Source organism: Variovorax sp. CF313, from assembly GCF_000282635.1.
Lineage (GTDB): Bacteria > Pseudomonadota > Gammaproteobacteria > Burkholderiales > Burkholderiaceae_C > Variovorax.
This window is the reverse complement of the sequence record NZ_AKIW01000087.1, coordinates 1-56891: the sequence shown is the minus strand read 5'-3', so window position 1 is coordinate 56891 and position 56891 is coordinate 1. Positions and strand designations below refer to the sequence as shown.

Below are 56891 nucleotides of genomic sequence, written 5' to 3'. Positions count from 1 at the left end.
TGGCCCGCTACTTCCGCACGCACCACGGCGGCAAGGTGGTGCTGCGCTTCATCGAATACATGGATGTGGGCGCCACCAACGGCTGGCGCATGGACGAGGTGCTGCCCTCGGCCGACGTCATCGCTCGCATCCATGCCGAATTTCCGCTGGTGCCGCTGGAAGCCGCCACGCCCGGCGAGACCGCCCAGCGCTGGGCCTATGCCGACGGCAGCGGCGAGATCGGCGTGATCAGCAGCGTCACGCAGGCCTTCTGCCACGACTGCAGCCGCGCGCGCCTGTCGACCGAAGGCAAGCTGTACCTCTGCCTCTTCGCCAGCGCCGGCCACGACCTGCGCCCGCTGCTGCGCGGCACCGCCAGCGACGACGACATCGCCTCGGCCATCGGCCACATTTGGCAGGGCCGTGCCGACCGCTACTCCGAGCTGCGCGCCCTGCGTGGGCCTGACAACGACAGCGGCGATGCCGGCGGCAAGGCGCCGCGCCGCGTCGAGATGAGCTACATCGGCGGATGACGCAGGCGCCCGCCATGCCCGCGCACGCCTTCATCGCGGCCGCCGACATCACGGGGCTTCTGCTGGCCGGCGGACGCGGCTCTCGCATGGGCGGGGTCGACAAGGGACTGCAGCTTTTCAACGGCGAGCCGCTGGCTCTGCATGCGATCCGGCGGCTGGGGTCGCAGGTCGGCCAGCTCATCGTCAATGCCAACCGCAACCTCGCCGACTACGAAGCCTTCGGCGTGCCGGTGTGGCCCGACAGCCTCGCGGACTATCCGGGGCCGCTCGCGGGCTTTCTCACCGGGTTGGAGCACTGCACGACACCCTGGCTGTTGACCGTACCTTGCGACACACCGCTATTTCCGCCAGACCTCGCCGTCCGGCTCGCCGAAGCGGTGGCCGCCGAAAATGCAGAGATCGCGATGGTCAACGCACCCGAAATCTCCGAAGGCGAGGTGGTGCTGCGCCTCCAACCCGTCTTCTGCCTGCTGCGCGCCGAACTGCGCGAGAGCCTGCGACGCTACACCGAAGCCGGCGGCCGCAAGGTCCACGCATGGACCGCACAGCACCGCACAGTGCACGTGCCCTTCAACCGCCCCGGCGACGCGCCCGACGCTTTCTTCAACGCCAACACCCTGGCCGAACTGCACGCCCTCGAAAACCGATGAGCCGCATCGCAGACATCGCCTCCGCCCTTTCGGGCTACGACGCTGCCGTCGACCTGAGCGTCGAGGCCGTCCACGCTTTTCTCTCGCAACTCACGGCCTCGGCGGTCGTCACGCAACGGGAGACCGTCTCCTTGCTCGACGCGCTCGGCCGCGTGCTGGCCGAAGACATCGTCTCGCCCATCAGCGTGCCGCCGCACGACAACTCCGCCATGGACGGCTACGCCTTCGACGGCGCGGTGCTGCCGCGAGACGCGCCCATCGACGTCTCGGTCACGCTGCGCGTGGCGGGAACGGCGCTGGCCGGCGGCGCCTGGCGTGGCACGCTGGGTCCAGGCGATGCGGTGCGCATCATGACCGGCGCCATGATGCCGGCGGGCCTCGACACCGTCGTGCCGCAGGAGTTCTGCAAGGTCGATGGCGACCGCGTGTGTTTCCCGGCCAGGGTGCTGCGCCGCGGCGACAACCGCCGCCTTGCGGGCGAAGACCTGATGCAGGGCCAGACCGCGCTGCGCAAGGGCGAACGCCTGTCGCCCGCCGCGCTCGGCATGGTCGCGAGCCTCGGCCTGCCGGACGTGCCTGCGATGCGGCGGCTGCGGGTGGCCTACTTCTCGACCGGCGACGAGATCCTGAGCCTCGGCGACGCGCCGCGCGAAGGCGCCGTGTACGACAGCAATCGCTACACCGTGTTCGGCATGCTCGCGCGGCTGGGCTGCGAGGTGATCGACCTCGGCCTCGTGCGCGACGATCCGGCCACGCTCGCCGCCGCATTGCGGCGCGCCGCGCGCGAGGCCGATGCCATCGTCACCAGCGGCGGTGTCAGCGCCGGTGCGGCCGACCACACGCGCGACGTGATGCAGCAACTGGGCGACATGGCGTTCTGGCGCGTGGCCATGCGCCCGGGCCGGCCGCTGGCGGTGGGGTTGATCCCGCGCGAGGCGTCGCCGCAGCCAGCGGTGCTGTTCGGACTGCCGGGCAATCCGGTGGCCGTGATGGTGACCTTCCTGGCCTTCGTGCGGCCGGCGCTGCTGCGCCTGATGGGCTGCCACGACGCGGCAGCCGCGCCACCGCCCTTGCTGCGAGCGCGCTGCACAGGCCCGATCCGCAAAAAGCCGGGCCGCACCGAATACCAGCGCGGCTTCGTGAAGACCACGCCGGACGCGTTGCCTGAGGTGTGCGTCGCGAGCCACCAGGGCTCAGGGGTGCTCAGCTCGATGGTCGAAGCCAACGGGCTCGTGGTGCTGCACCACGATCAGGGCAATGTCGCGGCGGGCGGCGAAGTCGACGTGATGATGTTCGACGGCAACATCTAGGCGCCCCGAACGGTCAGATCCGGCCCAAGGCCTTGTCCACGCCCTTGTTGGCCAGCATGTCGGCGCGCTCGTTGCCCGGGTCTCCCGAGTGGCCCTTGACCCAGCGCCACTCGATCTGGTGGCCGCCCTCGCTCACCAGCTTGTCGAGCCGCTGCCAGAGTTCGACGTTCTTCACGGGCTGCTTGCTGGCTGTCATCCAGCCCTTGGTCTTCCAGCCGCGGATCCACTCGGTGATGCCCTTGCGCACGTACTGGCTGTCTAGATAAAGCAGCACCTTGCAGGGCCGCTTGAGCGCGGCCAGGCCTTCGATGACGGCAGTCAGCTCCATGCGGTTGTTGGTGGTGTCGAGTTCACCGCCGAACAGGTCTTTCTCGGTGGAGCCCGACTTGAGCCACGCGCCCCAGCCGCCAGGGCCGGGGTTTCCCTTGCACGCGCCATCGGTGTAGATCACGACTTCGTTCAAACCGGCTTTTCCTTCTTCATCATCATTCGTTTTCGTTCATTCTCAATTCTTGCCGACCTCGTTGCGGTGCACCTTGCCCGCGATGGGCACCGGCGCCGTGGCGCGGGCGCCCGAGCGGCGCCACTCGGCGCTCAGCAGGCGCATGCCGCGCACCCGCTTCACGGCGACCAGGAAGTAGGCTGCGCCAAAGATCGGCCACCAGCGCTCGCCGGCGGCATCCATCCAGCGCGAGCGCTCCAGCCAGGCTTCGCTGCGCACCGCAGGCCGGTAGACGCCGAAGCGGCCCGACTCCACCTCGAAGCTCAGGAGCCGCAGCCAGTCGCGCATGCGCCAGTAGCCGATGAACTCCCCGCCTTCGGGCAGGTACAGGTCGCCGATGCCGAGCCGGCGATAGAGGTGTGCGCGTCGCTGCCGCATGCCCCAGAGGCTGGCCGGGTTGAACCCGCAGATCACCACGCGGCCCTCGGGCACCAGCACCCGCTCCACCTCGCGCAGGGTGGCGTGCGGATCGGGGCTCAGTTCGAGCGCGTGCGGCATCACCACCAGGTCGAGGCTGTTGGCTGCAAACGGCAATGCCGCGAAGTCGGTCAGGAGCGTCGCCCTGCCGCCTCGGGCGGGGTCGTCCAGCGCCAGCCAGCGGTGCGGCATGCGGTTGGCGCGCAAGCCGTCGACCTCGGCCGCACCCAGCTGCAGCGCGTGATAGCCGAACACGTCGGCCACCGCCTGATCGAACTGGGCCTGCTCCCAAGCCAGAAGGTAGCGCCCCGGGGGGGTCGCGAACCAATCCTGCAAACCTATAATTTGACCGCTCATGACCCTTGTTCCGCTGCCCGCCTTCGCTGACAACTACATCTGGATGCTGCACGACGGGTCCCACGCCATCGTGGTGGATCCGGGCGACGCCCAACCGGTGTTCGACGCGCTGGCGCGCCACAAGCTGCAGCTGGCCGCGATTCTAGTCACGCACCACCATCCCGATCACACAGGGGGCGTGGCCGCGCTGCACGAGGCCACCGGCGCACCCGTGTGGGGGCCGGCGCGCGAGCGCATTCCCGAGCCGTTCACGCCGCTGGCGCAAGGCGACATTGCCGAGGTGCTCGGCCTGCGCTTCGAGGTCATCGACGTGCCGGGCCATACGGCCGGCCACATCGCGTACTTCCTGCCTGCGGCGCAAACGGCGGGTGGCGATGCGCCGCTGCTGTTCTGCGGCGACACGCTGTTCTCCGGCGGCTGCGGGCGCCTGTTCGAAGGCACCCCCGGGCAGATGCTGGCTTCGCTCGATGCGCTTGCCGCATTGCCGGGCGACACGCGTGTCTGCTGTGCGCACGAATACACACTTTCTAACCTGCGTTTTGCCCAGGCGGTGGAACCGGGCAACGCCGAACTGGATCACTACAACGCGCGCTGCGAAAGCCTGCGCGCGCAGGGGCAGCCCACGCTGCCGTCGCAACTGGCAATCGAACGCCAGGTCAACCCCTTTCTTCGCAGCCGCGAAGCCACTGTCCTTCGAGCGGTGCGTGCCCACGCCGAGCTGGCTGCCGATGCAGCCGAGGCCGATGTGTTCGCCGCACTGCGCCAATGGAAAAACGACTTCCGATGAAACTGATCGCTGCCACCTGCCTTGCAGGTTCACTGGTGCTCGCGGGCTGCGCGGGCACGAGCAACAACAACAGCTCCTCCCCCTCTTCTTCGTCGGCCGGCGGCACCGGCGCCAAGGCCACGGGTAGTGCGGCCCCCATCTACCCACGCGACTCTCTCTCGCCCCTCGCCACCGGACAGGCCCAATCGCAGAGCGTGGTCACGCTCGCGCCGCCGGTCGACATGTGGGACCGCATCCGCCGCGGCTTCAAGATGCCCAACCTCGACAGCGACCTGGTGCGCGATCGCGAGCAGTGGTATTCCAGCCGGCCCGACTACATCCAGCGCATGACGGAGCGCTCGAACAAGTACATCTTCCACATCGTCGAGGAGCTCGAGCGGCGCAACATGCCGACCGAACTCGCACTGCTGCCCTACATCGAGAGCGCGTTCAATCCGCAGGCCATCTCCAGCGCGCGCGCCGCGGGCATGTGGCAGTTCATGCCGGCCACCGGCACCGACTTCGACCTGAAGCAGAACATCTTCCGCGACGACCGCCGCGACGTGGTGGCCTCCACCCGCGCCGCGCTCGACTACCTGCAGAAGCTCTATGGCATGTTCGGCGACTGGCAACTGGCCCTGGCCGCCTACAACTGGGGCGAAGGCAGCGTGAGCCGCGCCATCGCCAAGAACCAGCGCCTGGGCCTGCCCACCACCTACAGCGACCTCACGATGCCCGCCGAGACACGGCTCTACGTGCCCAAGCTGCAGGCCGTGAAGAACATCGTGGCGAATCCGCAGGCCTTCAACACCGAGCTGCCGCTGATCGCCAACCACCCGTACTTCCAGACCGTCACGCTCACGCGTGACCTCGACGTGGAACTCGCCGCCAAGCTTGCCGACGTGCGGCTCGAAGACTTCCGCGCGCTCAACCCCGCCGCGCACAAACCGGTGCTGATCGCAGCCGGCACGCCGCAGATCCTGCTGCCGTGGGACAACGCGGCCGTGTTCCAGCGCAACTTCGATGCCTATTCGCAGGGTCAGTACGCCAGCTGGACCGCCTGGGTCGTGCCCAACACCATGACCGTTGCCGACGCGGCCCAGCGCTCCGGCATGAGCGAAAGCGACCTGCGCGCCATCAACAACGTGCCGCCGCGCATGCTCATCAAGGCCGGCTCGACGCTGATTGTGCCGCGCGGCGCCCGCGTGAAGGAAGACGTGGCGGCCGTGGTGGCCGACGGCGGCCACCTGAGTTTCCAGCCCGAAATCGTCACCCACCGCACGACGGTGAAGGCCGGGCGCGCGGACAGCGTCGCCAGCATTGCGCGCCGCTACAACCTCAAGCCCGCCAACGTGGCCGAGTGGAACGACGTGAAGCCCAACCACGCCTTCAAGCGCGGCTTCAGCGTGGTGGTGTACCTGCCGATCCGCGCCACGGTGGCGGCGCGCGCCGGCACCGGCGTGGCGGTCGCGCGCGGACACGCGGTGGCGGTATCTGCGAAGCGCGGCGCACCGGTGAAGGTTTCGGCGCCGCGGGGCACCAATGTTGTCAAGGTGCCTGCCAGCAGCAAGCAGCAGGTGGTGCGCGAGAAGCGCGGCGGCATGCCGGCCAAGAAAAAACGCTGAAACGGCGCTCTTCCTGCTTCGGCCTCTGGAGGTTCAGCGGGCCGCTGCCGCAGCCCATGCCCTGCGGCGCACCACGGCTTCGAGTGCGGCCACGGCGATCATGACAAGCGTCGTGAGCGTGCCCACCACCATCACCGAGAGGTGCGGAGCAAAGACTGCGAGCACGGCCAACAGGCCCAGGCCGTAAAGGTGCGACTGCGGCAGGAAACCGCGCACCACACGCTTGAACAGCGCATTGCCGAACAGGTACAGCGCCGGCCCGCCGATGAGTGCGCCGAGATACTTGAGCTCGGCATGGTGCGAGCCCTCGTTGATCGTGAGCTCGTCCGCCACCGCGCACACGATGATGCCCGCCACCAGGATCACGTGCGTGTAGTGGAACTTGGCGCCGATGCCACCGGGGTCGGGCGAATGCTCGATGGCATGGGTCGCCTCCCTCGCGCTGGTGTCGAAGTACATCCACCACATCGCGAGGCTGCCCGAGAAACCCACGAGCAGCGCGAACAGGTCGATGCCGTGCCATTCAGTGTGCTGGCCGAAGGCGATGCCGGTGGCCAGCACCGACTCGCCCAGCGCGACGATCACGAACAACTGGCAGCGTTCGGCGAGGTGCCCGCCGTCAATGGTCCAGTCGGCGGTCGTGGAGCGACCCAGTCCCGGAAAGCGCAGCCCGATCATCGGCGCGATGTATTCGCACAGCACGCCAACGAACCACAGCGCGAGGCGCGCCTGCCCTTCGGCCAAGCCGCCCGCGATCCAGAACGCTCCGGCCAGGCAGTTCCATGCCAGCAGCCGGCGAAAATTGGGTGTGAGCGGATCGTTCGAGCCGATGGCGATCAGCATGCAGAACGTGCGCCCCGCCTGGATGCCCACGAAGCACAGCGCGAACACCAGCCCGCGCTCTGCGAAGGCGCCGGGCAGCGCCGAGGCCATCACCATGGCCAGCAGCATGATGGCGAACAGCACGCCTCGAATGCGTAGCGCGCCAGGGTTGAACCAGTTGGTGGTCCATGCCGTGTACTGCCAGCCCAGCCATACCGCGAACCACATCACCAGCGTCTGGAACGCGCCCGACAGCGTGAGGTGGTCCAGCAGATAGTGGGAGAGTTGCGTGACCGAAAAAGCATAGACCAGATCGAAGAACAGCTCTTCGTTCGAGACCCTGGCAGCCTCGTTGCGCGAGCGCAAGGTCGTGGCCCGCTTGTTGTCGTGGCTCATTGGCTTACTACCCCCGTGAATTCGTTGCCGCGCTCTCCGGAGCGTCGCGCAAGATCATCGCATGAGGGAGCTACAGCTTCTCGGTTTCGCCGGTCTTGGGCTGCCACTTCATGAGCCGCTTCTCGATCAGCCCCACGATGCCGTCGAGCACCAGCGCAAAAGCCGTGAGCACCACGATGCCGGCGAACACGGTGTTGACGTCGAAGGTGCCTTCGGCCTGCAGGATCAGGTAGCCCACGCCGCGCGCCGAGCCCAGGTATTCGCCCACCACCGCGCCCACGAAGGCCAGCCCGACCGAGGTGTGCAGGCTGGAGAACACCCAGCTCGTTGCGCTCGGCAGGTACACCGTGCGCAGCAGCTGCCGCTGGTTCGCGCCCAGCATCTTCGCGTTGGCCAGCACCACCGGGCTCACCTCGCGCACGCCCTGGTAGACGTTGAAGAACACGATGAAGAACACCAGCGTGACGGCCAACGCCACCTTGCTCCAGATGCCCAGGCCGAACCACAGCGCGAAGATGGGCGCGAGGATCACCCGCGGCATCGAGTTGGCGGCCTTGATGTAGGGGTCGAGGATCAGGCTCGCCATGGGCGCGAGCGCCAGCCACAGCCCGCAACCCAGGCCGAGCACCGTGCCGATGCCGAAGGCCAGCACCGTCTCCAGCAGCGTGGTTCCCAGGTGCAGGTAGATGTCGGCGTTGCCCTTGAGCCCGTCAGGGAACAGCGCATTGGGCGGCACCTCGAACGGCAGGAACCAGCTCCAGATGCGGCCCGCCACCTGGATCGGCTCGCCGACGAAAAAGGCGAACTGCTGGTTGCGCGAGGCAATGTGCCACGCCACCAGGATCACTACCAGCAACGCCAGCTGCCAGAAGCGCGCGTTGCGCTCGTTGAGTCCAAGGCGGGGCATCACGCGGCCTTCCTCAGCTGCTGCGCGTAGCCCTTCAACGCCTCGTCGCGCAGCACCTCCCAGATCTGGGTGTGCAGCTCGACGAAGCGCGGCTGCGTGCGCACCTCGGCAACGTCGCGCGGACGCGCCAGGTCGATTGCGAACTCGCCGATGGGGTGCGTTGCCGGGCCGGCCGACAACACCACCACGCGGTCGCTCATGGCAATGGCCTCGTCGAGATCGTGCGTGATGAAGAGCACGGCCTTCTTCCTTGCGCTCCAGAGGTCGAGCACTTCGTTCTCCATCAGTTGGCGCGTCTGGATGTCGAGCGCGCTGAAGGGTTCGTCCATGAGGATGATGTCGGGGTCGAGCACCAGCGTCTGTGCCAGCGCCACGCGCTTGCGCATGCCGCCCGAGAGTTGGTGCGGGTAGCGGTCGCCGAAGCCTGATAGGCCCACGCGCGAGAGCCATGCCTCGGCCTGCTGGCGCGCTTCGGCATCGGACACACCGCGGTACTGCAGCCCCACCATGACGTTGTCGATGGCGCTGCGCCAGGGCATCAGCGCCTCGGTCTGGAACATGTAGCCGGCGCGCGTGTTGATGCCCGCGAGCGTCTGGCCGAAGACCTTCACGGTGCCCGAAGAAGGTTCGAGCAAACCCGCACCAACGTTCAGCAGCGTCGATTTGCCGCAGCCCGTGGGACCGACCACCGAGACGAACTCCCCCGCCTTGATGCGCAGCGTGGTGTCGGCCACCGCGGTGTAGCGCTGGCCTGGATCGTCCTTCGAATGGAAGGTGCAACTGATGGAGAGAAGTTCGAGTGCGTGGTCGGACATGGCGTAAAAAACCCGGCCTGAGCCGGGTCGCGGGGCCGTTCGAAATCAGGCTTTGAACCGGTCTTTCGCGCGCCGAGCAAAATCGTTGGTGTAGGTCTTTGCGAGGTCGATCCTGTCGGCCTTCACGGTGGTGTCGAAGCTGGCGATCGCGGTCAGCGCGGTCTTGGGGCCGTCGACCGGCACGAGGCCGTCGGTGGCGATCGACTCGCGCACCTTGTCGAAGGACGCGAGGTACAGCGCCCGGTCGCCGAGCAGATAGGTCTCCGGCACCGTCTTGATGATGTCGCCGGGCCCCGCCGTCTGCAGCCACTTGAGCCCGTGCACGATGGCATTCGCCAGCGCCTGGCAGGTGTTGGGATTTTTCTGGATGAACTCGCTCGACGCATACAGGCAGGCTGCCGGCATCGGGCCGCCGAACACCTGCTGCGTGCCCTGGAGCGTGCGCGTGTCGCTGATGATCTTCACGTCGCCCTTCTGTTCGAGCATCGTCATCACCGGGTCGGTGTTGCTGATGGCGTCGATCTGGCCCGAGCGCAGCGCGGTGAGCGCGCCGGCCGCCACGCCGACGCCGATGTAGCTCACGTCGCTGGCCTTGAGGCCGCCGCGCGACAGCACGAGGTTGGCGACCATGTTGGTCGACGAGCCTGGCGCCGAGACGCCGATCTTCTTGCCCTTGAGGTCGGGAATGCCGGTGTAGCCCGCCATGTTCTTCGTCGACACGCCCACTGCGATCTGCGGTGCGCGGCCCTGCAGCACGAAGGCCTGGAAGAACTGGTTCTTGGCTTGCAGGTTGATGGTGTGTTCGTAGGCGCCCGAGCAGACATCGGCCGAACCGCCGACCACCGCCTGCAGCGCGCGCGCGCCGCCCGCGAAATCGGAAATCTCCACATCGAGCCCCTCGGCCTTGAAGTAGCCGAGCTGTTCGGAAATGGTGAGCGGCAGGTAGTAGAACGCCGCCTTGCCACCCACCGCGATGGAGATCCTGGTTTTTTCCAGCTTCGCCTGCTGCGCAAAGACACGCGGCAACGCGATGGTTGCGGCAGCGATGGCGGAAGCTGAAATGAGGGTTCGGCGATGGAGCATGAAACGGTGCCTGCGGGCTCGGTGATTCCTGGGACTGAATCGAGCTTAGGGGCCGCATCGGGCGACGGCATCGGGGTGATCCCGTGCGGGTTTTCACGTAATCATGAAGGCCTCGCCGCGAAGCCCGCGCCGAAGCGTCAGCGCGCCAGGAAAAGTATCGCGACGTTGACCATGAACCCGAGCGCCCAGACAGCACTGCGCGCGCTGCCCAGGCCCTTGATGTAGAGCACGATGTAGATCGCGCGCAGCACCACGTAGGCCGCGGCGAGCATGTCCAGGCGCGCCTGTGCCGCGCCGAGCTGGTGCGCGATGATCACCGCGCCGATGAAGAACGGCAGGCCTTCGAAGCTGTTCGCCTGCGCGCTGTTGGCGCGCGCGCGCCATCCGCCCTGCTTCGCGGCCCAGTCGCGCGGATGCTGGTTGTCGCGAGGGCCGAAGCTTCCAGCCTTGGCGATCCACGCCGCGAAATACGGCAAGCCGCAGGCGATGAAAACGCACCAGTAGGCGATGGTGAGCAAGGAAAAAGTCACGTTCGCATGCGCGTGCTACCTGCGATCCACCAGGGCATGCGCGATGGTGCCGAGATCGACGTATTCGAGTTCGCTGCCGGCCGGCACGCCGCGCGCAAGGCGCGTCACCGTGAGACCATGCTGCTTCAGCGCCTCGCCGATCACGTGCGCGGTGGCTTCGCCCTCGGCGGTGAAGTTCGTGGCCAGGATGACCTCGCTCACCGTGCCGTCGCGCGCGCGGTCGAAGAGCTTCTGCAGTCCGATGTCCTTCGGCCCGATGCCGTCGAGCGGACTGAGCTTGCCCATCAGCACGAAGTAATAGCCGCGGAACGCGCCGGTGCGCTCGAGTGCGGCCTGGTCGGCCGGCGTCTCGACCACGCAAAGCTTGGTTCCGTCGCGCCGCGAGTCCATGCAGACGCTGCAGATCGGCGCCTCGGTGAAGGTGTTGCAAAGCTCGCAATGCCGAACGTGACCCGCGGCCTGCTGCAGCGCGCGCGCGAGCAGCTGCGCACCCTCGCGGTCGTGCTGCAGCAGATGGAACGCCATGCGCGAGGCCGACTTGACGCCGACACCGGGCAGGCGGCGCAGCGCATCGATCAATGCGTCGAGCGAACCGGCGTCTGCCATCTCGGCCGCTTAGAACGGCAGCTTCATGCCGGGCGGGAGACCAGGCATGCCGGCCGTGAGCTTGCCCATCTTCTGCTCGCTGGTTTCCTCGGCCTTGCGCACGGCGGCGTTGAAGGCGGCCGCCACGAGGTCTTCGAGCATGTCCTTGTCATCCGCCAGCAGGCTGGGGTCGATGGTGATGCGTTTGACGTCGTGCTTGCAGGTCATGACGACCTTGACGAGGCCGGCGCCGGATTCGCCTTCGACCTCGATGTGGGCGAGTTCTTCCTGGGCCTTCTTGAGGTTGTCCTGCATTGCCTGCGCCTGCTTCATGAGGCCGGCCAATTGTCCTTTGTTGAACATCGTTGGTCCTGGTTGTTGGGTTGAAAAGTGGGTGAAGGATAAGAGAGATGGGAGCTCAGGCCGGTTTCAGGGTTCCGGGAACGATCTTCGCGTCGAAGTCGCGCATCAGCGCCTGCACTTCAGGGTCGCTCATGATGGCCTCTTCGGCCACGCGCTGGCGCTCGTCGGCGGCCTGCTTGTTGCGGCGCGCGGGGCTGTCGACCACGCCGCCGATCTCGATGGCGAGCTTGATGTTGTGGCCGAGGTTGTTCAGCGCAGCTGTCAGCTTTTCGCGGCTCGACGGCTGGTTGAGCGTCTCGCGCTCGATGCGCAGCAGCCACTGGTCCGTGTCGCGGCCCACCAGCTGCGACTGCAGCGCCAGTTCGCGTGCAAGGGCCGTGATGGCCTCGGCCGCGACCAGTTCGGAGACCGTGGCGTACCAGAAATCGCCGTCTTCGCTGGTCGGAATGGGGGTGAATGTGCTGCGCGGCTCATCGGGGCGCGGCGTGTCCCGGACACTCGGTGGAGGCTGCACGCGAATGGGCACGCCGACAACCCTGGCGGTCGTATCGCTGGCCTCGGGGCGGGATTCGGCCTGTCGGGGTTCATCGACCACCGCGAGGCGATGGCCCGCCGGGACCGGGGCGGCATGGGCGGGCGCCGCAGCAGGCGCTTCAGCGTCAATCGGAGCGCGAACGACCGGCATAGGCGCCGGAGCGGGGGCTGCGGCACGCACCGGAACCTGCGGCGCCGCGGCCGCAGCTTCATTCAGAGTTTTTTTTTCCGTGGAGGCCGTCGAAGCAGCCGCGTTGGAGGGTTTGAAGGCCAGTAGCCGCAACAGCACCATGGTCAGCGCGGCGTACTCGTCAGGGGCCAGGCCCAGCTCGCCGCGGCCGTGCAGGCACAGGCTGTAGAGCAGTTGCGTCTCGTCGGCCGGCATCAGCGCGGCGAGGCGCGCGGTGTCGGCCGCGTCGGGATCGGTGGCGGCATCGGCCGACTCCGCCCGCGAGGGCACGGCCTGCAGCACGGCCATGGCCTGCAGCACAGCCGTCATTTCTTCCAGCGTGGAGGCGGCGGACATGCCGTCGACGCGCAGCGCCTCGGAGGTTTCGACCACCGTCTTGCCGTCGCCCTGCGCGAGCGCCTCGATCAGGCGGAATACATGACCTCGATCGACGCTGCCGAGCATCTGGCGCACGCCCGCTTCCACGAGTTCGCCGTTGCCGAAGGCGATGGCCTGGTCCGTGAGCGACAGCGCGTCGCGCATCGAGCCGCGCGCCGCGCGCGCCAGGAGGCGAAGCGCCTGCGGCTCGGCCGGAACATTCTCGGTGTGCAGCACGCCGGTGAGGTGTTCGAGCACCGTCTCGGGCGCCATCGGCCGCAGGTTGAACTGCAGGCAGCGCGACAGCACCGTGACCGGCACCTTCTGCGGATCGGTCGTGGCCAGCACGAATTTGAGGTACTCGGGCGGTTCCTCGAGCGTCTTCAGCATCGCGTTGAACGCGGTGTTCGTGAGCATGTGCACTTCGTCGATCATGAAGACCTTGAAGCGCCCCTGCACCGGCTTGTAGACGGCTTGCTCGAGCAGCGACTGCACCTCGTCCACGCCGCGGTTCGAGGCCGCGTCGAGCTCGGTGTAATCCACGAAGCGGCCCGAATCGATGTCGCGGCAGGCCTGGCACACACCGCACGGCGTGGCCGTGATGCCGCCCTGGCCATCCGGGCCCTGGCAGTTGAGCGACTTCGCCAGAATCCGCGAAACAGTGGTCTTGCCGACACCGCGGGTGCCGGTGAAAAGATAGGCGTGATGCAGGCGCTGCGTGGTCAACGCGTTCTCGAGCGCCTGCACCACGTGCCCCTGGCCGACCATCTCACCGAAGGTTTTCGGACGGAACTTGCGAGCGAGCACGAGATAAGACATTGCGGGCATTCTAAAAGGCGTGAGGCGCCGATCCGGCCCCGGTCGCAAGAAACGAGAGGCTTCTCTGCCCCGCTCCGGAGGGGCGCCGCGCACGGCCGCCCGAAGCGGCCGCCCCGCCTCCTGGAAGGGGGTTGGCGAAGCGACACGAAGTGCGCGAAGACTGGGGGGTTAGAATCCATGCTGACGGGCCTCCCTGCATGGTGAAGTGGCCAACCGGGTCAGGTGGGGAACCAAGCAGCCCTAACTGCGTAGTCAGTGCCAGGGGTAAGGCTCGTCAACCTCTTCAGCAGCTTCGTTTCATTCCGTGCGAAATGAAACGAGGCTTGCAACAATCACTCTCAGCCCAGACCTAGACGACGAATCGCGCCGCGCGCCGCGGCCGCGCCGCTGGCCATCGACGCTGTCAGCAGGTAGCCGCCGGTCGGCGCCTCCCAGTCGAGCATCTCTCCTGCCGCAAACACGCCGGGCAGCGCGTTCGACATCAGCTGCGCATCCAGCGCGTCGAAGCGCACGCCGCCTGCCGTGCTGATCGCCTCGTCGACCGGCCGCGTCGCGATGAGCTTCAAGGGCACCGCCTTGATCGTCGCGGCCAGTTGCGCGGCGTCCTGCATCGCTTCGCGGCCCAAGGCCTCGTGCAGCACCCCCGCCTTGATGCCCTCGAGCCCCAGCCGGCTCTTGAGATGGCTGCTGAGCGAACGCGCGCCGCGAGGGTGCGTCACTGCGGCCAATACCTGTTCGGCACTGCGGTCGGGCAGCAGATCCAGCAACAGCGTCGCGCTGCCCTTCGCGGCAATCTCGTCGCGCAGCAGCGCCGACGCCGCATAGATCAGGCTGCCTTCGATCCCCTTGGCTGTCGCGACGAACTCGCCCTTGCGCGCAAAGTGCCTCCCGTGGCTGTCGGTGAACGAGATCGCGACCGACTTGAACGGCTGCCCGGCAAACCGGCTGGAGAAATGCTCGCTCCAGCCGGTGCCGTCGAAGCCTGAATTGGCCGCCAGCAGCGGCGCCACTTCCACACCCTGCGCCTGAAGCCACGGCACCCACGCGCCATCGGAGCCGAGACGAGCCCAGCTCGCGCCGCCGAGCGCCAGCACTACCGCATCGGCCTTTGCCGCAATGCCGCCGGCAGGCGTCGCGAACCGCAGCGACGCCGTGTCGAAAACCCCATCGCCCATCCAACGATGCCGCATATGAAACTGCACACCCGCCGCGCGCAAACGATGCAACCACGCGCGCAGCAGCGGCGCGGCCTTCATGTCGGTTGGAAACACGCGCCCCGACGTGCCGACGAAGGTCTCGATGCCCAGGCCGCTCGCCCATTCGCGCATCTGCTGCGGTCCGAACAGCGCCAGCATCGGTTCGAGCTGCGCGCGGCGCTCGCCGAAGCGGGTCATGAACACATCGAAGGGCTCCGAGTGCGTGAGGTTCAGCCCGCCACGGCCGGCCAGCAGGAACTTGCGGCCGACCGAAGGCATCGCGTCATACACATGCACCTGTGCGCCGGAAGCGCTCAGGACTTCAGCCGCCATCAGGCCGGCAGGTCCGCCGCCGATGACGGCGACGGTAGGGGAAACAGTCATTCGAGATTTACCAGTTCGCCCTGCCCGGTGAGGAACGCGACGCGCACCGTGGCACCGGGATAGGCATGTTGCACCGCTGCGCGATAGCGCTGCATCTGTGCGATCAGCGCAGCGTCCCGTTCGGGGCGCGCCGCAGATTTGTAGTCGAGGATCCACCAGGCGCCGCTGTCGCGCTCGCGCACCAGACGGTCGATGCGCAAGATCTCGCCTTCATGCACCAGCGTGACTTCGTTGCCATGCCAGTCGACCCTGCGATCGTCCCACACCCAGGCGCCCTCGCCCGCGCGGATGCGCTGCGCCAGCGCGGCGGCACCGCGCGCCTGCTGCGCATCGAGCATGAATTCGCGTGCTGCAGCGCGCACGTGGGCCGCAGGCAGCGGCTCGCCAGGGACAGCCCATTCGAGCAGGCGGTGCATGGCCTGGCCGAAGGCGGCGGCGCGCGCGTCAACGGTGGTGTCTGGCGCTTTCTTGGTGGCAGGTTGTTCGACCAACACGGGCGCCGCAGGCATGCGCTTCATCGAGAAGCTGCCCGCGCCGGAGTCGGTCGGCAAGGCGACCAGTGGCTCGTCGGCCTCGGTAGGCTCGCACAGCGGCTCCAATCGCGCCCACCAGCTGCCTTCGTTGGCGCGCGCCGGGCGCACCGACGACAACACCAGCCGCTCGCGTGCCCGCGTGGTCGCGACGTAAAGGCCGTTGAGCTCTTCACGATGGCGCGCGCGCTGCTCCTCTTCGAGCAATGCCGCCGCGCAGGCCGGCGGCGTCTTCTCGCTCGCAAGGAACACGAAGCGCGTCGGCGCGCTGTCGCTGCCCTTCCATTCGACCAACACGCCCATGGTCTGGGCACGCGGTGGTGCCGCGTCGCAGTCGAGCATGAGAACGGTATCGGCCTCCAGTCCCTTCGCGCCATGCACGGTCAGCAGTTGCACCGCATCGGGCGCGGCAACGGCCGGGGCGCGCACGCCGCCAGCGCGCAACGCACGCACCAGTGCATACGGTGTCGCGAAACGTGCGCCGTCAATCTCGAGCGATGCGGACAGCAGGCCGCGCAGATTGGCCAGCGCGCTCTGGCGCATCGCGGCGGGAACTGCGGCGCCGAATTTCGCGAGCAGATCGCCATCGTGAAAGATCGCGTCTAGCGCGTCGTGGGGCGGCAGTGTCATCAGCCAGCGCTGCCACTTCCTGAGCTTTGTGCCCGCCTCGATCAACGCCGGCGGCAGGCTTTCGTCCTTCAGGATCAGCGCGAACCAGCTCACCGGGCCGCGCTCGCGCTGGCGCAGTGCGAGCTGCACCAGCGCCTCGTCACCGATGCCGAACACCGGCGACTTCAGCGCCCGCGCCAGCGAAAGATCGTGCGCGGGCGACACCAGCACATCGATCAGCGCGACCACGTCCTGCACTTCGGGTGCGTCGTGCAGATCGTTCTTCTCTGGCTGCTGCACGGGAATGTGGCGCTGGCGCAATGCGTCCTGCATGGCCGAGAGCCGGCTGCGGCGGCGCGCCAGCACCATGATCTGGCGCGGCGGCGTGCCGTCGGCGATGCGCTGCGCCACCCATTGCGCGGCCTGTTCGCATTCCTTCTGCAGCAGCTGTTCTTCGGGCAGCACGCGCGGTGTGACGAGGCTGTCGCGCCAGTGCAGCATGCCGTCGTCGGCCGGTGCCGCATCGGACGCATCGCCGAGTGCGTCGCGGTCGATGGCCGGCAGCTTGAGCAGTTCGCCTTCGTCGCCGCGCTCGGTGGTGTGGGCGCGGTAGCCATCGAACTCACCGGCCTCTTGCGCCGCCAGCATCGCCGTATTGACCAGCCCGACCACGGCCCGCGCATTGCGGTGGGTGTGGTCGCAGTTAAGCAACTCGCCGTCGAGCCCTTCGCGCACGAACTTCTTCGCGGCGATGAACACCTGCGGCTCGGCGCGGCGGAAGCGGTAGATGCTCTGCTTCGGGTCGCCCACGATGAACACGCGCGGCGCGCGGCCCTGCGCCCCGGTGTACGCGCTGAGCCAGCCGTACAGCGCCTGCCACTGCAGCGGGTTGGTGTCCTGGAATTCGTCGATCAGCAGGTGCGCAATGCGCGCGTCGAGCCGCTCCTGCACCCAGCCCGACAGCGCCGACTGGCCGAGCAGCAGTTGCGCGGCCTGCTCGACGTCGTTCATGTCGACCCAGCCGTGGGCACGCTTCACATCGGCAAAGGCTGCGATCAGCAGGCGTGTGAGGCGCGTCATGCGCTGCTGGTAGAGCCATGCGGCGTGCTGGGCCTGCGCGCCGCACAGCACCTGCAGCTCGGCCTCGGCTTCCTGCGCGGCGGGGAACTTCTGCAGGTTCTTGTTGAGGCGATCTTCGGTGGCGACGAAGAAGTTCTTGCGCAGGTGCGCGAGCGCGGCCGCCAGCGAATCGGCTGGAGGCTCGGCCATGCCGAACACGTCGATGATGGCCTCGGCCGCCTTCTGCGGCGTCTTGTTGCTCTCGCGGCCGAGCGCGGCGGCGCGGTCAAGCCAACGGCGGCGCACCGGCTCGCCGAGCAAGGCCTCGGTCGGTTCGTCAAGGCCTTCGAGCGACGGAAAGAACACGCTGAAATGCTGGACGGCATTCTCTGCATCGGCCAGTGAGAACTCGACGCGCTTCGAGAGCGCCTCGCTCAGGGCCTTGGCCGTCTGCGAGCGGCCGTGCGTCGCGACGACGGCGTAGTAATCGGCCAGCGCATTCTTGTCGGCGGTGACGGCCTCGAAGAAGGGCCGCCACGTGTGGCCGCGCGCCTCGGCGTCGTCTTCGAGCAGTTCGTAGTTCGACGGCAGGCCCAGCTCGCGCAGCGCCGCGAGCGGCGCATTGCGCAGCAGGCCCGCGAACCAGGCGTGGAAGGTGCGGAACTGCACCGGCCTGCCGCCTTCGAGCAGGCGCCTGTAGAGGCCCTTCAGGCGCGGCACGGCGGCCAATGCGGCCGCCGGCTCGACGCCGCGCATCACGAGCTGGCCGACCAGTTCTTCCGGCGTCCGTTCAGCAAAATCCTCGAGCCACTGGTCGAGCCGCTCGCGCATCTCGCCGGCCGCCTTCTTCGTGAAGGTGATGGCCAGGATCTCATGCGGCTCGCAGGCAGACTCGCCTTCTTCGAGCAGCGCGCGCAGGATGCGCGACACCAGCATCCAGGTCTTGCCCGCGCCCGCACAGGCTTCGACGGCGACCGAGCGGCGCGGGTCGCAGGCGACGGTATAGAAGGCCTCGCGCGTGACGTGCCGGCCGTTGTGTTCGTAGGCAGCGCCGTTCATTTCGCAATGCCCCCGGGCCGGGGGACCTCGTTGCCCCAGAAGTCCTTGCGGCAAAGGCCGCGTGCGGCGCAGTAGTCGCAGACGGCGCCCTCCCCTAATGGCGGCAGTGCTGCCCCCTGTGCAATGCGCGTGAAGTCGTCGATGATGCCGGCCACCAGCGCATCCCGCGCCTCGACCACGGCGGGCTGCTCGACGGTCTGCGTGCCGGAGGACTTTTCCCCGACGTTCACATAGGCCGCACGCAAGGTGTCGTCGGCCACCAGCGCGGCATAGAAGGCCAGTTGCGTGTCTTCGGTCGGGTCTTTCACGCGCTCCTTGCTGACGGCGGCGGACTCGGTCTTGTAGTCGATCACGAAAGCCTGGCCGTCTGGCATGCGGTCGATGCGATCGAGCCGGCCGATCAGCCGCAGCGTGCCCAGGGACTGCTCCTTCCAGGGCTCGGCTTCGACGAAAACCGCGCCGCCCGCCTCGTGCCCCGTCAACCAGTTGAGGTAGCCGTCGCGCACCGCGGGCCAGGCCGCGGCGAAAGGCAGGAACTCGGCTGCGGACAGGCTGAGCTCCTGCGTCGCGCGCCGGGCGGCCTCTTCGATGAGCGCGGTGCGTTCCTGGGCGTCCTGCGTCGCAGCCTCAGCCAGCGTCTCGTGGAAGTGACCAAGCACGGCATGCAGCCAGTTGCCGAAGTCGCGCTTGTCGATCTCGGCATCGAGCTCGTCGGCGCTGCGCAGGCCCAACTGCCGCAACGCGAAGAAGCGGTAGGGGCAGCGGCGCAGGTCTTCGTACACGCTGGTCGAGATGTTCTCCAGTGGCAGGAGCGCGCCGGAAGGGGTCGGATATTCGGTTGGCTGCACGGTCACGTCGCGCGGCGTGCGCGGATCGGCCGAGGGCTGCAGCGCGTGATCGAGCTGCAGCGCCTGCACCAGCGGACTGGGCCGTACCGGCTCGCCGCTGGCGTCGGACTGGCGCCAGATCAACTCGCACGACAAGTTGTGCAGGGCCGCGGCCCAGGCCGCGCGTTGCGCAGCTTCGAGCGTTTCACGCGACGCCAGGCCCAGTTCGAGTCGCTGGGCGGCGCTCCAGTTGCCGGGCGGCTCGGGCGACGCAGGCAGGCGCCGGTCGTCGCAGCCGGGGATGACCACGGCGCCGAACGCACGGCCCAGCAATTGGTACAGCGGCAGCACGACGACCTTAGGTGCCTGGTCGCCCGCGGGGGGCACGAAGCTCGCGTCTTCCAGCACGTCGCGGACCCAGGCGGTGAATTCGGCCAGCGTGTGGCGCCCGCCGGGGAAATCGTCGTCGTCGCCATGCGCGCCGGCATCGAGCCACAGGGCGCCGATCACTTTGCCGCCCGCGAGGTCTTCGTCGAGCAGCGCCCATTGGCCGCTGGCTTCCAGCAGCTCGCGCAACGCGCGCAGCCAGTCGGCCAGGGGGCGGGACCGGGCCATGGGCGCGCGTCGCGCCTCGATGGCCTCGGTGAAGGACAGCAACGTGGCGTCCTGCGCTTTCTCGCTGCGCGCCACCAAGGCACACCAGGCCAACCAGTCGCGCAGGCCCTCGCGGCGCAAGCGGGCTTCGAGCAGTTGCACAGCCGGTGCATCGCCATCGGTGCCGCTCTTGAGCCATTCGAGCACCTGGTCGCTGGCGGCGTCGTGGGCGCAGGCGCGCAGCGCGCTCATCAGCGTGGCGGCAGCGCGCGTGGTCGACAGCTTCCAGCCCGTTTCGTCGTGCGTGACGATACCTTTCGCACTCAGCTGGGCGCTGATGCGGCGCGTGAGGGCGCGGTCGGTTGCGATCAAGGCGACCGGTGCGCGGTCTTCGGCGAGGTGGCGCAGCACGCAGGCGGCGGCGAGTTCGGCTTCGTCTTCGGGGTCGAGGGCGACGTGCGAAACCGCAGCCTGCGTGGGCGCGCCCGAGGGCACGAGCGAGAGATGAAGAGCGCGGTCGCCCCACAGCTTGCAGAGCGACTGCGTGAGCGGATCGGCCAGGAAGCCCTCGAGCACGATCAGCGCGTCGACCTGCGCGCGCGTGCTGTCGCGCAGGAGCACGTCGGTGGCATAGCCCGAGGTCGAGGCCCACGCGACGGCGATGCGGATCAGCGCGCTCTCGATGCGAAACCATTCCGACTCGCTGCCCGCCTCGGCCACGCCCGCCGCGCGTTGCGCCCATTCGCCGCCCCGCTCTTCGGGACTCACGGCAGCTGCAAGAGGGGCCAGTTGATACGCCAGTTCGACGACGCGGCCGGCAAGGGCGAAGCGCTCGGCGCTGAAACCGGCTTGCGACAGCAGCGCCTGCGCCGTGACCAGGTCGCGCGCCATGTCGTGCGCGATGTCGTAGCCGGCCGGCACGAAGCCGCCCGCGCTGCGGGCCCAGTTATGGGTGGTCTCGAAGCGCGGCACGAAGCCTGGGCTGCCGCTGCGGGCCCACATGGCGCGCGCCACGCCCATCAACTGCGCGTAGGGCACCAGCACCACGGTGCGGGCGGCATGCAGCTGGCGATCGGCCAGCGCGCGGACGATCCGCGCAACGACGCCATCGGCGGGATCGCACCACAGGGCCTGGACAGGGAGGCCTTCGTTCATGTTCTATCGAGGGGTTGGAGAGCGCGTGGACGTGACGCACAAGGGCTTTTGGCTATCGCCGCCATAGCGTCCCCGCACGGCACGCCACCCCTTGGTTTCTGTCACAATGACCAGCACTTTAGCTGCACCGAAACTCTCTGCGCACAAGGACCCACACATGGCCAGCGAACTCATCAAACACATCTCCGATTCCTCCTTCGAGGCCGACGTGCTCAAGTCCAGCCAGCCCGTGCTGGTCGATTACTGGGCCGAATGGTGCGGTCCCTGCAAGATGATCGCCCCGATCCTCGACGAAGTGTCGGCCGCCTACGAAGGCAAGCTGAAGATCGCCAAGCTGAACGTGGACGAGAACCGCGACATTCCCGCCAAGTTCGGCATTCGCGGCATCCCCACGCTGATGCTGTTCAAGGACGGCCAGTTGGCCGCCACCAAGGTCGGCGCCATGAGCAAGGCGCAACTCACGGCCTTCATCGACCAGCAGCTCGCCTGAGCGATTTCCACCGGCCAGCGCGCAATGCGTTGGCCGGCGCGTTTTTCCTGTCATAATCTCCCACAGATCACCGGCCCTTTATCCAGGCAACCGGTTCGAGTTCCCCGGTTGGTGAGGCACCTCTCGCTTCACACCCAACCTCCCCCCGTTTTCCGTTCGATTACCCCGCGAGGGGTCATTCCATGCACTTAAACGAACTCAAGGCACTCCACGTGTCTGAAGTCCTCAAGCAAGCCGAAGCGCTTGAGATCGAAAACGTCGGCCGCATGCGCAAGCAGGAGTTGATGTTCGCGATCATCAAGAAGCGCGCCAAGGCCGGCGAACAGGTCTTCGCCGACGGCGTGCTCGAAATACTGCCCGACGGCTTCGGCTTCCTGCGCAGCCCCGACACCAGCTTCACGGCCAGCACGGACGACATCTACATCTCGCCGAGCCAGGTGCGCCGCTTCAACCTGCACACCGGCGACATGATCGAAGGCGAGGTGCGCACGCCCAAGGACGGCGAGCGCTATTTCGCGCTGACCAAGCTCGACAAGGTCAACGACGGTCCGCCCGAGCAGAACAAGCACAAGGTGATGTTCGAAAACCTGACGCCGCTGTTCCCCAAGGAGCAGATGAAGCTCGAGCGCGACGGCATCAAGGGCGACGAGAACATCACGGGCCGCATCATCGACATCATCGCGCCCATCGGCAAGGGCCAGCGCGCCCTGCTCGTGGCACCGCCCAAGAGCGGCAAGACGGTGATGATGCAGCACATTGCCCACGCGATCAGCGCCAACTACCCCGACGTCCACATGATGGTGCTGCTCGTCGACGAGCGCCCTGAAGAAGTGACCGAAATGCAGCGCACGGTGAAGGGCGAAGTCATTGCTTCGACCTTCGACGAGCCCGCAGCGCGCCACGTGCACGTCGCCGAAATGGTGATCGAGCGCGCCAAGCGCCTGGTCGAACTGAAGAAGGACGTGGTGATCCTGCTCGACTCGATCACCCGCCTCGCCCGCGCCTACAACAACGTCGTGCCCTCGTCGGGCAAGGTGCTGACGGGCGGCGTCGACTCCAACGCGCTGCAGCGCCCCAAGCGCTTCCTGGGCGCCGCGCGCAACGTGGAAGAAGGCGGCTCGCTGACCATCATCGGCACCGCGCTGATCGATACCGGCAGCCGCATGGACGAAGTGATCTTCGAAGAGTTCAAGGGCACCGGCAACTCCGAAATCCACCTCGACCGCCGCCTGTACGAAAAGCGCGTGTTCCCCTCGATCCAGCTCAACCGCAGCGGCACGCGCCGCGAAGAATTGCTGCTGGCACCCGAGATCCTCCAGAAGACCCGCATCCTGCGTCAGCTCATGTACAACATGGACGAGATCGAGTCGATGGAGCTGATGCTCAAGAACATGAAGGCGACCAAGACCAATGTCGAGTTCTTCGACATGATGCGTCGCGGCGGCTGAGCACCACGCTCTTCCGCAAAAGCGCGTTGGCCCTCAAGGGCCGACGCGCTTTTTTCATGGGCGCTCGATGCGGATGGCGCGGCCTTCGACGGTGCTCTGGCGGCCGATGTCGAGCAACTCCATCAGCGCGACGGCCTGCTCGGGCGGCACGGGGTTCGGGCCGTGGCCGAGGATCGCGTCGCGGACCGCAGCGTAGTAGTCGACGTAGTTGCCTGGCCGCGTCGGCAAGGCGCGAAAGTGCGGCGCCCCATCGCTGCCGATCAGCGTGAGCTCGCCATCGAGCGGATCGGCGCCCCACCCCACGGCCGGCGGCCGCTGCCCGGCGCGCAGCGCATCCTCCTGGGTATCGACGCCGTGCTTGACGTAGCTGCCACGCGTGCCGTGCACGATGTAGCGCGGCGCCGCATGGGCGGCGAGCGTCGTCGAATGCAGCACCACGCGCAGCGGCGCATGCGGCCCCAGCTCGTAGCGCAGCACGGCATGAAAGTAGTCTTCGACCACAGCACCGTCGCGCAGCACGGCGGTGTCGAGCTGGATCGTGTCGGGCCGGCCGAAAAGCTGCACCGCCTGATCGACCAGATGGGCGCCCAGGTCCACCCACAGGCCCGACCCCGGCACGGCCTGCTCGCGCCAGCGCGCCTTCACCTCGGGCCGGAAGCGGTCGAAATGCGACTCCAGGTACACCGGCCGGCCCAATTCGCCGGACGCCAGGACATCCTTGAGGGTCAGGAAATCGGCATCGAAACGCCGGTTCTGATACACCGCCAAGACAAGGTTGTTGCGCTTGGACAACGCCTCGAGCTCCCGCGCCTCAGCCACATCGAGCGTGAAAGGCTTGTCCACCACCACGTGCTTGCCGGCCTCCAGCGCTGCCTTGGCGACCGGATGGTGCTGTGCATTGGGCGTCGCGACCACGACGAGGTCGATGTCGGCGCGGGCCACCAGCGCCGCCACGTCGGGCACCACGGGCACACCGGGCCAGTCGGCGTGCACTTTGTGCGGCTGCGAACTCACCACTGCGGCCAGTTCGAGCCCCGGAACGGCCGAAAGCACCGGCGCATGGAAGGTCTGGCCGGCAAAACCGTAGCCGACGAGGCCGGCGCGCAAAGGTGCGGAGGTCATGGAAGGGTTCCGTTTGCTCGAAAATAGGGCAGTATGCGATAATCATGGGCTCCGCGAAAAGTGCGGCTGGGCAGCTTCGCCCGGCCTCCTGGATTTCCCAGGGCAGCGCGCCAGACCATTGGCACGCTGGTGGCTCTCGCATCGACCGCGCATTGATTCCAACAGCGCAAAAGGAAAAACCATGGCAAAAGAAGGCATCCACCCGAATTACCGCGAAATCCTGTTCGTCGACATGTCGAACGGCTTCAAGTTCGTGACCCGTTCGTGCGCGAACACCAAGGAAATGGGCAAGACCGACGACGGTCGCGAGCTCCCCCTGTTCAAGCTCGACACCACCAGCGAATCGCACCCGTTCTACACCGGCACGCAGAAGTCGGTCGACAACATGGGCGGCCGCGTCGAGAAGTTCCGCAACCGTTTCGGCAAGACCACCGGCGCTGCTTCGAAGTAAGGCACGCGCTTTCGCGTCGAGGGCAGCCCGGTTTACCGCGCTGCCCTTTTTCTTTCTGAATTCCGCCTCTTTCGCCACTTGAACCAGCCCACCCCCGCGATCGTTGCCCAGAGTGCCGTGCGCCGGCTGCCGCGCATCGCGTTGCTTCTGCTGTGTGCGGCCTACCTGCTGCCGGGCCTGGTCGGCCGAGGCCCCTGGAAGAGCGCGGACATCACGGCCTTCGGCTACATGGCCGAACTGGCCCGCAGCACCGAAGGCATCGCGCGCTGGTTCGATCCTCTCCTGCTGGGCCTGCGCCCCGAAACGCCCGCGCTGATCCCGTACTGGATCGGCGCCCTGGCGATCAAGATCGCGCCGTCGTGGCTGAACCCCGACCTGGCCGTGCGAATCGCATTCGCGTTCCTGCTCTGGGGCACCTTCACGGCCAGCTGGTATGCGGTGTACTACCTGGCCCGCACGGCGCGTGCCCAGCCCGTGGCCTTCGCCTTCGGCGGGGAGGCACGGCCGACCGACTACGCACGCGCGATTGCCGACGGCGGCCTGCTGGCACTGATCGCCTGCCTCGGCCTCGCCCAGCTTGGCCACGAGACCACGCCCGCACTGGCACAGCTGTTCTTTGCCTCGCACCTGTTCTACGGCGTGGCCGCACTGCCCTATCGCCGTGCGGGCCCGTTGATCGCACTGACGGTGGGCACCATCGGCATCACGCTGAGCGGTGCGCCCACCGTGGGGCTCGCGCTGGCCGTCGGCAGCGTGCTGTACATCGCCTACGAGCGCCGGCTCGCCATGCAGTCCGAGCGCGAGAACATCAACGACGAAGACAACGGCCCCGGCTACACGCGAGGCGCCCTCCTCGCGATGACTGGCATTACCGCGCTGGCGGCGGTGCTCGTGTTCGGGCTGAAGCTGCCGACATGGAAGATCACCGTGCTCGGCGGTTCGCTGCTCGGCGACGCACGCAGCCAGGCCAAGCTGCTGCTGTGGTTCACTTGGCCGGTCTGGCCGCTTGCCATCTGGACGCTCTGGCGCTGGCGGCGGCAGCTCACGGCACGCCACGTCGCGCTGCCCTTCTGGTTCGCGCTGGTGCCGCTGGCGGCCACCTGGACCACCGACTACTCCGACCGCTCGCTGCTGCTGGCGCTACCCGCGTTCGCCACGCTGGCCGCCTTCGCCCTGCCCACCTTCAGGCGCAGCGCAGCGGCGCTGATCGACTGGTTCAACGTGCTGTTCTTCAGCGGCCTGGCCGTGCTCGGCTGGATCTACTGGGTCGCCATGCAGACCGGCGTGCCGCCCAAGCCCGCCGCCAGCGTGGCGCGGCTGGTGCCCGGCTTCGTGCCCGAGTTCTCTCCCATTGCCGTGGCTCTCGCGGCGGCCGCGACCATTGCCTGGTGCTGGCTGGTGCGCTGGCGCACGGGGCGGCACCGTGCCGCGCTCTGGAAGACGCTGGTGCTGCCGGCCGGCGGTACGGCGCTGTGCTGGATGCTGCTGATGACGCTGTGGCTGCCGCCCATCGACTACGCGCGCAGCTACGTGCCGCAGGTGCGGGCCGTGGCCGAACGCGTCGGCCAGCCGCGCTGCATCGCGGAACTCGCGCTCAGCCGCCCGCACATCGCGGCCCTGCGCCACCACGGCAACTTCAACGTGCAACCGCTGCTGCTGGGCACCGATTGCCCATGGTTGCTGGCGAGCCCAGAGACCATCGAGCGCCTGCACACGATCATTCCCTTCGACCAGTGGCGCTTTGCCGGCACGCTGCGCCGACCCAGCAGCGCGGCCGACGACCTCCTGCTCTACCAGAAGATCACGCCGCAGTGAGGGGCGGCGAACGGGCCCTGATCGCGCGGCACGCGGGCACCGTGCTCGCCGGGCAGCTGGCCGTGATGGCTTTCGGCGTGGCCGACACCATCATCGCCGGGCGCTACTCCGAACAAGCACTGGCCGCCCTGTCGGTCGGCGCCGCCATCTTCGTCAGCGTGTACGTCTCGCTGATGGGCGTCCTGCAGGCACTGCTGCCGGTCTGGGCCGAACTGCATGGCGGCGGCCGCGCCGGCGAGGTGGGCCGCTCGGTGCGGCAATCGCTCTACCTGGCCGCCATTGCCATCGTGGCCGGCATGGCGATCCTGCTGCTGCCCGACGCGGCGCTGCGGTGGACCCAGGTGCCGGCTGCAATGCGCGGCGAAGTCGAGGCCTATCTGGCGGTGCTGGCCTTTGCACTGGCGCCGGCCCTGCTCTTTCGCCTGTTCAGCACGCTCAACCAGAGCCTGGGCAAGCCCCAGCTCGTGACATGGCTGCAGCTCGGTTCGCTGGCCGTGAAGCTGCCGCTGTCGATCTGGTTTACCTTCGGTGGCGCGGGCCTGCCGGCCATGGGCCTCGTGGGCTGCGGCTGGGCCACGCTGTGCGTGAACTGGGCGATGCTGGGCTGCGCCATCTGGCTGTTGCGCAACCGCGCGTTTTATCGCGACTACGGGCTCTGGAAGCGCATCGAGGCGCCCGACTGGCAGCAGATCCGCAAGTTCGCGCGGCTCGGCGTGCCAGGCGGCTTGGCGGTGCTGGTCGAAGTGACCTCGTTCACGCTGATGGCCTTGTTCATCGCCCGCCTTGGCACGGCGGCCGCGGCGGCGCACCAGATCGCGTCGAACCTGCTGGCCGTGGCCTACATGACCCCGCTGTCGCTGGCCATCGCGACCAGCGCGCGCGTGAGCTTCTGGCTCGGTGCCGGGGATGCGGCCAGGGCCCGGCACGCCTGTCGCCTGGGCTTCGAGCTGACCGCGCTGTGCGCTTTGTTCTACGCCGCCGCCATGGCTGCGCTGCGCTACGAGCTCGCCAACGTGTATTCAGACAACCCCGCTGTGATCGCGATGGCCGGCGCACTGTTGCTGGCGGTGGCCATGTATCACTTCGCCGATGCGGTGCAGACCTTCTGCGTGTTCGTGCTGCGGTGCTACCGGGTCACGCTGGCGCCGCTGGTGATCTATTGCGCGATGCTGTGGGGACTGGGCCTCGGCGGAAGCTACCTGCTGGCGTACCGCGGACTTGGCCCCTGGGCGGCCATGCAATCGCCGCTGGCGTTCTGGATCATGAGCGCCTTCGCGCTGGCGCTGACGGCCCTGCTGTTCGGCGCGCTGCTGCGTTGGACGATGCGCCAGCGCGCTTGACAAGAGCTGCCTGCTACCTGGCCAGCACGCGCGCTTCCCGCACGCGCACTGCGGGAAACACCAGCGCAAAGCGCGAACCCTTGCCCACCGTGCTTTCGATGCGCAGCTCGGTGCCGTGCCGCTGGGCAATGTGCTTGACGATGGCCAGCCCCAGCCCCGTGCCGCCCGTCTCGCGCGAACGGCTGCGGTCGATGCGGTAGAAGCGCTCGGTCAGCCGGGGAATGTGCTCGGCGGCAATGCCGGGACCCGTGTCTTTCACTGCGTATTCGCCACGCCCGTCAGGCAGCACCCGCCAGCTCACCGCCACCTCGCCGCCGCCTGGCGTGTAGCGGATGGCATTGCTCAGCAGGTTCGACATCGCGCTCTGCAGCTCGGTCGGTGCGCCCGACACTTCGGACTCGGCTTCGATGGTGAACGACAGCCGGTGTCCCTGCGGCGCCACACGGCCCGACAGCCCGCGGCCCTCGTCTTCGCACTGTGCGAGCAGCGCACGAATGCGGATCCACTGATTGCCCGAAGGCGCCGCGCTGCCTTCCAGCCGCGACAGCGTCAGCAGGTCGTTCACCAGCGTTTCCATGCGGTGCGACTGCTGCCCCATCAGCGACAGGTAGCGCATGCGTTCGTCCGCGTCGAGCGGCAGGTTCTGTAGCGTCTCGACGAAGCCCGCCAGCACCGTCAGCGGCGTGCGGATTTCGTGCGACACGTTCGCCACGAAATCACGCCGCATCGCCTCGGCCTGCTCCAGCGCCGTGATGTCGCGCGTCAGAAGCATGCGGCGGTTGCCGGCATAGGGATGCACCTGCACCGACAGCCGCACCAGGTGGGGGCGCTGATGCGAGTGGCCGGGTCCGGAGGCGTCGATGACCACGTCGCGGCTGTAGTTCCACGATGCAAGGTAGGCGACGAAGGCCGGATCGCGCACGAGGTTCGCCAGATGCTGCGCAAGGTCGCGCTCGGCATCGATGCCGAACTGGCTGGCGGCCGTCTGGTTGCACCATTCGATGCGGCCCTGCTCGTCGAGCAGCACCACGCCATTGGGTGAGGCCTGGATGGCCGCGAGGAACTCCTGCAGCCGCTCTTCGGCTTGCCGCGTCTGCTGCTCGCGGTCGCGCAGCAGCTTGCGGATGCGCTCCGACAGCTCGCCCCACACGCCCGCTCCCCTCGTCGGCAGGCCCGCCGCGTCGTTGCGCAGCACCCGCATCAGCCGCTCGGCGCGCCAGGCATCGAGCGCCAGCCAGAGCACCGCGCCCAGCCACGCGCCCAGCCATCCGAACTTCCAGCCAAAAATCGCGACAGCGCCCGCTCCTATTGCAAGGGACGCTATTAAAAAAGTAGCTATGCGAAAAGGCATGGCGGGCGATTATCCGCGCCCGCGGCCAAGGGACGCCACTGCGGTCAAACCGTGACTTGGGCGGTCAGCCGGTAGCCCGCTCCGCGGACGGTTTCGACCATCGGCGCCGCCGCACCCAGCGATTCGCGCAGGCGCTTGACGTGCACGTCGACCGTGCGCTCCTCGATGTAGACGTGGTCGCCCCACACCTTGTCGAGCAGCTGCGCGCGGCTGTGCACGCGCTCGGCATGCTGCATCAGGTAGGCCAGCAGCTTGAACTCGGTCGGCCCGACCTTCAGCGCGCCGCCCTGCCAGGTCACGCGGTGGGTGGAGGTGTCGAGCGCCAGCTCGCCGATCTCGACCCGCTCGGTCACCACTTCCGGCGCCCGGCGACGCAGCACCGCACGGATGCGGGCCAGCATCTCCTGGGTGGAGAAAGGCTTGGTGATGTAGTCGTCGGCACCGGCATCGAGGCCGGCCACCTTGTCGGGCTCGTCGCCGCGCGCGGTCAGCATCAGGATCGGGATGGCCTTGGTGCGCGGGTCCTTGCGCCACTGGCGCGCGAGTTGCAGGCCGCTCTGGCCCGGCAGCATCCAGTCGAGCAGGATCAGGTCCGGCAGGAAGGCGTCGATCTCGCGTTGTGCTGCCGCACCGTCTTCAGACCAGATCGGCTCGAAGCCGTTGTGGCGCAGGTTGACGGCGATCAGCTCGGCGATCGAGGACTCGTCCTCGACGATCAGGACTCGGGGTTTCTTCATGTTATCTGCTCACTTGATGGTCGCCCCGGTCCCTTCCAGCGAACGCCGCGGAACCGGCTTTGCCGGGCCGCTGGCGTTGCCCCCTGCAAGGGGATTGGCGGCCACACGAAGTGGGCAAGCCTGGGGGTTTGTCATTGAAGCGCGGACTCGATTTCCTGCATCGAAGTGTGCCGCACATCGGCGCCCTTGACGATGTAGATGATGAACTCGGCAATGTTCTTGGCGTGGTCGCCGATGCGTTCGATGGCCTTGGCCAGGAACAACAGGTCCAGGCTGGCGGAGATGGTGCGCGGGTCTTCCATCATGTAGGTGACCAGCTTGCGCACGAAACCGTCGAACTCCTTGTCGATCAGGTCGTCGTCCTTCAGGATCGACAGTGCCGCGGCCGTGTCCAGGCGCGCGAAGGCGTCCAGCGCGGTGCGCAGCAGGCCCGAGGCCAGGTCGGCCGCGATGCGCAGCTCGGTCGTCGGCAGCTGGCGGGCCGCCCCGCTCTCGATGATCGACTTGACCATGCGCGCGATCTTGTTGGCCTCGTCGCCCACGCGCTCGAGGTTGGCGGTGGTCTTGCTGATGGCGATCAGCAGGCGCAGGTCGCGGGCGGTCGGCTGGCGGCGCGCGATGATGGACGACAGCTCGCGGTCGATGTCGATTTCCATCGCATTGACGCGGTGCTCGGTCTCCATCACGCGGTCGGCGGCTTCGGTGTCGAACTGCAGCAGCGCGTACACAGCCTGGTGAATCTGTGACTCGACCATGCCGCCGAGCTCCATCACGCGCGACGAGACGCCGTTGAGTTCGCTGTCGAACTGGCTGGAAAGGTGTTTCTCGGTCATGGTGTCTCCTTAGCCGAAACGGCCGGTGATGTAGTCCTCGGTTTCCTTGCGCTGCGGCTTGAAGAACATCTGTTCCGTCGCACCGAATTCGATCAGGTCGCCGAGGTACATGTAGGCGGTGTAGTCGCTGCAGCGGGCGGCCTGCTGCATGTTATGCGTCACGATGACCACTGTGTATTCATTCTTCAGCTCGGCGATCAGTTCCTCGATCTTCGCGGTGGAAATCGGGTCGAGCGCGGAGCACGGTTCGTCGAGCAGCAGCACTTCGGGCTTGATCGCGATGCCGCGCGCAATGCACAGGCGCTGCTGCTGGCCGCCCGAGAGGCCCGAGCCGCTTTGCTGCAGCTTGTCGCGCACTTCGGTCCACAGGGCGGCCTTCTTCAGGGCCCACTCGACGCGGTCGTCCATTTCGCTGGCCGAGAGATTCTCGAACAGCTTCACGCCGAAGGCGATGTTGTCGTAGATCGACATCGGGAACGGCGTGGGCTTCTGGAACACCATGCCGACCTTGGCGCGGATCAGCGCCACGTCCTGCTTGGAGGTAAGCAGGTTCTCGCCGTCCAGGGCGATGGTGCCTTCGGCACGCTGCTCCGGATAGAGCTCGAACATGCGGTTGAAGGTCCGCAGCAGAGTCGACTTGCCGCAGCCCGAAGGGCCGATGAAAGCGGTGACCTTGTTCTCGGGAATCTCGAGGTTGATGCCCTTGAGCGCGTGGAACTTGCCGTAGTAGAAGTTCAGGTCCTTGACCGAGATCTTCGAGCGCGACGGTTGTTGTGCGACGGTGTTTGGCATGTTGTCTTCTTCTGGATTCAGTGTTTGGTGCGCGTCAGGACCCGCGCCAGGATGTTGAGGGCGAGCACGGCAATCGTGATCAGGAACACGCCGGCCCATGCCAGCTGTTGCCAGTTCTCGTACGGGCTCATCGCGAACTTGAAGATCGTGACCGGCAGGCTGGCCATCGGCTGGCTCACGTCGGCGGTCCAGAACTGGTTGTTCAGAGCGGTGAAGAGCAGCGGCGCGGTTTCGCCCGCGATGCGCGCCACAGCAAGCAGCACGCCCGTGACCACACCGGCGCGTGCGGCGCGCAGCGTGATGCTCAGGATGACCTTCCACTTCGGCGTTCCCAGCGCGTAGGCCGCTTCGCGCAGGCCCGGCGGCACCAGCTGCAGCATGTTCTCGGTGGTGCGGATGACCACCGGGATCACGATCAGCGCAAGCGCCAGCGCACCGGCCAGGCCCGAGAAGGTCTTGAAATAGGCCACCACCACGGCATAGACGAACAGGCCGATCACGATCGACGGCGCCGACAGCAGGATGTCGTTGACGAAGCGCGTGACGGAAGCGAGCCAGCCCTTGGGGTTGTACTCGGCCAGGTAGATGCCGGCCATGATGCCGATGGGCGTGCCCACGAAGGTGGCCAGCGCCACCATCACGAACGAACCGAAGATCGCGTTCGCGATGCCGCCCACCTCGTTCGGCGGCGGCGTCATCTCGGTGAAGGTGGCGATGGCCAGGCCGCCCACGCCCTGGCGCAGCGTTTCCCAGAGGATCCACACCAGCCAGAACACACCGAAAGCCATCGCAGCGAGCGACAGCGTGAGCGCGATCTTGTTGACGCGGTTGCGCGAAGCGAACCGGGCCTGGCGCGTTTCGGCAAGCGCCTTGGCGTTCAAGAGGTTTTGAGCGGTACTCACGATTTGGTTCCTTCGCTCTTCTTCATCTTGGCCAGCAGCATCTTGGAGAGCGACAGCACGACGAAGGTGATGAAGAACAGCACTAGGCCGAGGTACATCAGAGCAGCCTGGTGCAGGCCCGCGCCGGCTTCGGCGAATTCGTTGGCGAGTGCCGAGGTGATGCTGTTCGCAGCCTCGAACACCGACAGCGAGTTGAGTTGGTTCATGTTGCCGATCACGAACGTGACAGCCATCGTTTCACCCAGCGCCCGGCCCAGGCCGAGCATGATGCCGCCGATGACGCCGGCCTTGGTGTAGGGCAGCACCACCTTGGAGACGACTTCCCAAGTGGTCGAGCCGAGACCGTAGGCGGACTCCTTCAGCAGCGGCGGCGTGACCTCGAACACGTCGCGCATCACCGAGGCGATGAACGGAATGATCATGATCGCCAGGATGATGCCGGCCGACAGAATGCCGATGCCCACCGGCGGGCCGGAGACCAGTGTGCCGAGGTAAGGCACGCCGCCCAGCAGCTTCTGCAGCGGCTGCTGCACCCAGGTGGAAAGGATCGGCCCGAACACCAGCAGGCCCCACATGCCGTACACGATGGAGGGCACCGCCGCCAGCAGTTCGATGGCCGTGCCCAGCGGGCGCTTGAGCCAGCTGGGTGAAAGTTCGGTGAGGAAGAGCGCAATGCCGAAGCTCACGGGCACCGCGATCACCAGCGCGATGATCGAGGTGGCCAGCGTGCCGTAGATCATGACCAGGCCGCCGTACTCGTCCTTGACCGGGTCCCACACGCTGCTCGTGAGGAAGCCGAGGCCGTACTTCGAAATGGCGGGCCAGGCGCCGGCGATCAGCGACAGCAGGATGCCGATGAGCATCGCGAGCGTCAGCAACGCGGCGCCCTTGGCGGCCCAGCCGAACAGCCGGTCGGCCATCGGGCCGGAGCGCGCTGCCTTCACGGGCGGCGGAGGGGCGGTGGCACGACCGCGCTCGGCCGCGAGGTCGAGGGAGGTGGCAGCGGCGGGAAAGGTGGATGACACAGGTCGCTCCGGCAAAGACGAAAGCGGCGCGTCCTGGAGCGAGGGTTTGCTCATGGACACGCCGTTCTTCTGGACTGATGGGTGGATTACTTGAACGCGACGGCCTTGCCCGACGCATCCTTCACTTCACCCCATGCCTTGGCGATGCTCGCCTTCACGGCGTCGGGCATCGGCACGTAGTCGAGGTCGTCGGCCGTCTTGTCGCCGCTCTTGTAGGCCCAGTCGAAGAACTTGAGCACGGTAGTGGCGTTGGCGGGCTTGTCCTGCACCTTGTGCATCAGGATGAAGGTGGCACCGGTGATGGGCCATGCATCCTTGCCGGCCTGGTTGGTCAGCACCTGGTAGAAGCTCTTGTTCCAGTCGGCGCCGGCGGCGGCGGCCTTGAAGGCCGAGTCGTCGGGCGACACGAAGGTGCCGGCGGCGTTCTGCAGTTGGGCGTACGTCATCTTGTTCTGCTTGACGTAGGCGTACTCGACGTAGCCGATCGAGTTGGGCAGGCGGTTCACGAAGGCTGCGACGCCTTCATTGCCCTTGCCGCCCGCGCCGGTGGGCCAGTTCACGGCCGTGCCTTCGCCGACCTTGCTCTTCCACTCGGCGTTGACCTTGCTCAGGTAGTTGGTGAACAGGAAGCTGGTGCCCGAGCCGTCGGCGCGGCGAACCGGGGCGATGGCGGCGTCGGGCAGGTTCAGCGAACCGTTCAGCGCCTTGATGGCGGGGTCGTTCCACTTGGTGACCTTGCCGAGGTAGATGTCGCCCAAGACCTGGCCGTTGAGCTTCAGCTCACCGGGCTTGATGCCGGGAATGTTGACCACGGGGATCACGCCGCCGATGACGGTGGGGAACTGCATCAGGCCCTTGGCCTGCAGTTCGTCGTCCTTCAGGGGAGCGTCCGAAGCGCCGAAATCGACGGTCTTGGCTTCGATCTGCTTGATGCCGGCGCCCGAGCCGACCGACTGGTAGTTGATCTTGACGCCGGTGGCCTTGTTGAAGTCGGACGCCCACTTGGCGTACAGCGGTGCCGGGAAGCTGGCGCCGGCGCCGGTCACGTCCTGGGCGAAGGCGGAAATGGAGAACACCGCGGCCACCAGGCCGGCTGTTGCAAATTTGAACGTCGTTTTCATGAAGCTTCCTTTAGAAGTAAGAAGTAGTCCCTTTTTTGGGCTTGAACGGACTCTAGAAAGCTTGTGTGACATCGGTGTGACACCCCTCTGTCGAGGGAAAATGCCTTCGTTTCCCCCGCGATCCATGTGACGCTGTCACGCAACCGTCATGGTCCGCGCCTAGCCTTGCGAACCTCGCTGTCGCGCGAATCTGGAGGCTGCGCGCTCTGTCACGGCGCTACGATCAAACACAACAAGACACCCGCCTTCTTCTCGGAACCACATGCAAAACGGCACCCGCCTCGCAGCAGTCGACCTGGGCTCGAACAGCTTCAGGCTCGAAATCGGACAGGTCGATCACGGCCAGATCCACCGCACCGAATACCTCAAGGAGACCGTGCGCCAGGGCAACGGACTGGACAGCGCGCGCAACCTCACCACCGAAGCCATGCAGCGCGGCTGGGACGCCCTCGCTCGCTTCGGCGAGCGGCTGGCCGGCTTCAAGCGCTCGCAGGTGCGAGCCGTAGCCACGCAAACGCTGCGCGAAGCACGCAACCGCGAAGAGTTCCTGCTGCGTGCACGCACCATCCTGGGCTTCGGCATCGACGTGATCCCGGGCCGGGAAGAGGCCCGCCTCATCTATCAGGGCGTGGCGCACATGCTCCCGCACACCGACGCATCCGAGCGCGAGCGCCGGCTGGTGGTCGACATCGGCGGGCGCTCCACTGAAATGATCATCGGCCACGCGCTCGAGGCCGAACTGGTCGAGTCGTACCGCGTCGGCAGCGTCGCCTGGTCGATGAAGCACTTCGCCGAGGGCCAGTTCACGCCCGCAGCCTTCCGCGCCGCCGAAGTGGCCGCCAAGGCCGTGCTCGACGACGCGCTCGGCAGCTACACCCGCGACCAGTGGGACGTGGCCTACGGCGCCTCGGGCACCATCGGCGCGGTCGGCGACGTGCTCGCTGCCGCGGGCGCCGAATCGGGCCTGGTCACCCGCGAAGGCCTCGACTGGCTGCTCGACCGCTTGCTCAAGGCCGGCAGCGCCGACAAGCTGCGCATCGACGGCATGCGCGAGGATCGCAAGGCCGTGATCGGCGGCGGCGTGAGCGTGCTGCGCGCGGTGTTCGACCTGCTCGGCATCGAGGAGATGAAGGTGGCGCAGGGTGCATTGCGCCACGGCGTGCTCTACGAGTTGCTGGAACGCGACGAGAGCGTGGCCGACATGCGCACGGCCACCGTGGCCCGTCTGGCCAGCCGGTTTTCGGTCGATGCGGCCCAGGCCAAGCGCGTGGGCGAAACGGCCGCGTCGCTGTTCGTGCAGCTCTCCCCCGCCGCGCGCGGCGGCAGCACGTCGAGCCGCGCCGGCCGCGCATTGCGCAAACTGGGCTGGGCGGCGCAGCTGCACGAGATCGGCACACTGGTCTCGCACAGCGACTATCACAAGCACGGCGCCTACATCCTCGACAACACCGACGCGCCCGGCTTCGCGGTGAACGAGATGCACGCGCTCGGCCAGCTGGTGCTAGGCCAGCGCGGCAAGCTGCGCAAGCTCGAAATCGCGCTGGACGACGAGACCTTCGTCATGCAGCTGCTGTCGCTTCGGCTCGCGATCATCCTGTGCCATGCACGCCGCGATCCCGATCCGCTCGCGCTGCATCTCGCGGCATTGGGCGCCAGGGCTTTCACGATTGCCTGCGCGCCCGACTGGGCCGAGGCCTACCCGCAGTCCGCACACCTCCTGCGCGAAGAAGTGCAGGCCTGGCAGAAGACCAGCACCTGGCGCGTGGAACTCAGCGGGGCCTGAGCCGCTTTACTTGGGATCGGGGCCAACCGTCCGACCGGCTGCCACATGGGCCATGCGAGGCTCGTCGTCCCCGAACATGCCGGCATAGGCAGGCTGAACGACCTGGGCAAGCCCTTGCCTCAGCCCTTCCCGGGCAACCGCGGGGTCATTGAGCAGGCCGTCATACCGGAAGTAGGTCGGCTGACTCAAATCGGAGGTATGGCTTGCCTGGTAGAGGACAGCCTGATGCTCGTCTCTCAGCAACTGCTCGACCGCCACGATGGGTTTGAAGCTCGAAGTCGCATCGGATGCCCCATAAGCAGTCGTGATCCGCAGGATCAACGTGCTGTAGCCGGGGGTCGGCTGGAGTTCCGGCACCTGCATCTCGGGGAGCTTTCCAGTCGCGCGCATGAAAGGCGTCAGCTTCACCTCGCGGCCGCCGTCCCGCAGGCGCGCCGCCAGCCGCTCTGCGAAATAGCTGTTGAGCCCCATGGGCACACCGCTGTTCCTCACCGCAGCCGTGAACTCCTTGCTGCGCCGGTCCGTGCGGTCGGCCGTCGTCATCCGGCTGTTGGTGTCGATGCCAAGTGCCAGCAGCGCGCCGATAGGCCCCAGGAACCCGGCAAAGCTCGTCAGCCCCGAACCACCGCCATCCACGACGATCAGTTCGTCCTCCTGGTTGTAGATGATTTCGACCTTCGCCACCGACCGGGCGGCATCGTGGCGGGCTTGCAGCGCAGGCGGGGGCGCGTCCGTCGCGCACCCTGACACAAGGGCTGCGGCAACAAGCAGGGGAGTCAGCGTTTTCAACGACATGCCTGCGCTTTCCCGCAGCAGATTCGTGAAGCTTCTTGGCGAGAGGTTGAGCAGTTTCATGCGTGTTCCCCAGTGAGGTGGCCGACTGGCAATGGCCTTTCCCCTCATCGGGGCCAAGCGGACTGCCGTGGAGTCACTGTAGAAATTGCGCCGCTTGCGCACATGAGCGGTGCGCCCCTTTTCCAGGGAGACAAGCGCCCCGCCCCACTCGGTCTGCAACCATGACAAAGCGCCTGCCCGGAAGCGGCAGGCCGGGGGGCTAGATGAGCTCGGGCGACTGCACCGTGACGACGACGGTCTGCACGTCGCCGTCGCGCTCGCGCGTGCGGATCCACCACAGCGCGCCCTTGCGCACCGGGCAGCTGTCCTGCTTGAGGCCGAGCAGGAGCGAGATGGCCTGCCCCACCGAGGGCTGGTGGCCGATCATCAGCACCACCGATTTGCCGTTGGGCCAGCCGGCCGCACCGAGCAGCGCCTCGGGCGTGGTGTCGGGCGCGAGTTCCGAACGCAGCTTGTACTTGCGGCCCAGGGCCAGCGCGGTCTGCTCGCAGCGCCGCGCGGGGCTGCAGATGATGCGCGTGCCGTCGGGCAACTGGCGGTCCAGCCAGCTGGCCATCCGCTTGGCCTGCTTCTCACCGCGCGGGGTGAGCGAGCGCTGCATGTCGTCGCAACCCTCGGTCCAGTCCTCGGCTTCGGCATGCCGCCAGAAGATCAAGTCCATGGTCATGGTCCTTCGTGCGTCAGTTGCTGGATGCATCGCGCAGATGCCCTCGTGAAGCATAGCGGTTCATGAGCGCAGACTGCGCACCATGAGCCTCGATGGCGCGCGCCACGCCGTCCTCGCCCGGATGCGTGTCGTGGTCGACGCGCGTGTAGATGCCGTCTGCGCCCAGGTCCCAGGCATCGCGCCCGTCGTGCAGATAGGCCACCAGGCATTCGTCGATCAGCCGCTGGCGCAGCGCGGCGTCCGTCACGGGCCAAGCGAGTTCGATACGCCGCATCATGTTGCGGTTCATCCAGTCGGCACTCGACAGGTACAGCGACTCGTCCTCGCCGTTGCGGAAATAGAAGACCCGCGAATGCTCCAGGAAGCGCCCGATCACCGAGCGCACGCGGATGTTGTCGGTCAGCCCCGGCACCTGCGCGGGCAGCGTGCACGCACCGCGCACGATCAGGTCGATCTTCACGCCCTTCTGTCCCGCGCGGATCAGCGAGGCGATGATCTCCTCGTCGGTCAGCGCGTTCATCTTGGCGACGATGCGCGTGGGGTGGCCTGCCGCAGCGGCCATGCCCAACGCATCGATCTGCGCCGTGATGTTCTTGTGCAGGTCGAACGGCGCCAGCCACATGCGGTTGAGTCTGGGCAGCCGGCTCTGGCTGGCCATGTGCACGAAGACCGCTTCCATGTCGGCCGTCAGCAGCGGGTCGGCCGTGAGGTGGCTGATGTCGGTGTAGAGCCTGGCCGTGCGCGGGTTGTAGTTGCCCGTGGACAGATGGCCGTAGCGGCGCATCTGCTTGCCCTCGCGCCGCGTCACCAGCAGCATCTTGGCGTGGGTCTTCAGGCCGACCACGCCGTACACCACCTGCGCGCCGATCGACTCGAGCATCTCGGCCCAGTTGATGTTGGCCTCTTCGTCGAAGCGTGCCTTCAGCTCCACCACCACCGTGACTTCCTTGCCGCGGCGCACCGCTTCGCGCAACAGGTCCATCAGTTCGGAATCGGTACCCGTGCGATAGATGGTCTGCTTGATCGCCAGTACATGCGGATCGAGCACCGCTTCGCGAAGGAACGCAAGCACGCCCTCGAAGCTCTCGAAGGGCTGGTGGATCAGGACGTCGCCGCGCTGCAGTCGCTCGAAGAACGACTGCGCCGGCGACAGCGTGACCGGGTACGACGCCGGGTATGGCGGAAACCGCAACTGCGGCTCCTCGAGCAAGTCGGCCAATTGCGTGAGCCGTGCCAGGTTGACCGGCCCGTGCACGCGGTACAGGGACTGCAGCGGCAGGTTGAACTGCGCCAGCAGAAAGCTCGCGAGCGACTCGGCGCAGCTCGCCGACACCTCCAGTCGCACGGCCTGCCCGTAGTGGCGATGCTGCAGCCCCTGGCGCAAGGCGGTGCGCAGGTTCTTCACGTCTTCCTCGTCCACTGCCAGGTCGGAATGCCGAGTGACGCGGAACTGCGAAAAATCGCCCACCTCCCGCCCCGGGAACATGCTGGCAAGGTGCGCACGCACCACGCTCGACAGCGCCACGAAGAGCGTCTTGCCGTCCGACACCTTGGCCGGCATCTTGATCAGACGCGGCAGCACGCGAGGCACCTTCACGATCTGGATCGGGTTCTCGCGCCCGAACGCGTCCTTGCCACCCAGCCGCACGATGAAGTTGAGCGACTTGTTGGCCACCTGCGGAAACGGATGCGCCGGGTCGAGCCCGACCGGGATCAGCAGCGGGCGCACCTCGCGTTCGAAGTATTCGCCGACCCACTTGCGCTGAGCCGGATTGCGCTCGCCGTGCGAAATGATGTGGATGCCGTGCGTGGCAAAGGTCGGCATCAACTCGTCGTTGTACAGCGCATACTGGCGCGCCACGAGCTTGTGTGCCGCTTCGGCCAGCCGCTCGAACGACTCGACGGTGTAGACGCCCTTGCGGTCGCCGGCGCTGCCCGCGATCAGGTGCGGCGCGGCGCGAACCTCGAAGAACTCATCGAGGTTGGAAGACACGATGCAAAGGTAGCGCAGCCGCTCGATCAGCGGCACCTCGGGCCGATGGGCCCAGTCGAGCACCCGTTCATTGAATGACAGGATGCTGTGGTCGCGGTCGAGCAGCGTGAACGTGGGCGCCGCGACGGCTGGCGACCGGTCTGCGGGGGCGAGTGACATGGGCACTGATTCTGGAGCAAGCGGCACGGGAGCACACGTAGGCGGAAATATGACAGTGTCGATGTCATTTGTGACGCTCTCATGACATTCTCGTGACGCCACCGCCGCCGTCTTGTGGGGCTCCATCATGCCCGGAGACAGGGCGGGCAACCCGTTGTGGGACGGGGCAGCCGCCGGCTTCATGCGCCCAGGAAATGCTTGCGGTAGCGCGCCGGCAAATCGTCGATGCGCATCAGCATCGGCAGGTCGGCCGCGTTGAAGTCCGGGTCCCAGGCCGGCGCGCCGAGCACCTTGGCGCCCAGGCGCAGGTAGCCCTTGATGAGCGCCGGCGGCTCCACGTCGAGCGTGCTGTCGAGACGCTCGACCGGCAGCGGCAGGCGGGGCTGCACCTGGTACTGGATCGGCGCCATGTGCTTGGCCGACACCTGGCGCCAGATGCTGGCCGCCGCGTCGCCGTTCGTGACACCGTTGTGTGACATCGGAATGCTCGCGCAGCCGATCATCGTGTCGAGCTTGTTGCGATGCATGAAGCCAGCCAGTGCACCCCACAGCGCGAGGATCACGCCGCCCTGGCGGTGGTCCGGATGCACGCAGCTGCGGCCCAGCTCGACCATGCGCTCGCGCAGGTCGCGCAGCCGGGTGAGGTCGAACTCGGTGTCGCTGTAGGTGCTGCCGACGCGGCGGGCCTGGGCCGGCGTGAGCACGCGGTAAGTACCGATGACCTGCTGCGTCAGCTCGTCGCGCACCAGCAGGTGTTCGCAGAAATCGTCGAACAGGTCGATGTCGTGGCCGGCCAGCGGCGAGGAGACCCGGGCGCCCATTTCGCCGACGAACACGTCGTAGCGCAGTCGCTGGGCAGCTCGCACGTCGTCCAGGTGACGGGCCCAGCCCACGGTGATGCCTTGCTTGGTATCGGCAACCGGCGGCAGGATGACAGCAGGCGCCTGGGGCACCGACGTGCGGGCAACGGCAGGCACACCGGTCGCGGGAGCGGGCCACAAGGCCGCGCGCAGCCCGATCTGTGAAAGCGGAAACGTCGGGTTGGGCAGTTCTTTCATGGGGAACCCTTTCTGCCGAGGGAGTCTCCGCACCTGCCATGAAGCGCGCGTGTCAGGAAGATTGCAGCCGCATGACGATGTTGCGCCGCGCCGCTTCGTCGTTTAATGCAGTGGATTCGCGACATGGAGTTTCCCCACATGGCCCTCGACGCAAACGGCACCGACAGCAACCGCCTTCACCAGACTTTTCCTGTCCTCAGTGACACCGAGATTGCGCGCATTGCGCGCTTCGGCACCGTGCAGCAGTTTGCGCGCGGCAGCCGGCTCTTCACCGCCGGGGAAACCGGTCCCGGCATGTTCGTGCTGCTCAAGGGCGTGGTAGCCGTCACGCAGCGCGACGGCCTCGGCCACGTCGTGCCCATCGTGCGGCAGGGGCCGGGCGAATTCCTGGCCGAAGTCGGCCAGTTGAGCGGCCGCCCCGCCCTGGTCGATGGCCATGCCGACGAAGACGTCGAGGCGCTGCTCGTCTCCCCCGCGCAGTTGCGCGCGTTGCTCGTGGCCGAAGCCGACCTGGGCGAGCGCATCACCCGCGCGCTGATCCTGCGGCGCGTGGCGCTGATCGAGTCAGGCGCCAGCGGCCCGGTGCTGATCGGCCAGCCGCAGTCGCCCGACATGGCCCGGCTGGAGAACTTTCTTCGCCGCAACGGCTATCCATATCACCTGGTCGACGCCGCCGAAGACCCCGACGCCGCCGCGCTGCTTGCGCAATACGGCGCCAGCAAGCTGCTGGCCGTGTGCCCCGACGGCTCGGTGCTGGTCAACCCGGCTGACGACGCGCTCGCGCGCTGCCTGGGCATGGTCGACACCGCCGAGCGCAACGAGCTGTTCGACGTGGCCGTCGTCGGTGCCGGGCCGGCAGGGCTCGCCACCGCCGTCTATGCGGCCTCCGAAGGCCTGCGCGTCATCGTGCTCGACTGCCGCGCCTTCGGCGGCCAGGCGGGCGCGAGCGCGCGCATCGAGAACTACCTGGGCTTCCCGACCGGCATCTCGGGGCAAGCGCTGGCGGGCCGGGCTTTCGTGCAGGCGCAGAAGTTCGGCGTCGAGATGCTGATTCCAGCCAAGGTGGTGTCGCTCGACTGTTCGCGCGACAACGCCCTCGACAGCCTGGCCGTTGCGCTGGCCGATGGCCGCACGATCCATGCGCGCACCGTCGTCATTGCCAGCGGCGCGCGCTACCGGCGTCCCGAAGTACCGCGTCTCGCCGAATTCGAAGGCCGCGGCATCTGGTACTGGGCCTCGGCCATCGAGGCGAAGATCTGCGCGCAGCAAGAGGTGGCGCTGGTGGGCGGCGGCAACTCGGCGGGACAGGCGGCGGTGTTCCTGTCGCGCCACGCGGCCAAGGTCAACGTGCTCGTGCGCGGCCCGTCGCTGGCCGCCAGCATGTCGCGCTACCTGATCGATCGCATCGAGGCCACACCCAACATCTCGCTGCAGCCTCACACCGAGCTCGTGCGCCTGCACGGCGACTCCGACGAAGGCCTCACCGGAGCGACCTGGCGCTGTCACACCAGCGGCGCCGAACATGACTGCCCGGCGCGCAACATCTTCCTGTTCATTGGCGCCGAGCCCGAAGCCTCGTGGCTCGAAGGCTGCGGGGTGGCCGTCGACAAGCACGGCTTCGTGCTCACCGGCGCCGCCGCGAGCAGCGGCTTTCCGGCGCGGCCGGCCGCGGCGCTCGAATCGAGCGTGCCGGGCGTATTCGCCGTGGGCGACGTGCGATCGGGTTCGGTCAAGCGCGTGGGCGGCGCCATCGGCGAAGGCGCGGCCGCGGTCGCGCTGATCCATCAGCACCTGTCGCAGGCCTCGGCCGTGGCTTGAGGCGCGCATCCATCCGCCAAGCCAGGCCAAACACTTGCGCCCCGCACGCGTTCGAAAGGCCGCGTATATGCTGCCGGGCTCGCATCACATCACGGAGTGCAAGTAGATATGCCCGCATCACCCATCGAGGTCTATTCCTGGCCCACGCCGAACGGCCACAAGGTTCACGTCATGCTCGAGGAATGCGGCCTGCCGTACCACGCGCACCCCGTGAACATCGGCAAGGGAGATCAGTTCGCGCCCGAGTTCCTGCAGATCAGCCCGAACAACAAGATCCCCGCCATCACCGACCCCGACGGTCCCGATGGCAAGCCCATCTCGCTCTTCGAATCGGGCGCCATCCTCGTCTACCTTGCGGGCAAGACCGGCAAGTTTCTGCCTACCGGCGATCGCGAACGCTACGACGTGCTGCAGTGGCTTATGTTCCAGATGGGCGGCGTCGGCCCCATGCTCGGCCAGGCGCACCACTTCCGCCTGTACGCACCCGAGAAGATCGCCTATGCCATCGACCGGTACAGCAACGAAGCCAAGCGCCTGTACGGCGTGATCGACAAGCAGTTGTCGAAAAACAGGTTCATTGCCGGCAAGAGCTATTCGATTGCCGACATTGCAATCTTTCCATGGCTTCGCAGCTGGGAGAACCAGGGCATCACCCTCACTGACTTTCCGCACCTGAAGGCCTGGTTCGACGGCATCGCTGCGCGGCCCGCCGTGCAGCGCGGCGTGAAAGTGCTGGCCGACCTGCGCCAGCCGATCACCGGCGACAAGGAGCGCGAGATTCTTTTTGGCAAGACGCAGTACGAGAAACGCTGAGAAGTCCGAGAAGAGCCAATATCCGGGCTAGAATCAAAGGCTTGTCGGGGTGTAGCGCAGCCTGGTAGCGCATCTGGTTTGGGACCAGAGGGTCGAAGGTTCGAATCCTTTCGCCCCGACCATAGAAAACGCAATGCGGACAGTCACTCAAGTGGCTGTCCGCATTTTCGTTTCTGCGTGATGGTGTCCCTGTATGCCGTCGGCAGTGTTCACTTCGGGTGCGGGCCTTGCGCTCAAAAAAGGACCACCCATTCGCCGCGCAGGTATCGGTAGTGGTAGCTGGGCCCCGAAAAGGTAGTGCTGCGGCTGTAGCCCGCGCCAAAACGAAATACCTGCGAGCCCCTGACCGGACTTTGAAGGCTCAGGTCGAACAATCTCGTTGGTTGATTCAAATCGTGATTGATCGTCTCATTGCCAAGCCCCGCCGTCAGGGAAGCCGTCCATCCCTGGAAGCGGTGCCGCCAGCCGATCGCCAGCATCGACTCGCTGTAGCTCTTCGGATTGAAATAGGCTCTGTCCACGTCCTCACGGGTGCTTCGGTACGTTCGATAGCGCGCCTGCAAGGTCAGCCCCAGATCGAGTGACGGCTGATAGATCAGCCGCAGGCGGGCATGGTCCCGTCGGTTGCCGTCCGAAAAATATTGCTGCCCCAGCAGTCCGACCAGGGTCAAATGGCTTCCCAGCCCCTGGTCCACGGCAACCCCGACAAACGAAAAATCGATCCCGCGGTCCAGGGACTTCGGAGTTTCCACCCAGTCGCGGGTTACGAGAAACTCCACCGCGGTACTCTTCGTGGGTGACATGCGGTAACTGCCGTCCAGTGTCAGCAGCGTGTGTCCTCCCTGCTGAAACAGGCCGGCCTCCAGGGCCCCTCCATCGCCAGTCCTGGATTCGATCGAACGGGCTAGAAATGAAATCTTCTTTCCGGCCCTTTGCCAGCTATTTTGCTTGTATTGGTAGTCGGAGAGACGAAAACCCAGGTAGCGATCGGCATTCTCGAAAGCGGGGAAGAATTCGGCCGACACCCTCCTCGATTGAAAATTGTCGCTGTCGCTGGTCAGGAAAAATTCCGTGCCAAAAGCCATGTCGCTTGGTTTTTCCTTGCCTTTTTCTTCGTCGGCTTTACAGGGTCCAGCCAGCACCACGGCCCCAGAGAGGACGGCAATGGAATATCTCAATGCCCCCATCATTTCGTCCCCCAGGCCTTGGGCTTTCTGAACAGCTCATCCAGATATCCGAGAATACTGGCGGGCTGCAGCAGCAGGCTGTACAAGAGCACATAAACGAAGAAGCCCTGGATATTTTTTCGCACGACCAAGCCCGTTTTCTTGAACATTCTGCGTTCGATCGAAAACATCAGAAGACTCAACGCGAATGCCGCCGGTATCAGCGCGAGCGTCATTACGCCCACAATCCAGTAATAACCGAAAAGCGCGAATATGATTCCTGGAATGAATCCGATGGTGTATGCCAGATCCAGCCATGGAAATACCAGGTTCCAATAAATGAAAAATGTCGACAACCTGGGTTTGAAGAGGATTCCCGGGTGCTTGACAAAGGCCTCGGTCATGCCGCGTGCCCATCGCTGGCGCTGCTTGACCAACTGCCTGACGGTGCTGGGCACATTGGTAAACAAGCACGCATCCTCACAGTGACCCACCCGGTACCCGGCTTTCAGCAGGGCCCACGTCAGCACGATGTCCTCTCCCACGCACTCAGGCCACCCTCCAACCTCGATCAGCGCGGCCCGGTCGTAAATGGAAAACGCACCCTGCGCAACCAATGTGCCTTGGAACAGCGATTGCACCCGCTTGATTGCTGCGATACCGTGAAAATAGTCCCATTCCTGGCAGCGGGTAATCCAATTTTGCCTCGAGTTCCGGACCAGGATCTTTCCTGCGACGGCCCGGGTATTGGGTGGATCGGCCCGGTAACGCTCGACAATACTGGCGAGCGCTCCTCGGTACAGAAAAGAGTCGGCATCCACGGTAACAACCAGGTCATGCAAGACTTCCTTGAATCCGATATTCAAGGCCCGGGCTTTGCCTCCGTTTTTTTTCAGATCAACGAAGGTGAGCCAGGGGTACTGATCCTTGATTCGCTGAACGACAAGAGAAGTGTTGTCCGTGGATCCGTCATTGATCACGAGAACCTGCAGTTCGCCGGGATAATTCTGGCGCCCGATGCTGGCAAGCGTCTCCTCAATGGAGGCTTCCTCGTTGTAAGCGGCCACCAGAATTGAAATCGGTGGATAGACAGACAGCGGGGAATGCGTCGGCCTCTTGTCGAGCAGCAGGCTTATGGCCATGAAGGCATTCATGAAGCCCGGAATAATGGCAATGCCATATACCAGGAAAATGGCCAGCACGGCACCGAGGTAATTCTTCAAATCGGCCAGCCACGCCTCCGCAGCCCATATTGAAAATCCCATCCACGCGGTGGCACCAATTAACGCGATAAGGAATTTCCCCGAAACCGACAGGTAAAGCAATGGCAGTGCTTTTTGACCATCTTCGTTCATATCGCCCTTGATAGTTCCATGGAATGTAACGCTCAAGAAACGTGCTGAACAGTGTGTTCAACCCACTCGCGCAGCTTTGGCGCCACGCGGATTCGGTCAGGCCTTCCCTGACTACGAAATTAGACTTCCCCCCGAATCAAAACCGATTCGGCTCCCGCACGGCTTCGAACTACGGTCCCGCCCCGCAAGTCAAGGCGCGGAACTCGGTAGAATCCGCCGCTGCCGACTGAAGGTAAAGCATCTAAGTCGTTGATTTTCCGGGCTTGCCTCCAGCCCGGAATCTGCCCGTAGCTCAGTTGGATAGAGCACCTGCCTTCTAAGCAGGTTGTCGGGGGTTCGATCCCCTCCGGGCAGGCCATTTTGTTGCTCCACGTTCCCCCACAAAGTTGTGACTCGAGGCAAACTCTGGCCATTCAGCGCGCATTGAGTAGATTTTTTCTCGGCCAATCTACCGTAGATCCCCAAAACCGGCGCGTGCCGCTCTATTCACTGGCCGTCAGCCCGCACTTCTGCGGGCCGCGCAGCAAGTTGCAGACTGCGCTTCCAGCTCATTTTGAAGATCTTGTTGTCGCGTGACAACCGAATCTGGTTGGCGATGCGCCGGCAGGATGGTCGCTGGGCCGAGCCAAGAAGAGCTTTCCGCTGCTCCATGATGCGTAGGGTCAGCTGTGCGACCCGTTCCTCAACACGGCGCGCCCGCTCCACCTGTGCGCGACGCCTCATCTCCTGGGCGAGATCGCCCATTCGCTCCCGAAATAGCCGGGGATCGATGCTCAACTGCTTCGCAATCGCCGTCGGTGACGCCGCCTCCGGTCCCGCGGCAATCCCGGCGCTCTCCGCGCGAATTCGAGTCCAATCGCGCAGACAACGTTGTTTTGGCTGTGGCAATTGCATTTCCCAAGTAGCGTCCGGGGGATTCAACCTCCAAAGCGTCGGAACCAACACCCCCGCAAGGGAAACCTGCGCGACTATCGCCAAGCGGGTCAAGTTTGGGAGGTTTGCCCCTCCCCTTCCGTGGCGCAGATCGTGCATCGTTGACTTCTGCAATCGAGCATGGCGCCCCAGAGCCCCCGCAGAGTCGGCAATACTCAACGAAGCGACTCGCTCCAACAATGGCTCGATACCGACCTCAAGAGCCAGTTCTTCGCGAAGGACGCGGGGTGTCGACGCCACCAGTTCGGCAGAGAGTTCTACGGACAGTCGATCAAATGTCGCGGATTCGCTTCGTTCCTTCGCCCGGAAACTCGCATGCTCCAGTTGCTCGGGCGAGGCACCAGCAAGATCGCTGCCGCATTGAGGACAATGGTCAAGCGGCCCACACCATTGCCGACTGCTCAAGAATCTGCCGCCGCAGTTCAGGCACTGAGTCTGCAGGTAGACGGTATGCTTTAGGCAGATCTCTGTGGTCGACAATGCCCATAGCAGCGGCCAGACAGCCGGCAGCCCGGCCTCTCGAGATTGCAGAAAGCATTGCCCACACCATGCCCGAATCGGCTTGAGGGCACGATATCTGCATAGAGTCCCGGCATACGCATGAAGGCCGAGTTCTGCGACAGCGGGGACCCCTGTCAGATCTGCCAATGCCCGAGCATAGTCGCGCCCTCGAGTCGTAGGAGCATCGACTGTTCCCACCCGGTCAAATCCACCTATGTCCTCAGGCAAGCAGCCGCGAATCAACTCATCCAATACGCATCGTCGAACCCGATGCCGCCCCACCAAGCGAAACGCATAGCTGTCGATTGATTCGACAAACGGTGTCCCTGCCCCCTCAGGATTCAGGCTGTAGAGCCTTGTAGGCTCAGGCGTACTCTCGCCTTCGCCTGGCTCCGCGCGCTTGCCGATCGGAAGCCGCAAAGCAGGAGCACTTTTAGTCATCGGACTTCTCCTCGCCTTCTGACGCCGCCCCGTCAGTCTTGGGCTTCATCGGCCCGACGCGGTCCCTAGTGGGGTTCCGCTCTCCTGGGCGACGAGGATGAGCTGATCCCTTCGCCTGCTTACCCTTTCGACACACATTTTTGGCAGTTCCCTTGCCGTTGCGGTTGAGGCGCCATTCAAGCTTGCCATGACCCGCATCGCCCCAAGCAATCTCGTCGATCATCTGCTCAAGCGCCTCGTTGTCTATCTTCGTAGACAAAAAGTCATCCAGGATGATTTCGCTCCTCCCTGCAAAGTGAGCCGCAGCCCATGCTCGTGCGATCCAATCCTTGAGAACACCTACACACCCCAGCGAGCCTCCATAGAAAAGGTCTGCATTGGCCGCAGCATCCGGAAAGCCATTCACAGGCAACTTCGACATCAGCGTCTTCGCGACGCTTACAAACTGACGCAGTTCCTCCTCAACATTGCTTCGATAGCAGTTGTACTGAACCGTGCTACTGCGACGCATCACTTGACCGGATATGCGCAATAGCTCCGGCAGTCGATAGGTCCCACATAGAAGGATCTTGATGTCACTGGTTTGCGCGATCGACTTGAGAACATCAAATTGATCTACAACGGAACCACTCTTTCCCCCAAGAAGGATGTGCTGCGCCTCGTCGATGATCCAGAACTTCGTCCCGCGCTCCTGGAATTCGCATTCAAGCGCATAGCGCATCTCCGAAGTTGTCGTCGAAACCCTGTCGACGACCACGTCACCGGCCCTTCTGACACCATGAGCCATGCGGCGATCGACAAAAAGGTCCCCTAACCCGATCAAGCCATCACGATAGAGCCGCTTGAAATCAAAGCTGCGTGCACCGTGCGCGACCGCTGTGGTGAACAGGACAGGTACGCATGAGGGGACCGTTTGAACAAGCGTGGCAAACGCCTCCCAGATGGCCAAAACGAGGCGCTTCAGAAGGTGGGTCTTTCCGACTCCAGTCGGTCCTGAAAGAATGATGAAGTTGATGCTGGAACAGAAAAGTGTCAAGAACTTGATCTTGTCCAGCGCTTCATCATGAAGAGCGTGCTTAACTCCGAGTGCCTTGTAGGCTTCTTCATCGCGAGAAAAATCTGAGTTGCTCATGATTCAATCTCCACTGGGAAAAGGTCGTCATCCGTAAGCTTCTCGAGCGCTCCTGGTAGCGGTGCATCCGGCCCCGGCTCCGGGTCTACGGAGTCGTCGTTCGTGCCATCGTCGTCGCCACCGTCTTCGTCGTCGTCGCCCCCCGGCGAAGCCGCGCCCAAGATAGCGCGTTCCGCGTTTGCACGGAGTTGCTCGACCAGCAACGCCTCGGTTTCATCAAGCTCAAGCAAAAACTTGACGAATGCGGTTTCGGTGAGCCGGGCCTTTTCGACTTGGCTGCGACGCCGAAGCCATTCCTCGCGCGCGAGAGCTAATTCGCGCTCGGTGCGCCTGGTCAGAACAGCTGCAAATCGGGACTTCAAGGTGACCCATGAACCACCAACAAGAGCATATGCAATGCTCATGTCCATGGGATCGAAGCGCACCGGGACGCGCTTACCGAGAACGGCACGAAGCCCCGGGGCGTTGTAGTACAGATAGTTGATCTTGACGCCGTCCGGCTGCACTTTGGCACGGCCCGACCTCGTCGTGGGGCAAGTACTCACGAGGAAATCCTGGTCGTAGACGATACGCCGCTCGGGTCGGCTCCCGTGCACGCGTACATCCTGCTCGTGGGCTTCATTGGGCGTAACGAGCAGGCGCCTGTGATCGAGCGCGTGATACTCGTTGACGTAAGTCTCGAATGCAGTGCAGAGCGCAGGAAGTGTCCACACAGCAAAATGCTTCGGGTCAACCTCCGGAGTCAGCTGACGCACGTTCCGCCTGTTCTGCGTGTTGGCGAGTAGCGTGTGGAAGAACTGGGAGTTTGCAGTCCCAAACATTCGCTCCCCGCGAGATCCGAATCGAGCCTTGCCAGCGGGCCGGCGAAGGATGGTCACGCTGAAGAATGCGGCGAGGGCTTCGAACCAAGTGCAATGGAATTCACGACCACCATCAACGACAATGCTCTCCGGCAGCCGCCCCCAGCGCCTTACGCAATCGCGCAGCGCCATGAGAACGGAGCGATAGCTCGGTGGCGCAAATGTGATGTAGAAGGCAAGAATCTTCGCCGTAAGATCATCCACCAGGAGGGTCAGCCAGACCCTTCCGAGAGGCCTCCCCGTCCTCGAACAGACAAGCTCAAGATCCACTTCCGTGTGATCCAAATAGGCCTTCTCAAACGCCCGCATCGCATCATGAGGCGCGGTATCGCCGTCCGGCTCCGCCCGCGGCTCCAGGTTGTAAGCCGCGCGCGCGCCCTCGCGCGCGAGCTTCATCTGATAAGGGAAGCGCTTGACGAATCTGGCAATGTATCCGTATGACGGGATCTGCAAGTGCTTAGTGGTGCAGGCCTCCTGGATCCGCTCGAACAGCCTGAGTGCACGTACGCGCTTAGGAGTTGCGTAGTGCTCTTTGACCTGCTCTTCAATGACCTCCAGAACCTCCCGCGCCAACCTGGGAGTTCGATTCCCACATTCTTTGTAGTGCGGAATGATCCCGACAAAGCCATTTCCATATTTGGCCTCTGCAGACCGCCAGCAGGCGATTTTTCGCCGTTCAGTGCGAGAAGCAGGAACCTTCGAAGTTCCATTCAAGAAAGGCGCAATCTGGCGGTGCGCAGCCAGTGCACGAGCAAGATCTGACGGCGCTGCCTGCGACAGGAGCTTGTATGCCTCGGAAGAACCCGTCGCTTTTGCCAATTCACTCCCGTTCTTGGGCCGGATGGCGCCGGCCTTGAACAGCTTCTCGAACGCATCGCGAGAGAGTGATTGCAGCGTTCCCCCCTCATCCAACAACGTGAACTCGGAAGCGCCGCTGTTGAGCACGGTCCATTCACGGTCGTCCCATATGAGTGAGCTCCCAGTTGCCAGGTCGAATATCGACGCGATGAGGCTACGACTCGACTTGGTGGCCGCGATTCGCGCAACACGATACGCATCCATCGTCGCTCGGTCGAAGTACACGTAAGTCCGCTCGCCTTCGGCGAGGAGTTCGTTTTCGAGGTCGACACTGAACCGCCCACGAGCAATTGCTCGGAACAGATCATCGGCATCTGCTGTCGCGGACAGTGCTTTCAGAATCTCCGCAACCGTGGCGCGCGCGTTCTTGCGCAGGAAGTCCGATATCGCTTTGACCGCCACTCCATTCCAGTGGTACTCACCCGCTCGCACGTAGTCCATCAAGAAGCCCAGATTCGCCGTCAGGATCGGCGGTATCGCGCGACTGCTGACGATGCGATGCTTCAGACCGAGCTTCTCCGCAGCTTCTTCCTTTGGAGGGCTGCGCCACGAGCCATCCGGCCGCTGCTGATAGAGCTCCGGCTGCTTGCTGGCGGCCTCGAGAATGCCCGCCTCCGTCATGCAGTCAACCAGTTCAAATGAATCGGGATAGACAACCAGAAAGTCTGGTCGGTGATAGTAGGACCTCATTCGGTGCGTCTTGGCGCACATGTAGTTGAGCTTGATCCCCGGCGGCTCGTTGAAATAGGCAATCGACCGAGACGACATCTCCTCAGCCAGGATGAACGCGTACTCTGTCGTACGAGTCTTGAAGCCCACCGTGACGCCGTTCTTCTTACTGGGGAATGCCCCCGACATTCGGCGCGCGGAACTTCGCTCTCGTCGAGCTGGGTCTGCGATGGTTGCGGCGACATAGCGCAGCCCCTCAATACAGAGCTTGCAGACATCCGCCGCCCGACGGATCAAGCTCGACAGCCCTGCCCGAAGAGGCTTCTCCGGGTCTTGGGGCGTGAGATCGTCTGGAACTTCAACATCAGATACTTCCATGGTTTCCTCGTCGCATCAAAGTGCCCTCGCGGGCTCCAATGCGCAAAGAACCAGACGGACTCAGCTGCTTGCGGCCTCGAAACGACGACCAAAGGCCATCTCTTCGCGACAGGAAGCGACAGAGCCCGACAAGAGCAAGACAAAGCCACTCCCCCCTCATGACGGCTTGAAGTCTGAGGCAGAACGCAGTAGAGTATCTGTAAGTCCAGTTGGGAACGCAGACACCGAGACCCTCGCTTAGGTTGCCGCCTTCGCGAGGGTTTACTGCTTTCGGGGATGTGCTACCTCGATCAACTGGTTCCTTGCGCTCCTTTCTCGCCCTCCAAGACCTCGACGAAATCGCTCTCAGTCGGGCGCGAACTCTCCAAAGACATCAAAAACCGGGCGACCTCCGTCGCCAACGCGAAGCTTCCTCTGCGGTGTGGGACCCGAACCAGAGGGAGCGGTAAATGGCCTCGCTGAAGACTCCTCTCCAATGCCCCCTTCGAGGGATATCGGAGCACCTGGGCGAGCGCTTCAACACTCAGCAAAGGACCATGAACCTCAAGCAGATGGCGAGCCACCAACTCGAAGCCCGTTTCTTGGTCGACTGCACGAGTCGTAGCTGTCGACCCGGGCCCAGGTTGTGGTGAATGCATGCCTCATCATGGGGACCCGAATTCGCCTTGACAAGTGCGGGAATTGCTCCGTGCTAGTAGTGCTTCGCGCAATGCATACGACATGAGCGTGGTCCTTTTTTCCGCGGCAACACGCGCGCAGGCATAGGGGATCGCGTCCCCCTGCTTACCTGCAAAGCAGCGACTGAAGAGTCGCCCTCAACACTCCCCGATCACGGAAACTTCAGCAAAAATCAAATTGTGTTAATTTGTTGTGACTGGTCGTGCCTGGTCGCACCGGATCGGGACGGCACCGTGCAGGAGGTTGGCTCAACCATGCAGAAGCGTCGCTCTACAGAGCCCTTGAGTGCTCGCCTGCTGGCGATCGGCGAATCGGTACGCAGCTTGATCCGAGGAGCCGAGATCGGCGCCCTCAGCGCTTCGAAGCTTCAAGTGCTCCATCAATTCACGCGACACCCTCCCACCGCATTCCCAGCTCAGATCAGTGCCGCGCTGATGTGGGAACCGTCGCGCGCCTTGAAGGACATCAAAGCACTGGTGGACAGCGGCCATCTGCTGCCGGCAACACTAACCAACGATGGCGCGAGTACGGCGCCGATCGATAAACGCCACCGACGGTACTCACTGACACCTGCAGGCCTGGAGCAGGCCGAGCGCTTCGCGCAGGTTCTCGCGGCCATAGACGAATCGCTTATGCCTATCGTTTCAGTCCGGGCGGAACAAGGCACGAGGCATCTCTTTCAACAACTCGTGCGTGTTGGAAAAGTCTGCAATCCGGAGAGCACAAGAAGCATCGAGGAGGCAATTCGTACCGGCCGACTAAGCCGAGTACGCAGACGGCCTTAGGCTTGTGGATTTTCTCAACCCGGCGGGCAAATACAGCTATCGTGATAATCCTTCTTATCAGGATAGGAAATACCGCCCGCCAAACTGGGGCCGTCGAAATAGCCTATAGGCGCTAAATATGTGCAGCCTTGGCACTCGTCGAGGAGTCTGTCGTCGCCCGTGAAGGGCTGCAACGCAGCGGATGCCGACATTCGACGGACTCGCGCGAATAGGTACTATCGGCCAAAAGCCGACCTACAAATGACCCCACCAACAACGCTTGAAGAGGCTGTCTCCAAGGCTCGGACGCTCGTGTCCGCCGATGACAAGGACGCGCTTCGAACCCTTTCGCTAGCTGAAGCCGGTTGGCGACTGCATATGACGCTCGGCCACCAGCTCAGAGGAGAGTTTGGACTTTGGACAGCAGGAGCCGAAGCGCTATTCAACGACATTAACGCCAAGATGCCTCACCGCCTCGCAGTTGACGGCGACACCGCTTCGGCTGCACTTATCGATGCACTTTGGCATGATGCGCGCTCAAGGGCCTAAACCGTCCCGGCGAGCAGGGCTTGGCCCGCAGAGGAATGAAGCCGGATGCGGCCACAACCGGTCTTTCACTCTCGTCATTCAACCGCTGGAGCAGTTAGCTTGACCAATGACGTTGCCCCACCATCCCGCTACAAAGCATGGGTCTCCCATCTGCAGGATTCGACCGCTGGACAGTGGTCCGTGACGAACTATCACGACGACACCAAGGGTCACTCAATTCTCATCTTCAACAGCACCGACACAGAAGGAACGCTGCTGTCGACCGTTGGGCTGATGGATGTAAATATCAGCGCGATTGCTGACAAGGAGCTGCGTACAGAGATATTGTTGGACCATCGTGGTCGCGCTCAGCACGACGCAAACGTGTTGGCGACCATCGCCTTCTATGTTCTCAAGAACAAGTGGCGGCCGTCGCCGGGTGTCGTGTTTGAGGAGATGGTGACCTTCTACCTACCAGAGACGACGTTGCCCCATGTGCTTTTCATCCCGCCGTATCAGTGGACTGACTCACGTATGACCAAGGCTACAGTCGGCGAGTTCCTCATCCATCCTCTGCTGGCGGTCCCAATTTCCGAATCCGAACGCCGCATTGTTTCAAGCTATGGCTACGAAAGACTGCAGACCGTGTGGGAGGACAGCCAAACGGACGTGCTGGACTGGAACAGAGATGGAAGAATCGAGGCTTGAACTAGGGGCGCCCCCACCAGAGGAGTGTGACCGCCGGCACAAGCCGGCCAGGAGCGGTCACTCGCGTCTGCCTTCCAACGACGGCCCCTTGAAGTGACCGCGCTGTTCGCCCCTTTTCTCTGAGGTTGATGCAGATGTTGGAGTCTCTCGTATCCGGAAGACCTGCCTCGGCGCTCTTCAAGTCATTGATGGAAGCCGACGGCTCCCTCGACGCTCGGGCGCTAGACCGCATCGTCGGGCTTGAGTACCCGAACATTAGTCCAGGCGCCTTCATCGCCATCCGCCGTTGGTCGAGTCTGGACAGTGGGTTTGAGGTTTCGGACGAGGACCTAGATGCCCTGATTGCGCACTATCTGAGAGAAGCCGGGTACATCAGCTAGTTCGTCGTTTGGGCCTCCCGGTAGCAGCGGCATAGGTGTGGCAGGATGCGGCCAAAACCAGTCACTCGCCGGTGCGGCAGAATCTGACCATATGGCGAGCACCAGACCGCAAAAAATCCCGTTGGCTACCCTGCAGGAGGCGGCTCGGCTTGCAACCCGAACTGCGCTTGAGCCGTTCGGGCCCATTCCCGACGATGTCGCGCTCACGCTTGGAACGCACTGGGAGGACGACGAGGTTGTCTTCGAGCTGTACATCGCGAAGGACCAGCCCACGGACGCGGTGGTGCTCACGGAGACCCGTGTGAATCAATATGACGGGCAAGTGCGGTCCGTCCGCGTGTTTGAGGAGGTAGTGGCGGGCGTAATGGCGATGAGAACGCCGTAGCCCGAAATCGGCCAAGACCAGTCTTTCGATCATGCTTCCCAAGAACAAAGTCTTCGCAAACGTCAAGCGCGTCCTGGCGCTGAGCGCGCTCGTCATCAGCGGCAGCGGATATTCGGCAACTACGCAGTTCGCTGACGGCGGAGTATTTCTTGACTATCTTGTAATGAGGGAAGCTTCGGCGGTCTGTTCGGATCGGTTTCCGGGATTCGCGCAAAGGTTTGCGCCCGCTTTTGCGAAATGGCAAACACGTCGGGCAGCACAACTTGAGCGAGGCCCTACGGCACTAGAAGCTGTGGGCAAGAGCCAAGGTGTCGACTACGACAGCGTTGTCCGACTGACGGTCGACAAGCTCAATCGCTCGCCTGCGGTCGTGGTTCAGAAGGAGTGCGGGCAGGTGCTCGAGTCGCTCGGCGTCGAGTGAAAACCGTTTAAGCAGCAGACGGCTAGGAGCAGACCTTCCCCATGACCACCCGGCTTCGCTTCGGAATCGCCTTGTTGCTTATTGTGGCCGCCGTCGCAGCCGCCGGAATCTGGCTTGCACGAGAGGTGTCGATAGACAAGTGCTTGGACCGCGGAGGAGCGTGGGACCACGACCAAGCGCGCTGCCTCGTTGCGGCGCGGTAGGGCGAAGGCAGAATGCGGCCGGAAGCCGACCTTCACCGCGCCCCTCAGTTTCAACGCTCATGACCCAAAACCATCAATGAAAAAACTGCTTCTTGTGCTGGGCGTTGTGATGTGCAGCGTGGCTCACGCGGAATGGACCCACGTCGCCACGGGCGCCGACCACACCGTCTACATCGACAAGGCTTCGGTCAAAAGTAAAGGTAGCCATGTCTCGGCCTGGACTCTGCGTGAGCACATGGCCGTCCAGTCATACAACGGTAAGCCGTACTGGTCCGATAAGGTCTTCATGGACTTTGACTGTAAGCAGGACACCCTTGCGATGCAATACTTGGTAATCATGACGGAGAAGATGGGCACTGGCCTGCCTCTAGACATGCTCGACTTCAGCGACAAGCCGAGCCGCCCCGTTGTTCCCCAATCTGTCTTGCAAACTGTCGAGAAGGTGCTCTGCTCGATGAGGTAAGCAGTACGCCGCACAGAGATGATGTCCACATGACCTCGAGCGCTCACTAACCGTCAACGTGATTAAGAAGGCCCCTGGTCGCTTTGGGCGCCCTGACAGACCATCGCGACCTCCGGCAGAATCCGGCCAGACCCGGCCGTTCGCCGTGCCGGCACAATGCGGCCACTACCGGCCGTTCGTCATGCTGGCGCAACACAGCCAAGACCGGACATCCCGAGGCTAGATTAAGACTGACTTCTTTGTGGCGCGAAATGAAGAACCCAACCCACTTGCCTCAAGCAGTTTTCGATTCGGTCTCGCATCTTCTGGAGCCAGACTGGATGGCGCTTGTCATTGACTACCATGTGGATGAGACACAAAGCTCCTTACTGGGCAGCTATGTGACTCGCTCGCCTGAAGGCCTCGAGGAAGTCGGGATAGTTCTGCCGAATGACCTGGATGGGCTATTGAGAGAACTTCGAGAAAGTCTTCCAGACGGCGACGTCCGGGTGTTTTCACGTTGCAAATTTCGCTTGTCCGTATGCGTCCGCCCAACACATATT

At 65.0% G+C, this 56891-nt stretch carries 50 protein-coding genes, 2 tRNA genes, 1 other RNA gene and 1 pseudogene (1 of these 54 running past the window's edge); 23 read left to right on the top strand and 31 right to left on the bottom strand.

Annotation, left to right across the window (positions count from 1 at the left end):
* The 3 genes in view from moaA to moeA are tightly spaced (at most 14 nt apart) and all read left to right on the top strand, a layout consistent with a single transcriptional unit that may run on beyond the window.
* A protein-coding gene (moaA, locus tag PMI12_RS21575; protein WP_007836684.1) for a GTP 3',8-cyclase MoaA crosses the window boundary here: on the top strand, positions 1–512 show its 3' end. 640 nt of this gene lie to the left of the window's left edge; the window shows 512 of its 1152 coding nt (coding positions 641–1152); its start codon lies beyond the left edge, outside the window; it ends in the stop codon at positions 510–512.
* Between the two features lie 14 nt (positions 513–526).
* A complete protein-coding gene (gene mobA, locus PMI12_RS21570) occupies positions 527–1162 on the top strand; it encodes a molybdenum cofactor guanylyltransferase MobA (protein ID WP_042673970.1) in 636 nt (211 codons plus the stop codon).
* The gene (moeA, locus tag PMI12_RS21565; RefSeq protein WP_007836680.1) at positions 1159–2472 is read left to right on the top strand and encodes a molybdopterin molybdotransferase MoeA; all 1314 of its coding nucleotides are present in this window, start codon (positions 1159–1161) and stop codon (positions 2470–2472) included. Before mobA ends, moeA begins: the two co-directional genes overlap by 4 nt.
* 13 nt (positions 2473–2485) lie before the next feature.
* On the opposite strand, the gene rnhA is transcribed toward moeA, so the two are convergent.
* Entirely contained in the window at positions 2486–2935 is a 450-nt protein-coding gene (gene rnhA, locus PMI12_RS21560) for a ribonuclease HI (protein ID WP_007836679.1), read from the bottom strand.
* Positions 2936–2977: 42 nt separating this feature from the next.
* Positions 2978–3748: a class I SAM-dependent methyltransferase gene (locus PMI12_RS21555; protein ID WP_193386569.1), complete on the bottom strand. Its 771-nt coding sequence runs from the start codon at positions 3746–3748 to the stop codon at positions 2978–2980.
* Here PMI12_RS21555 and gloB point away from each other — a divergent pair.
* Together gloB and PMI12_RS21545 are read left to right on the top strand one after the other, a co-directional pair.
* Positions 3747–4535 (top strand): hydroxyacylglutathione hydrolase, encoded by a 789-nt coding sequence (gloB, locus tag PMI12_RS21550; protein WP_007836677.1) that lies wholly within the window; start codon positions 3747–3749, stop codon positions 4533–4535. The two genes, PMI12_RS21555 and gloB, sit on opposite strands and share 2 nt — an antisense overlap.
* The gene (locus tag PMI12_RS21545) at positions 4532–6139 is read left to right on the top strand and encodes a transglycosylase SLT domain-containing protein (RefSeq protein ID WP_007836676.1); all 1608 of its coding nucleotides are present in this window, start codon (positions 4532–4534) and stop codon (positions 6137–6139) included. Before gloB ends, PMI12_RS21545 begins: the two co-directional genes overlap by 4 nt.
* A 33-nt stretch (positions 6140–6172) precedes the next feature.
* Here PMI12_RS21545 and PMI12_RS21540 read toward each other — a convergent pair whose 3' ends face one another.
* The 8 genes from PMI12_RS21540 to dnaX form a co-directional block, all read right to left on the bottom strand.
* Positions 6173–7357: a low temperature requirement protein A gene (locus PMI12_RS21540; protein WP_007836675.1), complete on the bottom strand. Its 1185-nt coding sequence runs from the start codon at positions 7355–7357 to the stop codon at positions 6173–6175.
* Between the two features lie 70 nt (positions 7358–7427).
* The gene (locus PMI12_RS21535; protein WP_007836674.1) at positions 7428–8264 is read right to left on the bottom strand and encodes an ABC transporter permease; all 837 of its coding nucleotides are present in this window, start codon (positions 8262–8264) and stop codon (positions 7428–7430) included.
* Positions 8264–9079, bottom strand: coding sequence for an ABC transporter ATP-binding protein (locus PMI12_RS21530; RefSeq protein ID WP_007836673.1), 816 nt, complete (start codon positions 9077–9079; stop codon positions 8264–8266). The genes PMI12_RS21535 and PMI12_RS21530 overlap by 1 nt, the downstream gene beginning before the upstream one ends.
* A gap of 45 nt (positions 9080–9124) precedes the next feature.
* The gene (locus PMI12_RS21525; RefSeq protein ID WP_007836672.1) at positions 9125–10162 is read right to left on the bottom strand and encodes an ABC transporter substrate-binding protein; all 1038 of its coding nucleotides are present in this window, start codon (positions 10160–10162) and stop codon (positions 9125–9127) included.
* 137 nt (positions 10163–10299) lie between these two features.
* Positions 10300–10692 (bottom strand): MAPEG family protein, encoded by a 393-nt coding sequence (locus tag PMI12_RS21520; RefSeq protein ID WP_042673964.1) that lies wholly within the window; start codon positions 10690–10692, stop codon positions 10300–10302.
* A 15-nt stretch (positions 10693–10707) separates the two neighbouring features.
* Complete coding sequence (gene recR / locus PMI12_RS21515) at positions 10708–11298, bottom strand: recombination mediator RecR (RefSeq protein WP_007836670.1); 591 nt, start codon at positions 11296–11298, stop codon at positions 10708–10710.
* Positions 11299–11307: 9 nt separating this feature from the next.
* The gene (locus PMI12_RS21510; protein WP_007836669.1) at positions 11308–11640 is read right to left on the bottom strand and encodes a YbaB/EbfC family nucleoid-associated protein; all 333 of its coding nucleotides are present in this window, start codon (positions 11638–11640) and stop codon (positions 11308–11310) included.
* 55 nt (positions 11641–11695) lie between these two features.
* A complete protein-coding gene (gene dnaX / locus PMI12_RS21505) occupies positions 11696–13540 on the bottom strand; it encodes a DNA polymerase III subunit gamma/tau (RefSeq protein WP_007836668.1) in 1845 nt (614 codons plus the stop codon).
* A gap of 182 nt (positions 13541–13722) precedes the next feature.
* Here dnaX and ffs point away from each other — a divergent pair.
* Positions 13723–13819: signal recognition particle sRNA small type (ffs, locus tag PMI12_RS27860), an RNA gene on the top strand.
* Between the two features lie 59 nt (positions 13820–13878).
* Here ffs and PMI12_RS21500 read toward each other — a convergent pair.
* The 3 genes from PMI12_RS21500 to PMI12_RS21490 are packed head-to-tail and all read right to left on the bottom strand — an operon-like array spanning position 13879 to position 20953.
* Positions 13879–15120 carry a TIGR03862 family flavoprotein gene (locus PMI12_RS21500; RefSeq protein WP_007836667.1) on the bottom strand — a complete coding sequence of 414 codons (1242 nt, stop codon included), beginning with the start codon at positions 15118–15120 and terminating at the stop codon, positions 13879–13881.
* Positions 15117–18377: a UvrD-helicase domain-containing protein gene (locus PMI12_RS21495; protein WP_007836666.1), complete on the bottom strand. Its 3261-nt coding sequence runs from the start codon at positions 18375–18377 to the stop codon at positions 15117–15119. The genes PMI12_RS21500 and PMI12_RS21495 overlap by 4 nt, the downstream gene beginning before the upstream one ends.
* On the bottom strand, positions 18374–20953 hold the full coding sequence (locus tag PMI12_RS21490) for a PD-(D/E)XK nuclease family protein (RefSeq protein WP_007836665.1): 2580 nt from the start codon (positions 20951–20953) through the stop codon (positions 18374–18376). Before PMI12_RS21490 ends, PMI12_RS21495 begins: the two co-directional genes overlap by 4 nt.
* Before the next feature lie 157 nt (positions 20954–21110).
* Here PMI12_RS21490 and trxA point away from each other — a divergent pair, with 157 nt between their 5' ends.
* Both trxA and rho read left to right on the top strand, forming a co-directional pair.
* Positions 21111–21443: a thioredoxin TrxA gene (trxA, locus tag PMI12_RS21485; RefSeq protein ID WP_007836664.1), complete on the top strand. Its 333-nt coding sequence runs from the start codon at positions 21111–21113 to the stop codon at positions 21441–21443.
* A 182-nt stretch (positions 21444–21625) separates the two neighbouring features.
* A complete protein-coding gene (rho, locus tag PMI12_RS21480) occupies positions 21626–22891 on the top strand; it encodes a transcription termination factor Rho (RefSeq protein WP_007836663.1) in 1266 nt (421 codons plus the stop codon).
* Positions 22892–22945: 54 nt separating this feature from the next.
* Here the strand turns inward: rho and PMI12_RS21475 are convergent, their stop codons facing one another.
* On the bottom strand, positions 22946–24013 hold the full coding sequence (locus tag PMI12_RS21475) for an oxidoreductase (RefSeq protein WP_007836662.1): 1068 nt from the start codon (positions 24011–24013) through the stop codon (positions 22946–22948).
* 181 nt (positions 24014–24194) lie between these two features.
* On the opposite strand from PMI12_RS21475, the gene PMI12_RS21470 reads away from it, so the two are divergent.
* The 3 genes from PMI12_RS21470 to PMI12_RS21460 all read left to right on the top strand — a co-directional run bounded on the left by PMI12_RS21470 (position 24195) and on the right by PMI12_RS21460 (position 27619).
* Complete coding sequence (locus PMI12_RS21470; protein ID WP_007836661.1) at positions 24195–24464, top strand: type B 50S ribosomal protein L31; 270 nt, start codon at positions 24195–24197, stop codon at positions 24462–24464.
* Positions 24465–24542: 78 nt separating this feature from the next.
* Complete coding sequence (locus tag PMI12_RS21465) at positions 24543–26279, top strand: hypothetical protein (protein WP_007836658.1); 1737 nt, start codon at positions 24543–24545, stop codon at positions 26277–26279.
* Entirely contained in the window at positions 26276–27619 is a 1344-nt protein-coding gene (locus PMI12_RS21460) for an MATE family efflux transporter (RefSeq protein WP_007836656.1), read from the top strand. Before PMI12_RS21465 ends, PMI12_RS21460 begins: the two co-directional genes overlap by 4 nt.
* Before the next feature lie 13 nt (positions 27620–27632).
* On the opposite strand, the gene phoR is transcribed toward PMI12_RS21460, so the two are convergent.
* The 7 genes from phoR to pstS all read right to left on the bottom strand — a co-directional run bounded on the left by phoR (position 27633) and on the right by pstS (position 34380).
* Positions 27633–28970, bottom strand: a complete 1338-nt coding sequence (phoR, locus tag PMI12_RS21455) for a phosphate regulon sensor histidine kinase PhoR (protein ID WP_007836654.1) — start codon at positions 28968–28970, stop codon at positions 27633–27635.
* A 44-nt stretch (positions 28971–29014) separates the two neighbouring features.
* Entirely contained in the window at positions 29015–29707 is a 693-nt protein-coding gene (gene phoB, locus PMI12_RS21450) for a phosphate regulon transcriptional regulator PhoB (protein ID WP_007836652.1), read from the bottom strand.
* Positions 29708–29838: 131 nt separating this feature from the next.
* The gene (gene phoU / locus PMI12_RS21445) at positions 29839–30540 is read right to left on the bottom strand and encodes a phosphate signaling complex protein PhoU (RefSeq protein WP_007836651.1); all 702 of its coding nucleotides are present in this window, start codon (positions 30538–30540) and stop codon (positions 29839–29841) included.
* Between the two features lie 9 nt (positions 30541–30549).
* Positions 30550–31332 (bottom strand): phosphate ABC transporter ATP-binding protein PstB, encoded by a 783-nt coding sequence (pstB, locus tag PMI12_RS21440; protein WP_007836650.1) that lies wholly within the window; start codon positions 31330–31332, stop codon positions 30550–30552.
* 17 nt (positions 31333–31349) lie between these two features.
* A complete protein-coding gene (pstA, locus tag PMI12_RS21435) occupies positions 31350–32234 on the bottom strand; it encodes a phosphate ABC transporter permease PstA (protein ID WP_007836649.1) in 885 nt (294 codons plus the stop codon).
* Positions 32231–33313 (bottom strand): phosphate ABC transporter permease subunit PstC, encoded by a 1083-nt coding sequence (gene pstC / locus PMI12_RS21430; RefSeq protein WP_007836648.1) that lies wholly within the window; start codon positions 33311–33313, stop codon positions 32231–32233. Before pstC ends, pstA begins: the two co-directional genes overlap by 4 nt.
* A gap of 32 nt (positions 33314–33345) precedes the next feature.
* Entirely contained in the window at positions 33346–34380 is a 1035-nt protein-coding gene (pstS, locus tag PMI12_RS21425; RefSeq protein WP_007836647.1) for a phosphate ABC transporter substrate-binding protein PstS, read from the bottom strand.
* Between the two features lie 262 nt (positions 34381–34642).
* On the opposite strand from pstS, the gene PMI12_RS21420 reads away from it, so the two are divergent.
* Complete coding sequence (locus PMI12_RS21420; RefSeq protein WP_007836646.1) at positions 34643–36163, top strand: Ppx/GppA phosphatase family protein; 1521 nt, start codon at positions 34643–34645, stop codon at positions 36161–36163.
* A 6-nt stretch (positions 36164–36169) separates the two neighbouring features.
* On the opposite strand, the gene PMI12_RS21415 is transcribed toward PMI12_RS21420, so the two are convergent.
* The 4 genes from PMI12_RS21415 to PMI12_RS21400 form a co-directional block, all read right to left on the bottom strand.
* Positions 36170–37018, bottom strand: a complete 849-nt coding sequence (locus PMI12_RS21415) for a hypothetical protein (RefSeq protein WP_007836645.1) — start codon at positions 37016–37018, stop codon at positions 36170–36172.
* A 199-nt stretch (positions 37019–37217) separates the two neighbouring features.
* On the bottom strand, positions 37218–37679 hold the full coding sequence (locus PMI12_RS21410) for a SixA phosphatase family protein (RefSeq protein WP_007836643.1): 462 nt from the start codon (positions 37677–37679) through the stop codon (positions 37218–37220).
* Positions 37680–37698: 19 nt separating this feature from the next.
* Entirely contained in the window at positions 37699–40020 is a 2322-nt protein-coding gene (ppk1, locus tag PMI12_RS21405) for a polyphosphate kinase 1 (protein ID WP_007836641.1), read from the bottom strand.
* Entirely contained in the window at positions 40017–40895 is an 879-nt protein-coding gene (locus PMI12_RS21400) for a GNAT family N-acetyltransferase (RefSeq protein ID WP_007836639.1), read from the bottom strand. Before PMI12_RS21400 ends, ppk1 begins: the two co-directional genes overlap by 4 nt.
* A gap of 138 nt (positions 40896–41033) precedes the next feature.
* Here PMI12_RS21400 and PMI12_RS21395 point away from each other — a divergent pair, with 138 nt between their 5' ends.
* The 3 genes from PMI12_RS21395 to PMI12_RS21385 all read left to right on the top strand — a co-directional run bounded on the left by PMI12_RS21395 (position 41034) and on the right by PMI12_RS21385 (position 43648).
* On the top strand, positions 41034–42713 hold the full coding sequence (locus tag PMI12_RS21395) for an FAD-dependent oxidoreductase (protein ID WP_007836637.1): 1680 nt from the start codon (positions 41034–41036) through the stop codon (positions 42711–42713).
* Positions 42714–42821: 108 nt separating this feature from the next.
* On the top strand, positions 42822–43526 hold the full coding sequence (locus tag PMI12_RS21390) for a glutathione binding-like protein (protein ID WP_007836635.1): 705 nt from the start codon (positions 42822–42824) through the stop codon (positions 43524–43526).
* Between the two features lie 45 nt (positions 43527–43571).
* A tRNA-Pro gene (locus tag PMI12_RS21385) sits at positions 43572–43648 on the top strand.
* A 111-nt stretch (positions 43649–43759) separates the two neighbouring features.
* Here PMI12_RS21385 and PMI12_RS21380 read toward each other — a convergent pair.
* Positions 43760–44713: a hypothetical protein gene (locus tag PMI12_RS21380; protein ID WP_443260864.1), complete on the bottom strand. Its 954-nt coding sequence runs from the start codon at positions 44711–44713 to the stop codon at positions 43760–43762.
* The gene (locus PMI12_RS21375) at positions 44713–46047 is read right to left on the bottom strand and encodes a glycosyltransferase (protein ID WP_007836631.1); all 1335 of its coding nucleotides are present in this window, start codon (positions 46045–46047) and stop codon (positions 44713–44715) included. The genes PMI12_RS21380 and PMI12_RS21375 overlap by 1 nt, the downstream gene beginning before the upstream one ends.
* 281 nt (positions 46048–46328) lie before the next feature.
* On the opposite strand from PMI12_RS21375, the gene PMI12_RS21370 reads away from it, so the two are divergent.
* Positions 46329–46405 (top strand) — tRNA-Arg (locus PMI12_RS21370).
* A gap of 128 nt (positions 46406–46533) precedes the next feature.
* On the opposite strand, the gene PMI12_RS29515 is transcribed toward PMI12_RS21370, so the two are convergent.
* From PMI12_RS29515 to PMI12_RS21350, 4 genes and pseudogenes are all read right to left on the bottom strand, one after another.
* Positions 46534–47385 (bottom strand): hypothetical protein, encoded by an 852-nt coding sequence (locus PMI12_RS29515; RefSeq protein WP_237726150.1) that lies wholly within the window; start codon positions 47383–47385, stop codon positions 46534–46536.
* Positions 47386–47430: 45 nt separating this feature from the next.
* Positions 47431–47922: pseudogene (locus PMI12_RS29675) on the bottom strand (TniQ family protein); the annotation flags it as partial.
* Positions 47915–49054, bottom strand: coding sequence for an ATP-binding protein (locus tag PMI12_RS21355; RefSeq protein WP_007836627.1), 1140 nt, complete (start codon positions 49052–49054; stop codon positions 47915–47917). The gene PMI12_RS21355 and the pseudogene PMI12_RS29675, both read right to left, overlap by 8 nt.
* Positions 49051–51819 carry a Mu transposase C-terminal domain-containing protein gene (locus tag PMI12_RS21350; protein WP_081502694.1) on the bottom strand — a complete coding sequence of 923 codons (2769 nt, stop codon included), beginning with the start codon at positions 51817–51819 and terminating at the stop codon, positions 49051–49053. Before PMI12_RS21350 ends, PMI12_RS21355 begins: the two co-directional genes overlap by 4 nt.
* Before the next feature lie 932 nt (positions 51820–52751).
* On the opposite strand from PMI12_RS21350, the gene PMI12_RS28920 reads away from it, so the two are divergent.
* The 7 genes from PMI12_RS28920 to PMI12_RS29510 form a co-directional block, all read left to right on the top strand.
* The gene (locus tag PMI12_RS28920; RefSeq protein ID WP_157632263.1) at positions 52752–53282 is read left to right on the top strand and encodes a hypothetical protein; all 531 of its coding nucleotides are present in this window, start codon (positions 52752–52754) and stop codon (positions 53280–53282) included.
* A 240-nt stretch (positions 53283–53522) separates the two neighbouring features.
* The gene (locus PMI12_RS28915; protein WP_157632262.1) at positions 53523–53810 is read left to right on the top strand and encodes a DUF6794 domain-containing protein; all 288 of its coding nucleotides are present in this window, start codon (positions 53523–53525) and stop codon (positions 53808–53810) included.
* 99 nt (positions 53811–53909) lie between these two features.
* The gene (locus PMI12_RS21345) at positions 53910–54497 is read left to right on the top strand and encodes a suppressor of fused domain protein (protein WP_007836623.1); all 588 of its coding nucleotides are present in this window, start codon (positions 53910–53912) and stop codon (positions 54495–54497) included.
* A 471-nt stretch (positions 54498–54968) separates the two neighbouring features.
* A complete protein-coding gene (locus tag PMI12_RS21335; RefSeq protein ID WP_007836620.1) occupies positions 54969–55262 on the top strand; it encodes a hypothetical protein in 294 nt (97 codons plus the stop codon).
* Positions 55263–55293: 31 nt separating this feature from the next.
* Positions 55294–55683: a hypothetical protein gene (locus tag PMI12_RS28910; protein ID WP_157632261.1), complete on the top strand. Its 390-nt coding sequence runs from the start codon at positions 55294–55296 to the stop codon at positions 55681–55683.
* A gap of 279 nt (positions 55684–55962) precedes the next feature.
* On the top strand, positions 55963–56349 hold the full coding sequence (locus tag PMI12_RS21330; protein WP_007836619.1) for a surface-adhesin E family protein: 387 nt from the start codon (positions 55963–55965) through the stop codon (positions 56347–56349).
* Positions 56350–56600: 251 nt separating this feature from the next.
* On the top strand, positions 56601–56891 hold a 291-nt coding region (locus PMI12_RS29510), incomplete at its 3' end, for a hypothetical protein (protein ID WP_237726149.1).

Excerpts from the sequence above, each read along its gene's own strand:
- mobA (WP_042673970.1), top strand. The coding sequence starts at position 527 with ATGCCCGCGCACGCCTTCATCGCGGCCGCCGACATCACGGGGCTTCTG.
- moeA (WP_007836680.1), top strand. The coding sequence starts at position 1,159 with ATGAGCCGCATCGCAGACATCGCCTCCGCCCTTTCGGGCTACGACGCT.
- gloB (WP_007836677.1), top strand. The coding sequence starts at position 3,747 with ATGACCCTTGTTCCGCTGCCCGCCTTCGCTGACAACTACATCTGGATG.
- PMI12_RS21555 (WP_193386569.1), bottom strand. The coding sequence starts at position 3,748 with ATGAGCGGTCAAATTATAGGTTTGCAGGATTGGTTCGCGACCCCCCCG.
- PMI12_RS21545 (WP_007836676.1), top strand. The coding sequence starts at position 4,532 with ATGAAACTGATCGCTGCCACCTGCCTTGCAGGTTCACTGGTGCTCGCG.
- PMI12_RS21540 (WP_007836675.1), bottom strand. The coding sequence starts at position 7,357 with ATGAGCCACGACAACAAGCGGGCCACGACCTTGCGCTCGCGCAACGAG.
- PMI12_RS21535 (WP_007836674.1), bottom strand. The coding sequence starts at position 8,264 with ATGCCCCGCCTTGGACTCAACGAGCGCAACGCGCGCTTCTGGCAGCTG.
- PMI12_RS21530 (WP_007836673.1), bottom strand. The coding sequence starts at position 9,079 with ATGTCCGACCACGCACTCGAACTTCTCTCCATCAGTTGCACCTTCCAT.
- PMI12_RS21525 (WP_007836672.1), bottom strand. The coding sequence starts at position 10,162 with ATGCTCCATCGCCGAACCCTCATTTCAGCTTCCGCCATCGCTGCCGCA.
- recR (WP_007836670.1), bottom strand. The coding sequence starts at position 11,298 with ATGGCAGACGCCGGTTCGCTCGACGCATTGATCGATGCGCTGCGCCGC.
- PMI12_RS21510 (WP_007836669.1), bottom strand. The coding sequence starts at position 11,640 with ATGTTCAACAAAGGACAATTGGCCGGCCTCATGAAGCAGGCGCAGGCA.
- dnaX (WP_007836668.1), bottom strand. The coding sequence starts at position 13,540 with ATGTCTTATCTCGTGCTCGCTCGCAAGTTCCGTCCGAAAACCTTCGGT.
- PMI12_RS21500 (WP_007836667.1), bottom strand. The coding sequence starts at position 15,120 with ATGACTGTTTCCCCTACCGTCGCCGTCATCGGCGGCGGACCTGCCGGC.
- PMI12_RS21495 (WP_007836666.1), bottom strand. The coding sequence starts at position 18,377 with ATGAACGGCGCTGCCTACGAACACAACGGCCGGCACGTCACGCGCGAG.
- PMI12_RS21490 (WP_007836665.1), bottom strand. The coding sequence starts at position 20,953 with ATGAACGAAGGCCTCCCTGTCCAGGCCCTGTGGTGCGATCCCGCCGAT.
- trxA (WP_007836664.1), top strand. The coding sequence starts at position 21,111 with ATGGCCAGCGAACTCATCAAACACATCTCCGATTCCTCCTTCGAGGCC.
- rho (WP_007836663.1), top strand. The coding sequence starts at position 21,626 with ATGCACTTAAACGAACTCAAGGCACTCCACGTGTCTGAAGTCCTCAAG.
- PMI12_RS21475 (WP_007836662.1), bottom strand. The coding sequence starts at position 24,013 with ATGACCTCCGCACCTTTGCGCGCCGGCCTCGTCGGCTACGGTTTTGCC.
- PMI12_RS21470 (WP_007836661.1), top strand. The coding sequence starts at position 24,195 with ATGGCAAAAGAAGGCATCCACCCGAATTACCGCGAAATCCTGTTCGTC.
- phoR (WP_007836654.1), bottom strand. The coding sequence starts at position 28,970 with ATGCCTTTTCGCATAGCTACTTTTTTAATAGCGTCCCTTGCAATAGGA.
- phoB (WP_007836652.1), bottom strand. The coding sequence starts at position 29,707 with ATGAAGAAACCCCGAGTCCTGATCGTCGAGGACGAGTCCTCGATCGCC.
- phoU (WP_007836651.1), bottom strand. The coding sequence starts at position 30,540 with ATGACCGAGAAACACCTTTCCAGCCAGTTCGACAGCGAACTCAACGGC.
- pstB (WP_007836650.1), bottom strand. The coding sequence starts at position 31,332 with ATGCCAAACACCGTCGCACAACAACCGTCGCGCTCGAAGATCTCGGTC.
- pstC (WP_007836648.1), bottom strand. The coding sequence starts at position 33,313 with ATGAGCAAACCCTCGCTCCAGGACGCGCCGCTTTCGTCTTTGCCGGAG.
- pstS (WP_007836647.1), bottom strand. The coding sequence starts at position 34,380 with ATGAAAACGACGTTCAAATTTGCAACAGCCGGCCTGGTGGCCGCGGTG.
- PMI12_RS21420 (WP_007836646.1), top strand. The coding sequence starts at position 34,643 with ATGCAAAACGGCACCCGCCTCGCAGCAGTCGACCTGGGCTCGAACAGC.
- PMI12_RS21415 (WP_007836645.1), bottom strand. The coding sequence starts at position 37,018 with ATGAAACTGCTCAACCTCTCGCCAAGAAGCTTCACGAATCTGCTGCGG.
- PMI12_RS21410 (WP_007836643.1), bottom strand. The coding sequence starts at position 37,679 with ATGGACTTGATCTTCTGGCGGCATGCCGAAGCCGAGGACTGGACCGAG.
- ppk1 (WP_007836641.1), bottom strand. The coding sequence starts at position 40,020 with ATGAAGCCGGCGGCTGCCCCGTCCCACAACGGGTTGCCCGCCCTGTCT.
- PMI12_RS21400 (WP_007836639.1), bottom strand. The coding sequence starts at position 40,895 with ATGAAAGAACTGCCCAACCCGACGTTTCCGCTTTCACAGATCGGGCTG.
- PMI12_RS21395 (WP_007836637.1), top strand. The coding sequence starts at position 41,034 with ATGGCCCTCGACGCAAACGGCACCGACAGCAACCGCCTTCACCAGACT.
- PMI12_RS21390 (WP_007836635.1), top strand. The coding sequence starts at position 42,822 with ATGCCCGCATCACCCATCGAGGTCTATTCCTGGCCCACGCCGAACGGC.
- PMI12_RS21380 (WP_443260864.1), bottom strand. The coding sequence starts at position 44,713 with ATGGGGGCATTGAGATATTCCATTGCCGTCCTCTCTGGGGCCGTGGTG.
- PMI12_RS21375 (WP_007836631.1), bottom strand. The coding sequence starts at position 46,047 with ATGAACGAAGATGGTCAAAAAGCACTGCCATTGCTTTACCTGTCGGTT.
- PMI12_RS21355 (WP_007836627.1), bottom strand. The coding sequence starts at position 49,054 with ATGAGCAACTCAGATTTTTCTCGCGATGAAGAAGCCTACAAGGCACTC.
- PMI12_RS21350 (WP_081502694.1), bottom strand. The coding sequence starts at position 51,819 with ATGGAAGTATCTGATGTTGAAGTTCCAGACGATCTCACGCCCCAAGAC.
- PMI12_RS28920 (WP_157632263.1), top strand. The coding sequence starts at position 52,752 with ATGCAGAAGCGTCGCTCTACAGAGCCCTTGAGTGCTCGCCTGCTGGCG.
- PMI12_RS28915 (WP_157632262.1), top strand. The coding sequence starts at position 53,523 with ATGACCCCACCAACAACGCTTGAAGAGGCTGTCTCCAAGGCTCGGACG.
- PMI12_RS21335 (WP_007836620.1), top strand. The coding sequence starts at position 54,969 with ATGGCGAGCACCAGACCGCAAAAAATCCCGTTGGCTACCCTGCAGGAG.
- PMI12_RS28910 (WP_157632261.1), top strand. The coding sequence starts at position 55,294 with ATGCTTCCCAAGAACAAAGTCTTCGCAAACGTCAAGCGCGTCCTGGCG.
- PMI12_RS21330 (WP_007836619.1), top strand. The coding sequence starts at position 55,963 with ATGAAAAAACTGCTTCTTGTGCTGGGCGTTGTGATGTGCAGCGTGGCT.